This window comes from Methanococcoides alaskense, assembly GCF_027594145.1.
Classification (GTDB): domain Archaea; phylum Halobacteriota; class Methanosarcinia; order Methanosarcinales; family Methanosarcinaceae; genus Methanococcoides; species Methanococcoides alaskense.
This window is the reverse complement of the sequence record NZ_JAQFFK010000001.1, coordinates 576714-634384: the sequence shown is the minus strand read 5'-3', so window position 1 is coordinate 634384 and position 57671 is coordinate 576714. Positions and strand designations below refer to the sequence as shown.

Sequence of the window (57671 nt, the reverse complement as noted above, 5' to 3'; positions counted from 1 at the left end):
CTTCCTTGCACATTACCATTCCACCCCTTGGACCACGAAGGGTCTTGTGAGTGGTTGTTGTTACAAAGTCAGCGTATGGGAATGGATTTGGGTGTACACCGGCAGCGATAAGGCCTGCAATGTGTGCAACATCTGCGAGAAGGTATGCTCCAACCTCATCAGCGATCTCCCTGAATGCCTTGAAATCGATGATACGGGAATATGCAGATGCTCCAACAACGATCATCTGTGGCATCTCTTTCTTTGCAATTTCCATGAGCTCATTGTAATCAAGCATCTCGGTCTCCTGGGAAACACCGTATGGAACGATGTTGTAAAGCTGACCTGAAAAGCTCACATGACTTCCGTGGGAAAGGTGACCCCCATGAGAAAGGTCCATTGACATGATCTTGTCACCTAGATTGAGAACAGAGAAATAGACAGCCATGTTAGCCCCTGAGCCTGAATGAGGTTGGACATTTACATGCTCTGCACCGAAGATCTCTTTTGCTCTTGAGATTGCAAGGTTCTCTGCCATATCGACAAATTCGCAACCACCATAGTAACGCTTTCCGGAATATCCTTCTGCGTACTTGTTGGTCATGATGGAACCCTGTGCTTCCATTACAGCACGGCTGGTGTAGTTCTCTGAAGCGATCAAGTTCAACTTGAAATCCTGACGCTGTGCCTCCAATGACAATGCATTGGCAATTTCCGGGTCAATCTCTGAAATATAGGACATATTATATCGTTCCTTGAAAATTATAGTTTTAATTGATCAATTGTTAAGTGATGTGATTGTATGAAATTGATAATGTGATAGAGATGTATGATATTAGTTATATCATACCGATCATATGATCGATACTTTTCTGCCATCCACCACAAGCCTGTTCTCAACGAACAGTTTTACGGCTTCAGGATATATCTTATGTTCCTGCTCAAGGATACGCTCTGCAAGGGAATCCTCGTCATCTCCTTCGAGTACAGGCACGCATCTCTGAAGAACTATCGGGCCGGTGTCCATTCCCTCATCAACGAAATGAACTGTACACCCTGCAACTTTCACACCATAATCCAACGTCTGCTTCTGTGCATAAAGTCCCATGAAAGAAGGTAACAAAGCCGGATGGATGTTCATTATACTGTTCCGGTATTTCCCAATTATCCTGCTACCTAGAATACGCATGTATCCCGCAAGGAGGACAAGGTTGGTATCATATTTACCAAGAACCTCCAGGATCTTATCCTCGTAGCCTTTTTTACCCCCAAAAGCGGAAGGGTCCACAAAAATAGGAACAATACCATGTGCTTCTGCCCTCTCAAGTGCATAGGCATCTCCCTTGTCACTGATGACGACCTTGATAGCAGCATTCGGGATGTAGCCATTTTCAATATTATCGATAATGGACTGTAGATTCGAACCACGTCCAGATACAAGAACTGCAATATTGAGAGTCATTGCTCACACCATACGGGATTGCTATATATTAGAGTTTTGGGCTTATATATCCAAACGATCAACATATTGTTACAGGAAATCATTCGATCATATTAAGAAGGAAACTTAAAAACAGTTCATTCCTCTTTATACCGCTTGGACCTTTCATGAATAAGAGTATCAAGGTCATCCGCATCTGCGATATTATTGAGCTCATCCCTTTCGATAAGTACGGTGTCCTCAACAAACTTATACCTGCTCTTACCCTCGATAATGAAAACGGATTGGGTTTCGATGACATTGGAGATGCTGCTCATCAAATGAGCACGTTTGACCATTGCATTGCTGTATTCACTAACACCTGTCAGGAAAGTACTGGAAGAATCCTTTGAAACCGCCTTGAACGGAGCCTGGTTCGTTGAAAGGACATCATAACCCAGAGTGTATATAAGGTTCAGGATATTGTCATTGGGCGGTGTTTTCCTTTCAGAGGGATCTTCATTCACAGTTGAAGGGTCCAGTTCTTTCTCAAAACTGCGGAGTATATCAATGGACTTTGCAAGTGCCATATCCAGTATCTCCTCCAGATGAAGCACAATATCGATGGATGCATCCATCTGACCTTCTTCATACTTGCTTATGGTACGTCTGGACACACCCAACTCGGAAGCAAGAGCCCCCAGAGACATAGAGATGTCCATCCTCGCTTCCTTGAGCACATCCCCGTCAATGGATACATACAAACCTCCGGGTGCTGCGGATACAAGCGGAGGTACATTTTCTACAAAATAATCGTAAAGTGTCTGTATACTCAATGCAGGAATATCATATCTCATATAAACCACGCTATCCTCAAGCAACTGGTCGCGTGTTTTTGCACCTATGAGTATGGGAAAACCATTCAGGTATTTTGCCAGAGATTTCATTTCACGGGCCGTTTCTTCGTTCAGACCGTCAATATTGTATAAGACCTTGCAGAATAGGAGCGTATTACCCTGACGTGCAGCGAGGTCAAAGCTACGGGGTCTGATATTACATTGATTCGACACCATGAAACCGGCGCGTTCTAATACTTCAATTATCTGATGTATCAGAATATCCTTTGTCATTACAATAAAACCATTGTTTGCACATCTATATAAATGTATTTGTTAGTATATGAACGAACACAAATTGAAAGACTATGATAATAAGTATAGACGATACCGATTCCAGAGAAGGAATGTGCACCACATACCTTTGTGCAATATTGATGGACGAGCTGAAAGAATACGGAACCATCAGAGGAAACCCTATACTTATACGCCTGAATCCCACCATTCCTTACAAGACCCGTGGAAATGCTTCAACAGCTTTTGAAATAACAACATCAGAACCGGAAAAAGTAATGGAACATGTCATCTCAAGGGTCAACGAACTTTCTGAACTGCAGAGCGAGATGACAAATCCCGGAGTTGTGTTCATACCCGAGGACCGATCTGAGAAAGTTAAAGAAGAGCTCGGCGAATTCTTCCTGAAAGCGGTGCGTGAAGTATTACAGATAGATGATGCAAAGAACCTTATCGCTAGCCTGGACCTGCCTTCAAGAGGATGGAAGAACGGGAGAGGACTTATCGGTGCTCTTGCTGCCTGTGGAGCCATGCTGAACCCGGGATGGGACCATACATACGAATATCTCGCATATCGCGAAAAGGATGCCTGGGGAACAAAACGGCAGGTCGATGAGGAAAGTGTGAAAGAAGCAGACCTTGCGACCTACCCGAATACATGGGACACAGTCGATATTGCGAACAATGCAGTGGTATGCATACCCCATGCAGGAGATCCCGTTCTTTTTGGAGTTCGAGGAAATGGTATTGAGCCTGTCACCATAACATCCCGGATGATAATCTCTGAACCTGTTGAAAGATATGCAATCTATAGGACCGATCAGGGAACTGACCTACACCTTATTCCAGTGGAGAGGATAGCAGACATAAAGGACATGCACTCCTACACCATTGAAGCAACAGTGGAAACTCGACCTAAAACGATAAGGGGAGGACATACGATCTTTTCAGTTCGTGACGATGAAGGAGATGAGATGGACTGTGCAGCCTACGAACCTACCAAGAACTTCCGCGAACTGGTACGCAAATTCCTGCCCGGGGACAGGATAGTGTTCTCAGGAAGTGTGAAGAACAACACCCTGAACATCGAAAAGCTGAATATAATAAGCCTGGTCCAGGAACAAGAGTCGGTCAATCCTACATGTTCCGAATGTGGAAAAAGGATGAAGTCCGCAGGAAAGGGGCAGGGTTACCGCTGCAAGAAGTGTGGCACTAAAGCAGATATACCTGAACTTGTCGAGATCAAAAGAGGGATAGATATAGGAATGTATGAAGTTCCACCCTGTGCAAGAAGACACCTTGCAAAACCCCTTGTCAGGTGCCAGGAAAAAGAGATTGAAAAAGATGGGAAAGTGTTCCCATCAAGATAACCAGTCATCACGAAGATCATCAAGGTGTGCTATCGGGGGAGTAGCTCTTTTGTGAAGATTACTCCGGACACGTAGCAGAATGGAATTGATATCCTCCATTGGAACCCCGAGTTTCAAATGCACGCGTTCCCGCCCCTCTCCTGCAAGAATTGGCTGAAGTACTTTGTCGATGGTCTCGTAAGAAACACCAAGGTCCTCTTCATCTGTCTGACCCTCCCAGAGTCCTGCAGATGGTGCTTTTTCCAGAATACTCTCCTGGACACCCAGAATCTTTGACATTTTCCATACTTCGGTCTTGTAAAGATCGCCTATGGGTTCCATATCAACCCCGCCATCACCGTATTTTGTGAAATAACCAAGTAATATCTCACTCTTGTTACCGGTCCCCATCACCACTCTGCCAAGCATGTTAGCATAGTAGTAGAGCATGGACATCCTGATCCTTGCCTTCAAATTACCATCGACATAAGCAGATGTATCCTCGATATCCGGCATTGCGGATCTGTAGCCTTCAAGAACGCTAGTGATGTCTACCACCTTAAGGTCAATACCAAGAGCTTCTGCGACCTTTTTAGCATCTTCTATTTCGGACTCAGGGGTTGAAGCTTCCGGCATATGAATACCAAGAACGTTCTCAGCTCCCAACGCTTCGACGGACAGGTATGCCACAAGTGCAGAATCGATGCCTCCGCTTATACCTACAACAGCACCTTCAATTCCAGTCCCTTCCAGTTTCTTCCCAATAAAATCAATGATGATATCTTTTGCTTTTATAATATCCATAGTACCAAGGTCCAGATGATGATCGAGTATTTGTGTATATAATAGTGCTCTCTACTATATTCACAGTACATATTTAGATTTCTTGTTAAACTTTTTTCATAAATGAGCGAACATAGTCTTAAATATAGTAGAGAGAATATTAATATAAATATATTCTGCAGGTGCTATAATGAAACAAATGAGTTCGGAGATACATGCCCTTGATACAATTTTAAAAGGCGGGTTCCCAAAGCCCTCTGCGATCCTGGTAGCAGGTCCAGCAGGTTCTGGAAAGACCACACTTGCAATGCAATCCATTTTCAACGCCGCTGAAAAAAATGAGAAATGCATGTATGTTACATCATTGAATGAACCAATTTCAATGGTCAATAAATTCATGTCAAAGCTGAATTTCTACAATATTTCCCTGCTTTCCTCCGGCTCCATGAACTACATCCCCATCGGCACCGAGACCCTTGATAAAGGGATATATACATTCATGTGGAACCTGGAAGAGTCCATTGAAAAAATAAAACCCGACCGAATTGTCATTGATCCAATAACAACAATCGGAAGCACTCTTGATGAAGAAGCAAAACGACGTTTCTACTATGACCTTTTCCTGCGTATGAAAAAATGGGATGCTCTGGTCATAGCGATTGGAGAGTTCACCGGAGACGAGCTCCTGAAAAGTGACCTGAGCCACGTAGCAGATGGCATTATCTATCTTTCCAATGATGAAGCCAACAAACGTCGGGTACACCACCTCGAGGTCTTAAAGCTCAGAGGACAAGGCTACATAAGTGGAAAACATCCATTTTCAATAACTGAAGAAGGTATTATACTTCACCGACAGGAACTGACCGAAATGGAGATACCCCATTTTACAGACCGTGTCTCAACAGGTATAAAAGGACTTGACATAATGACCGGAAATGGTGTTATAAGAGGCACTTCAACCCTTGTCACCGGAGGTTCCGGTACCGGGAAAACCACCATTGGAACACAGTTCATTGCAGAAGGAGCAAGGGCTGAGGAACCCGGGATGATAGTTTCATTTATAGAGTCCGAAGAACAGACCCTTACGAATGCAAGCTCCATTGGTCATGATATAAGGGACCTTGTAAGTTCCGGTGCCATAAAAGTTGTCTGCACCAGCATGTCAGCCCTTGAAGCCGGAGAACATGCCATACATTTACGCTCTATTATCAAAAAAGAGAACATCAAGCGTATTTTTGTAGACGATGTGAACGTATTCTCCGACCTTATGACACCTCTGGATGCAAAGGACCATATCAAACTACTTTCAGATATGTTCAGATCAAATGGCGTCACCTCAATGTTCACACAAAGGCCGGATAGCATTAATGGAATGCATTTTATCGAAGATTATGGTATGGATACTTCAGTACTGCTTTCACTAAAAGAGGAAGAAGACCATATAGACAAAACCATAACTGTCATGAAAATGCACAGGAGCCACCATGACAAAGGAATAAGGAAATTCGAAATAAGGGACTCTGGTGTGGACATCATGTTACCGTCATCGGATTAAATGGTAATAGCTATACTTATAAGCCTGAAGAAATATCTATGGTATCGAACAGGCTTGAGACCATACGAACATGACATTCTATATTACAGATTCCGCAGTTTTCATCTATGGATATGATGGCGACACATCGCTGTTCATCACTGTGCCTTCCGTAAAGGACGAAATGAAGAGCCGGGAAGCCATGATGCGATTTGAGATCGCTTGTGAGACAGGTACAAGAATTGAAGCGCCTGACCCACAGGTTCGCAAAGAGGTAGTTTCAATTGCCAAAAGGACGAGGGATGTTGAAGAGCTCTCAGACACAGATATAGACATTCTAACGAAAGCTCTTGAATACAAGGAGAACGGAGTCCTTCTCACAGACGACTATGCTGTACAGAACATGGCTTCAGTGCTTGGTATTGAAGTTAAGCCCATCAGTCAGAAAAAAATAAAGGACGTACTGGTATGGGGAAAAAAATGTACTGCATGCTATCGCAAATTTGATGAGGGGGATGATTGTCCCGTCTGTGGATCTCTTTTGAAGAAGGTCAGGAAAAGAAAACTATAACCATTGAGATGTACTATAACTATTTAAAAAGATTAATACTAATTAATATTTCAGCTGGGATAATATGAAGAACATAGAAGAATTGATCCTAAAAGCGGTTGAATTGCAATCAAATGGTCTTGTTACAGGCCAGATAGCAAATGAGCTTAACGTGTCCAGGGAAACGGTCACATGGCTTTTGACACGCTCAAAGAAAGATGTTGTAGCACCTGCACCAAAGGATATCTCTGTTACATGGAACAGTGTCGGACAGAGTTCATACAGATTAAGATGCATCTCACAGGCACTTTGTGATATGGTGATAGAGAAACTGGAAAGGACACAACAAGATGCTGACCTTGTGATCGGTATAGGGCTTAGTGGAATCCCTATCGCCACCATGATGGCCGAAGAACTGCAGATAGATTTTGCGATATTCCATGACTATGATGACCAGAAAGGAAAGACTCATCAAAGAGGCATCTTTAGCCGGAATTTCGCTGATGTCGATGGAAAGAAGTGCATCATCGTGGACGATGTGGTGTCATCAGGAGCTACTGTTACAGACGTTGCTGAACAGCTTCGTGAGGTTGGTGCAACCCCGATCGCAGTTGCAGTTATCGTTGACAAGATGAATGCTGATATGATCGCCAATGTGCCTATGAGCTCACTGTTCCGTATCACACGTGTAGATTAAAAAGGGAAAGCTCCCTTTTATTTTTTGTTCTTTTTATTTTTTAAAATAAAAAATGGATGAGAGATCTCACTCTACACCCACTGAACCGATCTTTTCGACCAGTTTGGAAAGCACTTCGCTGCGCATGCCTTCTACGAATTTGATACTTCCAACTACGAGATGTCCGCCGCCATTCACACCAGCGCCTACGATCTCTTCGTGAAGTTCACGGACCATCTGTGGAATGTTCATCAGAACTCCTTTTGAGCGTATCACTGCAAAATCAGGACCGTAACCGATGGTAATTACCGGCCTTCCTTCGAGTTTCTGACACATGCGGTCATGCACTTCACCGGAGGTCTTGCCTGGTGCCGGGAATGTGAACTTGTGAGCGTAGTTCTCGACATCCAGCACGTTCAGCACAGCGGTGTTGGGCAGATCCTCCGACTTCACGTTCGGCATACAGGCATCGAGCTGTTCTGAGATCATGGCATTTGCCTGCTCACATAACAGTTTCACGATATCGTTATGCCTCTTGTGGTCACCAAGGTCCATCAGGTCATCGACTATGCCTCTCCCATTAGCGAACTTGAGCCAGTATGCTTCAAAATCAAGTGCAAGTGCCATCTCTTTAAGGTCCTGCAGAGAATATCTGTCAGCAACAAGCTGCTTGTAAGCTTCAGCTTCCGGTGCTTCAGAACGGTCACCCACTGCAGCAATAGCAGGAAGATGTTTGACCACATCTGTCACATCCGGGTTGATCATACGGGCAACTTCCGTGGCCAACATTCCTGCGGTCATACCGAAATCCCCACCCACGTGAGCAGGATTTACATGCCCGAGCAGATACTGGTCAACGATCTCATGAGGATGGTGGTGATCAACTACTACCATGTCGATACCATAGACCTGTGCCTGCCTCATGGCTGGAACGTCCTCTTCCGTGGAACCGTTGTCCACCATTACGACAAGTGGAAGTTTCTGTCCGTGTCTTGCAGCATCCTCAAGTGCAAAGGATATGTCCTTGGTGACATCCGGAAGCTCATAGAATGGAGCCTTTGAGGGTGCTCTCTTGTAATAGTGATATTCTGCATCAGGACCGTTCACTTCCCTTATCATAGGAAGGATAGCTTTTTCGATAGCTACTGCCGCAGTCATTCCATCAGCATCGGCATGGTGACGTAAAAGGATCGGTTTTGACCTTATAATAGCTCTCTTGATCTCCTTTGCGACCTTACGCATTGCAGGTCGAAGCTTTTCAAGGATCTCGCTCTCAACAAGGAACTCAATGTCGGAAGGCTCAGCCCTCTGATCAATGACCTCATCGATACGCTTCTTGACAGCTACTTCTTTTTCACCGGTCAGAAGTTTCATGCTCCTGACCTCCAACTGGAGCCTGTCACCACGGGAGGTAACTTCACCGGTTGCGGTAATTATCATGTCTGCATCGATCTCCGGATAAGCACGTGTACCGGCACTCTCAAAAGCAGCACAGGAAATAAGCCCGTCTTCATCGGAAATCGTGAAGATAGTCGGACCTGCGGTCTGCTTTACCTGAATTACCTCACCTTCGATCTTTACAAGTTTACCAGTAAAACTGCCAAGTTCGGTCGATCTTCTTATAGAGATGCTCTTCTCAACCTCTACTGTCTGGTAATCTTTGATAACCCGGGGGATCAGATCCATTTTACCGTCACGTCTGATCTCTTTTACCTGCACGATCACCGGAGCTTTTTCTTCAAGCTTGATGTTGAGATTGCTTGAATGGATCAAACCACGTAAACTGGAATTCAGATCAACGAATACACCAAAGTCCGCATGATTATTTACTTTAGCAAGATACATCTTGCCTACTTCCAGTTCATCCTGATTGCAGGAATTATCAAGAACATGTACGATCTCGATCTTACCGCAGGCAATACAGGCTTCCTTACCATCTATAGGTCCAGGAATGGGCTTGTCACAGACATCACATCTATAAGAAGCACCCTTACCATTACATGCAGGACATTGTTTTCTTACTTCAATTTCTCCGCTTCCACCGCATTTGGAACAAGCTGAACCCTCTTTCAAGAAACTGTTCACGTCCTTTTGAGAAAGATCCATCAGATTTACGGATTTTATTTTTCCTGAACCTTTACATTCAGGACATTTTTCAGTAGAAAGGACCTCGTATCCTTTTCCTCCACATTCGTTGCACTCATCTCTCATTTGTATCAAGTCTTAATTGTTTATGTTAGATTTATGTCTTTGCGTAACATTGAATTACCACAAGCAATAGTTTTTTATCACAATCTCTTCCATTTAATTTGGGAGAAGTGAAACATGATAGAAGAATACATCATACCTATACTTGTTATTGCAGTTATCATCTTGTCACAATCACTTAAGATGGTAAAGGAATACGAAAGGGTTGTTATTTTCAGGTTAGGAAGGCTCAGCGGCGTGAAAGGTCCGGGACTTTTCCTGATCATCCCTATAATTGATTCTGTCGTAAAGATAGACCTTCGTGTGGTCACCATCGATGTACCAAAGCAGGCGGTCATAACAAAGGACAATGTTACTGTCGCTGTTGATGCAGTTATTTACTACAAGGTCCTCAAGCCTGCTGCAGCTGTTACTGAAGTTGAGAACTACAAATTCGCAACTGCAATGCTTTCACAGACAACGCTCAGGGATGTCATCGGCCAGATCGAGCTCGATGCCGTGCTTTCTGAACGTGAGACCATAAACAAGGACATACAGGAATTACTTGACGCGTCCACAGACCCTTGGGGTATCAAGGTCACCGCCGTAACTCTCAGAGATGTTAGTATTGATGATACAATGCTACGTGCTATTGCAAAACAGGCAGAAGCAGAAAGGGAAAAGCGTGCACGTATCATTCTCTCCGAAGGAGAGTTCATGGCAGCAGAAAAGATGAGACAGGCAGCACAGCTCTACCAGGATATGCCAGCAGCAATTAAGTTGAGAGAGTTTCAGACAATTGCTGAAGTCGCACGTGAGAAGAACCTCATTGTAATTTCAAGTTCTTCGAACACTGCAGAGATCGCTGCACTATCAAAAGCATTCTCGCAGAAATAAACCAGGATGAAGGTGATGATGTTGAACAAAGGATCACCTATCCTTCCTTTCTTTTTTTTGGTACTATTACTGTTAATACCCCCAGTTGCATCTGCAGAACAGACGGTTCTGGTACTGGAAATATCCGATTCGATCACACCTGTAGCAGATGATCTTGTGATAGATGCATTGCAGCTAGCAGAACAAAATGAATACGAAGCCCTTATTATCACCCTCAACACCCCTGGAGGAGGGGTTGATGAGACCCTCAAGATAATCGAAGCCATTGACAGTTCGGATATCCCGGTAATAGGCTATGTATATCCCGGAGGAACAAAAGCATGGTCCGCAGGGACACTTATCTTGATCGGAACAGACATTGCGGCAATGTCACCAAATACTATAATCGGTTCTGCCCAACCTGTATCAGTGTCACCTCAGGGTATAGAGCCCATAGAGGACGATAAGATAGTAAATGCACTCGTGGCCCTTGCAAAAACAAAAGCAAAACAGCACGGTCGCAATGAAACAACTGCAGAGAAGTTCATTACGGAAAATCTGAACCTGAATGATGAAGAAGCATTGGAAGCAGGAATTATCGAGTATGTTGCATCTGACATTGATGACCTTCTTGAGAAGGTGGATGGTCAGACGATCAAAGGAAAGGTGCTGAACACCAAAGGTGCTACCATTGAGAACTATAGACCGTCCCTGAGATTGAGCTTCATGGACATTATATCGGACCCGATCATTTCCTCACTTCTCATCATGCTCGGCATATACGGCATCGTAATAGGTATTTCTAATCCCGGAGCAGGTGCAGAGATATTTGGAGTCGTTGCAATATCGCTGGGCCTTGTAGGTATGGGATTCGATGTGAATATCGCAGCAATTTTCCTTATATTGCTCGGGGTGATACTGTTCGTTCTCGAATTACAGGCACCTGGATTCGGTATTTTTGGAATTGCCGGATTAGTATGCCTGATAGCCGGAAGTATCTTCCTGGTACCCATGGACTTCCCCAGATGGTACAGCCCCGCTGATGTACAGCGGTCGATGATAATCGCGATCGTGACACCCACAATAGTAATGGGCATCCTCTTTGTGTTCGTCTTCTATAAAGTGCTCGAGGTCAGACACAAAAAGCCGGTTATAGGCGAAGACCCTATCGGCGAGATGGCAAATGCCATAGAGGATATCAAAGCAGGAACAGAAGGTTTTGTCAAGTACAAAGGAGAATACTGGAAAGCAAAAGTAAAAGAGGATATCAGCGATGGAGATAGAGTGGAGATCACTGATGTACAGGGACCTCTCTTTACTGTTAAAAAAGTAGAAGAGGAGGGAGAGTGATACTCACTTTCCTCTTATCATTTCCATAACTTTTTTCTTTTTCTCTGAAGCTTCTTTTGCAGCTTTGTCGATCGCTTCTTTCATTTCTTCAAAGTCCCTGGGCTCTTCTTCTCCGATCATCTTCTTTATAGGAGTGTAAGCTGATTCCCTGAAACGAGGAGTGAAATCACAGACCTTGCCATCAATGACTATCTCGGCACCGCTGCCTTCCACGATCTCGCCGATGATATCGATATCAACACCAACATCCCTTACCACCTGAATTATCTGTTCCGCATATTCCGGCGGAGCGATCACAAGCAAAGCGTCCAAGGATACGCCAAGATAATCGATCTCCAGCTTTTCCAGCATGTCGAGGACCTTCGGATTGACAAGAGGACGCATCTTCGATTCATCAAAGACAAGTTTTACACCCGCAGTTCTTGAGATCTCCTTTGCATCACCACGAATACCGCCATTGGTCACATCGGTCATTGCATGGACGTGTTTGGTAAGACCTGAAGCAATCAGAGCCTCACATGCTTCCAGGAACTTGATGTTTATGGTTTCCTCAACTACATCGTGCATTTCATAATAGAGCGCTGCTGTGGAAACGGTCCCTCCGCCTGCACCTTCGCTCATCAATATGACATCTCCAACCTGTGTCTGTATACGGGAGGTCAGTTCAGTGGATGTACCTACCGCACCAACACCACCGGTCATACGCTCGCCGATGTCCATATCGCCACCAATTCGCAATGTACTTCCGGTAACAAGAGGGATACCAGTAAGTTCCGAGACTGTGGTTATGCCTGCAATGTGATCGAATATCTTTGCCACATCACCATCATCGGCAACGTGGATATCGGACAAGAGAGCAACCGGCCGGGAACCCATGGCATAGACATCACGCAGAGATGCACGGGCTACGTGGAAGCCTGCGAGGAAAGGAAAATCGCTCAATCGGGAATGAATACCATCTATTGTGACAATGATGTAACCATCGCCCTTTTCGTTCAGGACAGCTCCGGAATCATCGAGATGGGTAGTGTCCACCACTGCACTGGTCTTACCGATCACCTCAGCGATCTTTTCGTGTGCATAGAAATCTCCCAGTCCCCGGGAACCCACACCGAATTCACCCATGGTAACCCCTGAGACAGTTGATGTCAGCACATCCCCTTCAACATTCAAGGTCGCCTTTGCTTCCACTATCGCTGCTTTTGCAAGATTGCGTGCGTGTTTTTCAGATGTATTCTTGATCTCGAGTATCCTTTCTGTCAACTTGTCCTCAAGCCCGAGATCATTATTTCGAAGTCCTTTTCTTGCATAACCTTCTATATCCATAAAATCGCTCCTTATCAGCACATGTCTACAAAGTTCTTGAGCATTTTCAAACCAATATCGCCACTTTTTTCAGGATGGAACTGTGTCCCTATAACATTACCTGCCGAATTCACTACCGATGCAGCAAAGTATATCCCGTAATCACATGATGCAAGCGTGTGGGATGCGTCGGAATCAACATAATAGGAATGTACAAAATATACAAAAGCTCCACTGGAAACACCCTCATAGAAAGGATGGTCCTGTTCGATCGACAGGGAGTTCCAGCCCATTTGAGGGACCTTCAATTCTGATCGTGGGAACTTCACAACATTTCCCGGGACAAGGTCCAGTCCTTCTGTAAGACCCCCTTCCTCGGAACGGGTCATCAGCATTTGCATTCCCAGACATATACCGAGAACTGGCTTGCCTGATGCCACATAATCATGAATGGAACCCAAGAAAGGCACGATGTTCTTCATTGCATCGGAAAAGGCACCCACCCCGGGAAGAATGAGACCATCCGCAGTTTCAATGTCCGCAGGGTCCTTCGATATGAGCACTTCAGCACCTGCGTGTTCCAGCCCTTTCTGAACACTGCGGAGATTGCCAAGCCCATAATCAATTATCACAATTTTTTTCATGGGGATTACATACGGTTTTGGTACATCAATGTAACGCGATAATGGAGTACAGTATATAATTATTGGCATAATTATAAAAAAATGAATGGAAAGGGAGGAAGATTATATTCCCCCAATAGATTAGGTATTAAAATAGGAACAATAGGTTGAACACATTTGTTGTCAACCACTTGTAACCTTTTTCACGGATCATAATCTCAATAACCCACATTACATCGTCTTGTATGGCATATATTACTCTGTAATCTCCAACTCTTAGACGGTATAAGTCCTGTTTGCCCTTGATCCCTTTTAGTTTCTTAATATCAGACTTACTTGTGGTGGGCTCATTCGCAAATGACTTGAGTTCGGATACGATACGATCTCTTGTGCCAGAGTCAAGTTCCCGGAGAGATTTTGCTGCACTTTTGTGTATTTCAATACCGATCTTCATACATCTCACTCTAATTCATCAAGTGAGACAAACTGATCCTTTTCATCTAGTCGTGCATACATACGACCCATGAACAGGTCATAATCGGCAGTATCCATTAGACGCGCCAGAATATCACTATAAGTTTCACCTTTTGAACCATAGCTTTTCAGTCTATCCCTGATGTCAGTTGTTGTTGGAATAGTTGTTTTGGATTTGGAACTTCCGTGTACTATGTGTGTCATATTAGTTGCCCCACTAATTTATTTTGTTGTTTTTAATTTAATATATTAATTTGGATTAGTTTTATGCATCCATTTCTATTTTACTACTTGCATTTTATTGTAGCCACTTTCGTGCGTTATATTTTGTCAATTCGATTTTGTTTTAGCAACCAAATCCTAGTAACAATTTATTCCTAATAGATACATAGAAGTAAGAGTAGTTATAACTTGTTATGATTAGTTATAATAAGTTATAACTTAAACATAGCAAATCAAATGAAATTGAATAAAAGGATGCCAACAGATTTTATGAATACAAAATTAGAATTATCCTAAACTCAATGTCAAATGAATACTAAAAACCCAGCAAATGCCTTTACAAATTGCCAAGCCCATAATCAATTATCACTATTTGTTCATAGAAAGTACATACGGATTTGGTACATCGATTTAACGAATCGATATTTTCTATCAAAAATTATTTGCACTATTATGAAATATAGTTACACTTATATTTCTTTTTGCCTTTTAACCAAACCGTTAGGTGCCAAAATAATATCTAAGGTGATGGTGTGAAAAATAGAAAGAAGCTATTTAATGATGAGAGAGCTATAGAGCTCCCTATCAATATTGTGGTTATGTTGGTCGTAGGTATGGTGGCATTAGCAGCCCTTATTGCAATAATCCCACCTCCCACAAAGAACATGTCCGTGAACATCGATGAAGCTGGAATTCAGGGTAATTCACTGAGCTCAGGAAACACCATAATAGTAGATGCTGTCACTGCCAGAAACCCCCTTATAGTAATGGTAAAGATCACAGCGACCGACCCTGATGGGAATCCTGTGCGCAACGCCAACGCTGTCCTTCGCGGACTTGGCGGCGTAGCTACCAATACGACCGATATAAATGGTGAGACCCTGCTGGCAACGACCACTGCCCAGTTGCAGATGGGAGCGAATCAGAATGAAGGTACCATGGACCTCACCATAACTGCAAACGGTTTTTACGACTACGAGAAAAAGAATTCAGTGATGATCATTAAGACAAAATGATCTCACCCCTTTATTTCCGGGAATTATGTATCGTAAGAACATTATTCACAATGAGCAAGCAGCCATAGGTTTGCCCATACGAATGGTAGTGCTGACGATAATAGGGATGATAGGCTTTGCTGTTATCGTATCTGCCGTAATGAGCACACCAACGGCACCAAGACCAATGTATGCAACTGCTGATGCATATAGCATCTCACTGACCAACGGTACAGGAGATTCCGGTTATCTGAACATAACCATCTCTGACTTTGAAGGAAAAAGCATAGGTAATTCCAATGTGGTGATAAGAGACCCTTCCGGAACTGTTGCCGATGGCGCAATAACAGATGGTTTTGGTAATGCGAGAATGAAACTGACCAATATGTCAATGCCTGATGGAAAACAGGAAGACCACATATCCATAAAAGTGATGAGTGACGGATATATAGACCATCACAACGAGTACTTCATAAAGGTCATACGGGACTGATCAAGTGGGGCTTCTGTTGGCCATATAGAACTTGACCAACACTGCCATTGCAAGGATAATTCCCAGTCCCAGAGAAAAATAAGGAGACCGGAGAATATCCCATCTGTCTGCATATATCAGCCCGCCTGTAAGCAACAGCAGAGCTGCACCAACGATACCGGAAAGCTCAACCGGCATTTTGATGGAACCTATAGTGATCTTGTTGCGGTCATCTATTCGTGCCATCCTTTCATTTTGTTCAAGGATGGCAGAATCAAGTATTTCGGAGATGGTATCGATATCCGTGCGAATTGATACCTCGACCAGATCACGCAGTTCATTTATGTCCGATCTCAACATGCCAATATCTTCAACAACCTGCCGAAAATCCCCGGAAGCTTGTGTTTTTGGGGTTTCGAAAACCGTTCCTTCAACATCCTCGACCTTAACTTCCACCGACAAACGCCTTTCCACTGCACGGAGACGCTTTTCAAGACTTCTGACACTCTGGTCAAAGGACTCGACCCTCCCCTGCACATCTTCCTTTACAGTGCCCCCACTCATTAATATCACCAGCAAAGGCCTTCGTAGATTATATCCTGTTCCATTTCATCAGGATCGATCATCTTTCTGCCGTCAATGACAACTTTGTTCTTCATGCCACTGAACTCGTGATCGAGCTTTCTGAACTCGGTCCATTCCGTCATGATAAGGCAGGCATCCGCTCCATTAAGGGCCTCTTCAGCACTCTCACAATATGTGATGTCCTCAAAGATGGCTTTCATGTGCTCCGATGCCATTGGATCATAAGCGGCCACTAAAGCACCTTTCTCAAGAAGTTTGCGTATAATTGGAATTGAGCGGGATTCACGGATATCATCGGTATCGTTCTTAAAAGCCAGTCCGAGTACAGCTATACGTTTGTCTTTCACATCCCCCACATTCTCTTCGAGGAGTTCAAGCATCTGGATGGGCTGCAGATCATTTACTTCAACCACCGATTCAAGAAGAACAGGATAATAATCAAGTTCCTTTGCTTTTCCTATCAGAGCACGTACATCCTTAGGGAAACATGAGCCGCCAAAGCCTGCACCGGAATTCAGGAAATGTTCAGATATACGGAAATCTTTACCCACTGCGTTCATGACCTCATAGGTATCAATGCCAAGTCTTTTGCAGATATTGCCCACTTCATTGGAAAATGAGATCTTGGTGGCAAGGAAAGAATTGTTCACATATTTTATCATCTCAGCGGTCCGGGGATTCGTACGTGTGACCTCACATTCCAGATCACGATAAAGCTCCGAAACAAGAGAAATTGTACGCCCATCGATACCACCTATAACGATCTTATCAGGATTCATGAAATCATATACAGCCTTGCCTTCCCTCAAGAACTCGGGATTCATTGCCACACCAAAATCCTTCCCGGCAGTCTTACCGGAATGCTCCTCGAGAAGATGCAGCACAACATCCTCGGTGGTCCCGGGAACCACTGTGCTCTTGACAACCACGATATGGAAACCGTCTTTTTTTGCCATTGCCATTCCAAGACTTTTGCAAGCACTGCCAACGATAGAAAGATCGATGTTCCCGTGTTCGTTCGAAGGTGTGCCCACACAGATAAAGGATATATCCGAGTTCTGTATCGCATAATCGTAATCGGAAGTTGCAATAAGATTCTTCTCAGCATGCTTTTGCATCAGTCCTTCAAGCCCTTCTTCCCAAATTGGAGGAATGCCATCATTGATCATCTGCACTTTTTTTTCATCAATGTCGATACATATCACTTCGTGACCAAGCTCTGCAAAACATGCAGCTGACACTGAACCAACGTAACCTGAACCAATAATAGATACTTTCACAAAAAACACTCCTTAAATAGAAGAAATGTAAACGAATGTATATTAGTATATGGTTTTAAAAAAGAATCGAACAAAGCTTTTCTAATTCACAGAAGGAGCTGTACGGCCAATATCAATCCTATGGTGATGACACAAAAAATTACATCCTTTGCCCTTACCTTCGATCTGCGAATGAAAAGGTTGCTATTGTCATTGCTATAGCCCCTACAAAGCATGCCTATGTAAGTCCTTTCACCCTGCTCGTACGATTGTACGAAAAGGGAACTTATTGTATTGCCCACCTGCTCAAGTATCCATTTCCTCGGAGTGTTCTTGTTCCAGATATCGAAAAGGCGGGACTGTTGTGCCACACGTATCCTTTTGAGCACGCTCCAGAACACGAACAGATATCTCACCATCATGGTCAAAAGCAGGACGAATTCCTTTGGAACGCCAAGTCTTCTTGCAGACACTACAAAATCGCTCATTTTCATGGTAGATGAAAGAACAATGATAGAGGTCACGCAGACAAGGAACCTTGCCATCAGCGTTATTCCAAAATCGAGCCCTTCATAAGTGATGGCCAATCCTAACGGAAGGGAAGCCGGGTATACAGTGAACGTTTCAATGAAGGGTTGTCTTATAAAAGGCTGAAATACTGCCAGTCCGAAACCGAAAGGCAGAACCGCCAGTATCCTGACAAGAACATAGAAAAGATTGAGTTGGGCGATAATGATCAGAACAAAAAGATAGGACTCGAGCACAAGAAGTTTGATCATGTTGGAATCATCCAATCGCGGAAGAGCTGCTACATAGAATACGATACTGAGCAGAGCTAGGATCTTTATCCGCCCATCCAGCCTGTGAATTGGACTGTTCTTGTAAGATTCCCTTTCGATCTCTGTCAGGCCAATGCTCATATATCTTACTCCGAAGTGTGCATATCCATCACGCGAACGATCTCTTCTTTTGCATCCATCGGAGTGATCTGTATCTGCACATCGAGACCCTCTTTCTGTAGAAGCTCAAAGACCTCTGCTATTCGTGGCATACGCAAATGAGCTTTCTGAATAAGTGCATGATCTCTGAAGATCTCCTTAGGACTGCCTGTTGCCTGAATTTGACCATGGTCGATTATGCATATCCTGTCAGCAAATGCCGGAATAATATCAACATCATGTGTTGAGAGCACAACCGTCATACCAAGTTCACGGTTCATCTTTTCAATGATCGTCATGATCTGGGCTGCATTTAAGGGATCAAGTCCTGCAGTTGGCTCATCGAGGACAACCACTTCAGGCTGCATGGCAAGAACGCCTGCAATTGCAACCAGTTTCTTCTGACCCCCGCTCAAATGATGCGGAGCTCGCTTCTCGAACCCGGACAGATTGACCAGTTCAAGAGATGTCCTGATCCTTTCCTCGACCTCTTCTTCAGAAAGTCCCATATTGATAGGACCAAAGGCCACATCTTCCTCCACTGTTGGAGAAAATATCTGGTCATCAGGATTCTGGAAGACGATCCCAACTGTCTGCCTTGCTTTATAGATCGTTTTTTTGGAGATGGCTTCCCCTTTGATCAGTACAGCACCTGAAGAGGGCGAGATTATACCATTCAAATGCTTGAAGAGAGTGGATTTTCCAGCACCATTGGCCCCAAGAATAGCAATTTTCTCACCCGGATAGATGCTTAGATCGATCCCGTCAAGTGCCTTTACGTCACTGTGAGAATATTTGTAAGAAAGGTGATTCAGTTCTATAATAGGGTTTTCAGAAGCCATGATTACCTTCACCTGCTGCTTTTTTATCAGAGGCAGCAGTCAGCTGACAGGAAAAAGAGATGTTATTATTAATAAATTATGCCACAAACGTCATACTGGGCATTACAAATTTGAAGAGAGTTGCTCTGAATAGTGTTTTAATTTTTAGCTAGTAATAAGAAATGTATATTTCGTATTACCATTAAACTTATATATCTTACAATTAATTTCTCGAGTGTTACTTTAATATAATTACGTAACACTTCGGAGTACGTAATTTCCAATATTCGTAAGGAGGAAGATAATAATGCATATACCAGATTCATTTATGCCGCTTTCCCAGGCGCTTATCTACTGGGCAATAGCACTCCCATTCATCTTCATGTCCCTCAGATGGGCAAGAAGAGATATGGATGAAATGAAAATACCGATCCTTGCAGCATTGTCTGCAGGTATATTTGCCATTCAGGCGCTCAACATCCCAATTGGAATGGGGACCAGCGGCCACATGGTCGGTGCAGCTCTTGTAGCAATAATATTTGGAAGTCCGTTTGCAGGAGTGCTTGTTCTTACCCTTGTACTGTTAGTACAGGGAATTATATTTGCTGATGGTGGAATTACCGTAATGGGTGCTAACATACTCAACATGGGAGTGATCTCAGGATCTATCGGATACTATGGTTTTGTCGCACTCAGGAAAAGGAACATTGACATAAAGGCCTCAGCATTTATCGGTGCATGGCTCGGTCTTTTCATCTCATCCATTGCAGCAGCCATAGAAATGAGTCTCGCAGGTACATTTCCCCTTGTTCCGGGAATAGTTGCAATGGGAACATTCCACTTTGTGATAGGGATAATAGGAGAAGGTCTTATCACCGCCATCGCCATTGGTGCAATTGCAAAAGCACGTCCCGACCTTGTAGACGATAAGGCAGTGGAAGCTTCAAAGGAGGTTACGTTGTGAGCAATCCTAACATGAAACTACTGTACGTCGTACTTGCTCTCGCGATCCTGATATCCATACTCGCACCTTTCCTTGCATCATCCGATCCTGACGGATTGGAAAGTGCAGCTGAAAAGATCATAGGAGAAGAAAGGTTTACAGAACTGGAGGAAGCTGAAGCTGCTATTGATTCACCAATGCCGGATTATTCCATTGAAGGTAAGGGCAAGCTTGGAGAGATAATCGCAATATGCCTAGGTACCATAGGCATTCTGGCAATAAGCTTTGGCCTTGGAAAGATCATCAAAGCCTAATGTCAAAAAAGAAGGAAAATGAGGGAATATCCTCCTCTAACTCTTTTTAATTATATTACTTTAATAATAACCGGTTCTCCGGCATCCACTGCATCCAGGATATCCTCTGCAAGGGCAGAATTGCTACGGACCTTGACATCGCCATGTCGACTGACCGTTGCAGTGAAAAGATAGTCATCCCCTGTATAGATCTCAACATCCTGAGAAGCTATATCCGGGACGTTCAGTATAACATGTTTCTTCGTGTGTTCGACGGTAGGCCTATAGGACGATTCGATAGAACGGTCCTTATTGCCTTTTTTAAGGGATTTCTCATCAAGTTCACGCACATCGATATGAACTCCGACGATCTTCTCGATCTCATCGATGGTCACACCGCCTTTGCCTATGACCTTGGAGATCTCACTATCAAGGACCTTTACAACAGCACTTGTATCCGACAACATCTCGACATCGACCGGACCTTTGGCGTATCGCTGCACAACATCTTCGATCTCACCTTCTGCAAGACCCCATACAGGCTTACGGGCCACTGAGTCCGAAACCGGCATGACTACAACCTGTTCACCGAAAGTATATATCTCGAATTCAGGAGCAGATGTCTCAAAATCGGAGACCACTATGACAGGTCTTGCAAGATCGGCCTCAAGCATTCCTGATGGGACCTTTACAGTGAACTCAAGGGTCTGTACCTGAGCGACCTCACCTTTGTCGATGAAAATAACAGTATCTACGACCTGCGGAATAACACCAAGCTCAACTCTGCCAATGAGCCTTTGCACAGCATCTATGGCACGGTTTGCGTGTACAACACCGATCATACCCACGCCTGCAAGTCTCATATCTGCAAATATCTCAAAGTCGCGGGTCTTGCGAACCTCATCATAGATAGTATAGTCCGGCCTGACAAGCAACAACACATCAGCTGTATTTTCCATACTTCCTTCAAGCGGTGCATACTGGGTGATCTCATTTGGAACCTGCAGGTCTCTTGGAGATTCCATTGTCTTGACAACATAGTTATTTTCATGCAGGAATATAGCCACACCTGCACCAAAAGTGGATTTCCCAGCACCCGGTGGACCTGAAACCAGGATTCCACGTTGCGCCAGAATTCTTTCCTTTAGTTCATCACCAAGACGATATTCATCAAGACTTACTGATGCAACCGGACGAACTGCAGTTATCTCAACATCATCAGAGAACGGAGGATTTGCTATGGCTATTCGCATATCACGTATCTGAAGGACCGTTGCGCCTTTAAGGGACATCTCGATGAAAGACTCATCATCTGCCCTTGCACGTTCAAGCAGTTCCCTTGTTATTTGTTTGAGCTCATGGGAACTACAAGGAGTATCTCTTATTGTCACGAACTCGATGTTCCTGATGGAACCGCGTTTGGCCATTGGAGCGATCTTATGCTTTAAATGGACGGACATGGTGTCCTCAGTGAAAAAGTCCTCAATGAGCAAAGGCATTAATTCAGTCTTTCTCGGAGGAAGATATTCCACATCCATACCTTTTGCCACTGCTACATCATACTGCACTTTATCACCAGTCACAAAAGTAGCATCAAGATCTTCAGCACATGAACGGATGATAGCATCGATAGTACCTGCTTTTGCATACATCCTTTCTTCGGTAGTGGGTATTTTGCCTGTGAAGGACATGTATAACATACCCTCACGGGCCATCTCTTGAAGCTGTTTTAACTCGTCAAGCCCTTTGTTACCGATCTCAAGGCCACGGTTTGCCTGAGATTCCAGTTCTGCCACCATGGCTTCTGATATGAACAGTTCGATCCCTTCATACTCACCACTCTCGACCATCTCGGACAGGAGACCATCGATGATCACACTTGTATCAGGAACTATCCTGTAATTTTCTTCTTTTGCCATAAATAGAACTATCGATCAAAACTATTTAACACAACTGACACGAACAATGAAATATTAAAAAAAGGAAGGAATAGGACTTAAAAGGTTCATTAAAATATCAGTAAACGTCAGCCGGGTCGAAAACTTTCTCGCCTACAACATCTCCCTCGATGTTGCGGTAGAAGCAAGAACGATATCCAGTGTGACAAGCTCCACCTTCCTGAGAGACCTTAATGACAAGAGCATCCATGTCACAGTCAATGAGTAGCTCATGAACTTTCTGCATGTGCCCGGAACTTTCGCCTTTTTTCCAGAGCTTTTGTCTGCTGCGACTCCAGTAATGAGCAATTCCGGTCTCAATTGTCTTTTCCAGAGCTTCCCTGTTCATGAAAGCAAACATGAGCACTTCGCCTGTACCATTGTCCTGAGCTATTGCACCGATCAGACCATTTCCATCAAATTTGAGAGTATCAAGATCGATCATAGTAATCAATCATTAAAATATACTATAACTATAAAAACTAAGAGGAAACAATATGCTATGATAACAATAATGATGCCTGAATGAATTCGTCAGAATTATTTACTAAAGAAGATCACAGGATGAGTAAAATGGATTACAGCTTCAACGGCACTGAGGGATACCGCGTCCCAACTGGAGTAATGAGTTTGGACGTACAACTCGGAGGTGGGGTCCCACCGGGAACTACAATACTTGTTCTTGCGGAACCAGGTGCAAGCTCAGAGGTCTTTGCACAGCAATTCATTTATGGTGGTTTGGTAAACCAGGAAGAGGTCTATTATTTTTCTGCTGAACACCCGACTCAGGAGATAGTTGAAGATATGAATAATTTCGGGTGGAATATTGAAAAACAGATCGATGAAGGAAAAGTTGACTTTATTGATGCCTATACCACACGTTTTTCCAATATTTTACCAAATAAAAACTTCAGTGACCATTCAGCAAAAGATTTTTTGAAACTGAACACTGACGCCATGAACCTTCTTAAGTCGTCTGTTACAAAGGAAAGAAAGGGGCCATACAGAGGCGTTGTGGATTCTATTTCTTACTTCCTGAGATCCTATGAGCTCAACTCCGTCATTGAGGCTATTGAGATAATATCTTCAATAGGCAAACTTACAAAATCGGTCCAGCTCGTTATGATGACTGGCGGCATGCACGACCCGAAAGTCGAAAATAATCTAAAGAGCGTGTGTGACGGAGTTATAGAGTTTCGAATGAAGGAGCGTGGAAGTGAGATCGAGCGATCAATATTGATACGTAAGATGAGAGGAATGATACCCCCTGACAAGACGATTTCATATAATATCACTCACAAAGGAGTTGAACTGGAGACCACGACCAGAGTTCTCTAATCGTTTTTGGAAAAGATATCCTTAATATTTGCTAACAAAATGGTTGATAAAAATGAAAGATAACCTTGCTGAACTCCTAACAAATATATTTGCAACTTCAGGACACAGTGTTTCAGAATCAGACACTGTGGATCTGATCATCGAAAAAAATGGCACTAAGACCTACATTAAGTTGACAACACAACCTGATATTTCAGAGATAAATAGCTTTGCTGCTGTTGTAAAAGACAACATTGGGCTTTATGTAACTTTGGAAAAAATGAGTGCTGAAATGTGTGACTATGCAACACATATAGGACTCATAACGTGGGACCGCGATGAACTTGCCTTCCAAATCGGAAAAGCAGTAATTGCTGACCTAGAAGGAAATACCTCCGATCTGGAACTTGTTGCATATGATGTAAAGAAACACCATCATGAAGAACTTCCTGCTCAGACACCTGATATGAGCTCTTCATGTGAAGATACAGAAATATGGGATTCGAACAATGTTGAACCTGCTGCACCAGCAACTAACAAACCTGGATTCAACATATGGAGAACATCACCAGAGATGCAAAAAGCAGAAACAAACAACGATTTCATACAATATGAACACCCACAAAGAACGGCACAAGAATCAGCGCCAGCGCCAACCATGATGAAGGAGCCACAGAGCCAGATGCCTTTTACGCTAGATCTTCACACTGCACCTATAAAATTACAGAAGGATAGGGCTATTGCAATGGCAAGGTCCGATATAGGAATGCCGAAAGATGTGGTTCTGAAATTTGTCCCATATTGGAGATATGCATATGCAGTTAAAGCTGAACACCGGTTCAAGAACAAAGTTGTAGACATATCCGGGCAGGGGCAGGGTTGTCTGAATGCACTTAATGGGAACAGGGAACAGATCGAACTACAACAGGTAAATGATAGCATAACTTTGCCGGATGACAGTTATGAAATAAAGAGTCAGATGTTCGATCAGCAGGAAGCGGAAACTACCCTTTTGTCCGAGATAATAGAAGAATATACGAAGGATGTACGTTTCAGCAATGTTGTCAGGGAGGCCATGATATCCGAGCATAAGATATTCAAGCCTACAGCAGATGATATTCGTTTCAATATCGAGCTTGTATATGTCCCAATATGGGAAGTTAAAGGATCAAGGAACTCGATAGAGATAAATGCTTACACACAGAAGATCCTTACCGAACCGGTAGATGATGATGTGGAGTTTATATGATTGTTCGTTCGAGTGCGAACTTTTAAATATGACAACGTATATATAACGTTCAATGCATTTATTATTTTCATATATCAAAATGGAGTGAATTAAGAATGATCGAGATAACAGACGTTGCTGCAACCGAATTAAAAGCACTTCTTGAGGCTGAAGAGAAGAAGGATCACGCACTCAGGATATTTGTCGCTGGCATGGGATGTAGTGGCGTACAGTATGGAATGGCACTTGATGATGAGATCAAGGAAGATGATGTTACAGTAACAAGCAAGGATATCAAGATAGTAATGGGTCCTGACATCAGCGAACAGCTTGATGAAGCAACTGTAGATTATATTGACACCGATGGTGGCAAGGGATTCATTATTGACAATCCAACTGCAAATTCCGGATGCGGAAGCTGCGGTGGTAGCTGCCACTAATATTAGAACAAGGCATTTAATTTAGTAATGCAATCCTACGCGGTAACAATTAATAGGTGATCATATGATTCCAGGTATGGGCGGTCGGGGCATGAACCCGGCAAAAGTCAAGCAGATGATGAAGCAGATGGGCATCAACATCGATCAGATAGAAGGTGTTGAACAGGTCATCATCAGGACCGCAGATAAGGATATTGTGTTCAACGATGCAGACGTCAGTATCATGAACGCACAGGGTGTGGATACTTACCAAGTAGTTGGCACTCCTGAAGAGGTTCCGAGGGAAGTTGTCATTCCTGAAGATGACGTTAGACTTGTGGCTGAACAGACCGGCGTGTCCGAAGAAGCTGCACTTGAATCCCTTAAAAATGCGAACGGAGACTTGGCCGAGGCCATTCTCGCTCTTTCCTCATGAACCCTTAACGGGTTCCTGCTTTTTTTATTGCCCTCAAAACAGGACAGTATATTAAAACGTTATAGAATTATATTTATGCAGTGGCATCCATAGCTATCCCTGACATTGATATGAAGAGGAATAGAGATGAAAGATGACACCACGGACATCAACCGTGAACAATTAGCTACAAGGATTGGATTCTTGCTTGTTTCTGCAGGATGTGCCATTGGTCTTGGAAATATCTGGCGTTTCCCTTTCATTGTAGGAAAATACGGAGGTGCTGCCTTTGTTATTGTTTATTTTGTATTCCTCCTCATTCTCGAATTGCCGATATTGATAATGGAATTTGCCACTGGAAGAGCCGGAAGGCAAAATATTGCAGGGTCCTTGCGCAAGCTGGAGCCAAGTGGAAAAAGATGGCATTTATTCGGATATATCGCTATAATAGGAAATATTATCTTGCTTATGTTCTACACTACCGTTTCAGGGGGGAAATTTGCATACTTTTAATATGGTCAAAGGTAGTTTCATTTACCTCGGACCCTTGGAAATAGGGCTTTTCTTTGACCTGTTCATGGGTCGTACCCTGGAGATGATAATCTGGATGGCTTTGGTGGTCGGTCTTGGGACATTCATATGTTCAGCAGGATTGCAAAAAGGGGTTGAAAGGGCTTCCAAGGTGATGATGTCAGGGCTTTTCTTTATATTGATAATACTCGTACTTCGTTCTGTGACCCTTCCCGGTGCTGCCGAAGGGATCCGTTTTTATCTTGAACCGGATTTTTCGGTATTAAGCTGGCAAGGTATCTATGCCGCCATGACCCAGGCATTCTTCACTTTGAGCGTAGGTCGGGGGTATGACCACCTTCGGAAGTTATATCAACAATGATCATTACCTTACAGGAGAATCCCTAAGGATCACATTCCTTGATACTACATAGCCCTATGGCAGGCCTTATGATATTTCCGGCATGTTCTGCTTTCGGAATCGATATAGGATCAGGTCCCAGACTTCTCTTTGTAACATTACCTAACGTTTTCAATCAAATGCCTGCAGGTATTTTGTGGGGAACTCTCTTCTTCCTATTCCTTGCCTTTGCTTCAATGTCAACTATAATGGGTATCTCGGAGAATGTAATAGCTTTTTCAATGGACGAATGGGGATGGAAAAGAAAGAAAGCATCAATTATAAGCGGAGCTGCGATATTCATTTTATCCATACCATGTTGTCTTGGATTCGGACCATTGAGCTGGTATCAGCCTTTTGGAGAAGGAACATCCATCCTTGATCTGGAAGATTTCATATTTGCTAACAATAGGTGCACTTACACTGGTGCTTTTCTGCAGTTATAGTTTCGGAGGGGGATGGAACAATTTCATTAGGGAGGCTGATGTCGGAAAGGAGCTAAAGTTCCCTGGTTGGACAAGAAAATACATAAGGTACGTCCTTCCACTTGTAATAATCTTCATACTTGTCAGAGGATGGATAGGAACATTCTCATAAAAAAAGAAAAGAGGTCAGTATTCAAGTTCAAGGGACTTCAATACTGAGTGATACTCTTCCACAGACATCCTTGAGTATAATGCCCTTTTTACCACTTCACTAAGAGATGGATGGATATCCATTCCATTGACGATAGGACCGACATTGCTTCCAGGGGTGTTCATCACAGTTATTAATTGATGAATTAGAACTGATGCTTGCGGACCAATTATATGTGCCCCCAGGAGAGTTCTGCCTGAGCCGTCCAAAATGACCTTAACGAAATAACTGTCAAGATCCATTGCCATACCTTTTCCAGTGTCTTCGAACCTATGGAAACCAATGGAGATATTGTCTTTGCCATATTGCTCAATGGCTGCAGCTTCCCCAATGCCCACACCTGCCATCTCAGGATAGGAGAATATGGCATATGGAACTGTGTGATAGTCGGTTTTAATGTCCTCTTTCAAGACTGCGTTCTGATAGACCAGGGTGGATTCATAATTGCCAACATGTTTGAAAAGATAGTGACCGTTAGCATCGCCAAATGCCCACACGTTGGAACAAGTAGTTTCCAAATGATCGTTCACCTTTATCCAACTCCTTTCATCGACCTCGACACCTCCTTTTTCAGGATGGAGAATATCGGTATTGGGACTTCTGCCAGTGGCTACTAGTACTTCATCCACAAGAAGTTCCATTTCATCTCCTGAATTTCGGTCTTTTGCGATTATTTTCTTTTGTTTGCCTGAGGACTGAATCTCAGATACTTCATGGTCAGTGATTATATCGATATACTGTTCCATCTTTTTTCTTGCAAGTTCGCTTATTTCAGGTTCTTCATTGTCCACAATTCTTGGACTGCGACCGATGATAGTTACTTTTGAGCCCATTGCAGAGAAGAAATGGCTGTATTCAGCCGCTATATAACCGCCCCCGATAATCGCAAGGCTTTCCGGGAGGGTGGTCAGTTCCAGTACAGTATCACTGGTAAGATAGGAAATACCATCAAGACCTTTTACAGGAGGGATCATGGGCTTTGAACCTATGCTCAAGAAGATCATTTTTGATGTGATTTGCTCTTCTCCGACCTTTAGTACATAAGGTTCAATGAACTCCACAACTTCTTCATAATAGTCTAATTTCGGATCAGTTGAGAGTCCTTCGTGTATCATTTCAATATCTTCATCTATGCTGGACCGCATCCTATCCATTACAAATTTAAAATCGATCGAGCTTATTTCAGCATGGATACCAAAACGATCTGCTTTTCCGATCTCTCTGACAAGTTCTGCAGGATAAAGTAGCATTTTAGAAGGGATACAACCTCTCGTCAGACATATCCCCCCGGGTTTGTCCTTATCTATGATAGCAACTTTCATTTCAGGATAATCTTGCATTATCAAACTCACATAGTTCATACCCGAACCACTGCCAATAACAATTAGATCATATTCTTTCATTTCCACACCCCAACTTATGATAAGATGTTAGATTGTTTTTATTGTTATACTTGATGCTTTCAAAAAATAAAACATATCAGATAGACAAGGGAACCGATTTGCATTACCATTATTGTCCGTGCTCTTAACTTCAATACATGTTTTTTAGATTGATCACTAATTAGAGACAGTGAGATTAATAGATAAGATACAGCTATCGGGATGATCATCAAAAGAAAAATACTGTTCGAGTATAGACTTGGATGCAGGTTTACGAAATAGGGAAGCGGGTCAAGTAAGAAGATAGTTAAAAAAAAAAGAGGAGACGAATGATGCAAATCGGGGTGAATGAAAGGATGCTATTGTTCGGACATTATGTTCCAGATCTCCTGCCATATCTGAAATGTCTGCCATTATCTCAAAAGCGAGCCCTATCAGAAATGCTATTATAATGTAAAAGCCGATCAATGGCTCTATTATGTTATCAACTATGATAGTGCCGAACAATATTGTTGCCATGAAACAATATGCCATGGTTATATTTTTTAACAGGAGAACTTTCTTCAAGTGAGTGCTGTAGACTATTGCCAATAGGATATTGAAAGCTATGAATAGAGAGGGAAACAAGCCTAAGAACAATGATGTTAAGAATGCAAGGATGAAGCAAGCCATAGCAATATCGAAAGCTTTGCGCCTTGAAATAGTGCCCATCGCTATTGGCCTGTCTTGCCTATGATTGGCAATATCTATCTTGTGATCAAAATAATCATTTATGGAAAATGAACCCATGAATATAAAGAGAGATACAAATCCTGCTATTAAATATTTGAACTCGTTTCCGATAAGTTCAACTGAGAGGATGCCTGCGATGAGAACAGTAAATGTACCAAAGAGCGAATTGCCAAATCTGGTCAGAGCCAAATATGGCTGTAATTGTTCCATTATAGAGCTAATTCGGTCAGCTCCCTAATAGTTCATTAATCTTGAGGGTCACAAGGGACATTAGTTCCTCGAGAGTATTGCAATTGTTTATTTCACCAGATGAAATGAACAGATCGACCTTATTGCTATTTTCGAGATAAGCACAGGGAAATGATGATCCTTTTTCACTGTAAGTTTCATGGAATTCATCCTTATGAAAGAACTTTACAGGAATTCCAAGATCATCCACGAACGATCTCCATTCATCTTTGATTCCTGTATTACCATAGGTAATGGCACAAAGATTGCACCCATAAGTGGAAGGAGATACGACCTTGTGAACGTAGTCTTTCATTTCATTTATGAGACCGCTGTCTGCATTATACACAAATATAAGAGTATTTTCACTCATTCCTACACCCCAAAATAATCCCAGATGAAAATTGGCTTCAATGTGATATAACATTAATTGAACAAGCCAGGATACCAAATACTCCAGATAAGTTGGAACATGCATCCTTTAAGCTTTGATCAGTAGGGTGAACGAGGGATAAGATACAGATAATTAACAAAAAACAGAGTCACAACTATTGAGCTTAAGATCAGTCAAGAAAAGAATTGGATAGAGTGAGTATAGCAGCGATGTAGATTTCCCGAAGACTCTCGTACTTCAGTACAGTAAACAACGTGGGTAGACTTATCTTCTGTGTTCGGATGGGAACAGGAGTGGCCCTACCGCTATGGCCGCCATACTCATTCAAATTAACGGATTGTGATCATGTAGATCATATTACATATCAGATATCGCCTGGACAAAGCGAGACGGATGAGGCACGGATATTAGTAAATGCGGACTGAACACCTCGTTGCCTTGGTGCTTACATCCCATTCCTATCGATCCGGTCTTTTACCGGAACCCTTAAAGTGGTCTCTTTTTAGGTTAGATTTCGAGCTTAGATGCATTCAGCTCTTATTCCTTAGCGCGTAGCTGCTCGGCAGTGCCTTGTCAGACAACCGATCGACCAGTGGCGCCGTTGCTCTGTTCCTCTCGTACTAAAAGCAACTTACCCTCAGACCACATACACCTCTAGTAGATAGTAACCGACCTGTCTCACGACGGTCTAAACCCAGCTCACGATCTCCTTTAATAGGCGAACAACCTCACCCTTGGCTGCTGCTGCACAGCCAGGATGGAAAGAACCGACATCGAGGTAGCAAGCTGCCGGGTCGATATGTGCTCTTGCCGGCAACGACTCAATTATCCCCGGGGTAACTTTTCTGTCATCTTTAGCCCGCACCAAGCGGGACATAAAGGTTCGCTAGAACCGACTTTCGTCTCGTGATCCACTACTGTGCTGAATCACGTCAGGCTAACTTATGCTCTTGCACTCTTCAGTAGGTTTCCGACCCACTTGAGTTAACCATTGCGCGCCCTTGATATCTTTTCAAGGGCGTCCCGCCCCAGGCAAACTGCCCACCTATCGGGGTCCTCCTCACGGAGTGAGGGTCGTAATCTTGGAAGGGTAGTGTCCCAATTGTGACTCCACCGATGCTGGCGCACCGGTTTCGACGTCTCCTACCTACACTGTACATCCAAAATCACAACCCAGCGACAGGCTGCAGTAAAGCTCCACGGGGTCTTCACTTCCCCCTAGAGGTCTCTAGACTCTGCACTAGAATGTAAGCTTCACCGGACTCTGGCTAGGGACAGTAGAACTCTCATTGATCCATTCATGCAAGTCGCCAATTAAGCGACAAGGTACTACGCTACCTTAAGAGGGTCATAGTTACCCCCGCTGTTTACAGGCCCTTCTTTCCGTTGAACCGAAGTTTCAGGTACCTGCACTGAGCAGGATTCAGAGATCGTACTAGCCCTTACGGGTTTGCGATCTCCTATGTTGATATTAGACAGTTAGAGTTCCCTGGTCACTGCGACCTGCCGTCTTCACGGCAGGCACTCCTTCTCCCGAAGTTACGGAGCCAATTTGCCGAATTCCCTTAGCCAAATTATTCCGACACGCCTAAGCCTTTTCAGCTAGGGGCACCTGTGTCAGATCTCGGTACGGATATTCAACTCCCTTTTCACGGGTTCCGGGGTGCAGCCGACTTTCGTCATAACATATTCGTCCGCTTCTCGCCATTACGGCTCTCCACAGATTTAGATGCTTAAACGGCGCGACAGCGCCGCTCAGCCTGCCCCAAAACGTCAGTTTTATTGTTGAATAGTACAGGAATATTAACCTGTTTCCCTTTTGATGTACTCGAATTACGGTACAACTTAGGACCGACTAACCCTCGGCTGACGATCATTGCCGAGGAAACCTAGCCCCTTCGGCGGTTAGGATTCTCACCTAACTATGCTGCTACTATTACCAGGATTTTCGTTTCCGCTCGGTCCACAGGACTTCACAGCCCTGCTTCTACCCAAACGCAACGCCTTCCTACGAGATTACCTTACGGTACTCCGTGGTATCGGTGGTCGACTTGAGCCCCGTCCATTTTCGGGGCCCCAAACCTCGACTGGTGGGCTGTTACGCACTCTTTAAAGGATAGCTGCTTCTAAGCTAACCTTCCAGCTGTCTAGGGCTTGGGACGCCCTTTAGTATTAACACTTAGTCGACACTTAGGGACCTTAACCACGGGCTGGGTTGTCTCCCTTACGGACTACAGGCTTACCCCAGTAGTCCGGACTCCAACTTTCTACGACGACGGTGGGTTTGGAGTTTGACAGACGGATGAGGGATTTCTCCCCCAGGACCATCAATCAGTGCTCTACTCCACCGACTATCTCCAGTTAGGTCATGCTACGACATGTTTCGGAAGGAACCAGCTGATGCCGGGTTAGATTAGCCTTTCACTCCGAGACGCAGGTCACACGAATGATTTGCAGATCAATACCGCTTGCGGTCCTCCACGTAGCTTTCGCCACGCTTCAACCTGCCCACGCCTAGATCACCCGGCTTCGGGTCGTAACTTAGTGACTCCACGCACTTGTATACGCCGCGTCTCACCCGAAGGTTGCACGCATGTTGCTTTCGCTTCGGCTTCCCAGATAAAAGGTTAGCCATCGCCACTTAGTTACACTCCCTGGCCCGTTCTTCAAAACGTATGATATGACATCGGCATTGGAACTCGTACTACAACCTCGCGGTTGATTCCTTCGATCCAAAGATCCTTTCATGCCATATCGCTCCATCACCATCAGGTTTCAGGCACTTTTAACCTCCCTTTTGGGGGTACTTTTCAGTTTTCGGTCACCCTACTATTTCGCTATCGGTCTCAAGACGTATTTAGTTTTGGAAGTTGGTGCCTCCCAAATTCTCGCGTGATTTCCAACACACGATACTCAGGAACATTTCCAATTCCTCTTTTCATTGCTTACGTGACTATCACACTCTATGGTCTAACGTTCCAGAAAAGTTCAGCTAAGAAAAGATAGGAATCTTAGAAAGTTCCTATAACACCACATCTCCCTCACATTACTGGAGGGATTCAGTTTGAACTGTGCCGTGTTCATTCGCCATTACTAACGGCATCTCTTCGATTTCTCTTCCTGCCCCTACTAAGATGTTTCAATTCGGGGCGTTCCCGATCATTACTGATCAGCACAAATGTGCTAAGAGGTCTCATTAGGAAATCCCAGGTTCATAGGTTCCATGCACCTACCCTGGGCTTATCGCAGCTTGGCACGTCCTTCATCAGCGCTTGAGCCGAGCCATCCACCTGACGGCATAATTACCAGAGTCCATCTCACTTTGTCCAGTGAGCGTCTGATATGTAATATTTATACATGATCTCATCGTACTTGATATGGGGTATCAGGCACTTCCATCCTTCCCGGGCAACATTACTTGCCTGGTGCACTTGATGATTGTGAATCGTAAATGATCCAATGGACGTGTAGGGATTCGAACCCTAGGCCTCCGCCTTGCAAAGGCGGCGATCTTCCAACTGATCTACACGCCCTAACGAACTGTGTTTTATTGAAAGTGGTTTGTTGAATTTGGCAGTTTATCGATTTCTGACTGATAGCGGTGATCCGCTTTATGCGGATCTTGCTTAGGAGGTGATCCAGCCGCAGATTCCCCTACGGCTACCTTGTTACGACTTAACCCCCCTTGCGAAATTTAGGTTCGAACACGGCACTAAGTCCGTGCCCTCACCCATACCTCACTCGGGTGGTTTGACGGGCGGTGTGTGCAAGGAGCAGGGACGTATTCACCGCGCTATGTTGAAACGCGATTACTACGGATTCCAGCTTCACGAGGACGAGTTACAGTCCTCGATTCGAACTACGGTTGGGTTTAAGAGATTACCATCACCTTTCGGTGTAGGGACCCATTGTCCCAACCATTGTAGCCCGCGTGTAGCCCGGGAGATTCGGGGCATACTGACCTACCGTAGCCCGCACCTTCCTCTGGTTTAGCACCAGCGGTCCCCACAGAGTACCCATCATCCCGAAGGACATGCTGGCAACAGTGGGCACGGGTCTCGCTCGTTGCCTGACTTAACAGGATGCTTCACAGTACGAACTGACGACGGCCATGCACCTCCTCTCAGCGATTCAGGTAAAGTCTTTAGCTTGACCTACATTTTGCTGTCGCCCCCGGTGAGTTTTCCGGCGTTGAGTCCAATTAAACCGCAGGCTCCACCCGTTGTAGTGCTCCCCCGCCAATTCCTTTAAGTTTCAGCCTTGCGGCCGTACTTCCCAGGTGGTTCGCTTCACGGCTTCCCTACGGCACCAGAAGCGGTCGCACCGCCCCTGACACCTAGCGAACATCGTTTACGGCTGGGACTACCCGGGTATCTAATCCGGTTCGTGCCCCCAGCTTTCGTCCCTCACCGTCGGACCCGTTCTGGTAAGACGCCTTCGCCACTGGTGGTCCCACAGGGATTACAAGATTTCACTCCTACCCCTGTAGTACCTCTTACCTCTCCCGGTCCCAAGTCTGACAGTATTCCCCGGAAGCCTAACAGTTGAGCTGTCAGATTTCCCGAAGAACTGATCAAACCGGCTACGGACCCTTTAGACCCAATAAAAGTGATTACCACTCGGGCCGCCGGTGTTACCGCGGCGGCTGGCACCGGTCTTGCCCGGCCCTTGCTAACACATGCCGTTTACACATGTGGACAGCCAACATAAATGCTGGCACTCGGTGTCCCCTTATCGCGGTTTCCCGCATTGTAAAGTTTTCGCGCCTGCTGCGCCCCGTAGGGCCTGGATTCATGTCTCAGAATCCATCTCTGGGCTCTTGCTCTCACAACCCATATCCGTCGTAGGCTAGTAGGTACGTTACACCCACTACAACCTGATAGACCGCAGATCCATCCTTAGGCAACCGAGGTCTTTTGGCCAAAAAGCATTCCAGCATATTTGACCTATTCGGAATTATCTCCAGTTTCCCGGAGTTATGCCGAACCTAAGGGCAGGTTATCCACGTGTTACTGAGCAGTCCGCCATGTTCACGAAGAACATTTGACTCGCATGGCTTAGTCGAACACCGATAGCAGTAACCTCTGGCAGGATCAACCAGAGTTTGTTGTTAAAGCACACTTAATATGGAAGTTAAACTTAAAAATTGTCGGAAAAGAACACTCTAAAGTGAATTAGAGAGTTACTTATTCATGCACAATTTCGATTAGTTCTCGATAGATAGATTTACACTATCAGTCAGAATTAATCGAACTGCCAAATTCAACGTCAGACCGAAAAAGCTCCGGTCTCCACTAATGATCTTGAATTGAAGGTGATTGAAATTCCACCCATTGAGTGGATTTCCTTAAACAACGCCATCCTATATATACATTTCTAATCGGAAAGAATGATCACATTTTATGAGAATGCGTACACACCATAATACTATTAGTTATATTAAACGATCAAAAAAAAGGTCTGTAGAAATCCTCTTTTCTAACTTCAACTAAGCCACTATCATTTTTATAATAAGAAGTCCCCTGTGATTGTTTGCACCAATACCACAAGGGGATGATTGTGTTTTGTCTAACAAGTACTTAAAATTTATCGATATAGCATTGCAAGTAACACGATATTCACGCTTTCCACTTTATAGCTGTAGATATTCAAAACGAACTTACACACAACATTAGCTATTGACACGATTCGGTCCAATCAAACTCAAGCCAAAAAAAGTGCCGCATTTTACCACACTTCCGAAATTTGTTACTCGCACATATTCTGTTGTTTTGGATACTATATTTAGGAGAACACTTTACCTATTTTACAAAAATAGAGCTCAATTAACATTACTGCAATTGATTCTACTGGGTTTACAAGTAGATATTATAGCAACTACTATTCTTGGAGAATAAAAAAATGGAGACGACGTTATGTGAAGACTAGCATTTCAGTTGATGTTAGTAAATTTGTAATTACTGTTACAAGATCTCTGGAAAAACAGTTCATGACGCAAAACATGCAAAGACATTGCTATCGCAATGTCATCATATAGAAGATTAAAATATTAGATGGATAAAGCATATGATTCTGAAAACATACACGAATTGACAAGGGATAAACTTGAATCAATAGCATTCGTTCCTTAAAACAACGTGAACGAAAGCGAATCAAGGGAAGATATCGGAAGAAGATGATACATGAATTTGATATCAAGATATACTCTATATGCGGAATTTAAGTGAAACGATATTTTCGGTTTTGAAAAGAAAATATGGAGAAAATTTACGTAAGAAAGTACAGAAATCAAGTAAAGAAGTAAAGTTCAAAGTGATATTACACAACCTTGACAGATTTGTTAAGACTGCGTTTTTATTTTGGAGGAGGATTTCTACAGAGCTAAAAAAAGTAAATTAATAATAGTGAGCATAGCAGCGATGCAGATTTCCCGAAGACTCTCGTACTTCAGTACAGTAAGCAACGTGGGCAGACTTATCTTCTGTGTTCGGATGGGAACAGGAGTGGCCCTGCCACTGTGGCCGCCATACTCTTATTGATGAATGAAGCCAAGGTCCAAATCCAGATCAGCGCTTCTGGAGCGCGCAACCTTTGAGCTTTGCTCAAGAGGTCAGAATTTAAAGTAGGACCTTACTCTTGTAAATAAATGAAGCCAAGGTCCGGATTCGAACCGGAATGGTATCGCTCTGCAGGCGATTGCGTAGCCGCTCCGCCACCTTGGCAATTGGGAATGTAGTCCCTAGTAGGTGAAACATGCATATAAACTTTTACCTTGCGACAATAATTGGCACTATGAAATGAGATACGATAGAGATGATTATCCGTTTAAAATTAGATATATCTCGTTGTAAATGCTGAGAAATAGAGTCACAACTATCGAGTTTAAGATCAGTTAAGAAAAGAATTGGATAGAGTGAGTATAGCAGCGATGTAGATTTCCCGAAGACTCTCGTACTTCAGTACAGTAAACAACGTGGGTAGACTTATCTTCTGTGTTCGGATGGGAACAGGAGTGGCCCTACCGCTATGGCCGCCATACTCATTCAAATTAACGGATTGTGATCATGTAGATCATATTACATATCAGATATCGCCTGGACAAAGCGAGACGGATGAGGCACGGATATTAGTAAATGCGGACTGAACACCTCGTTGCCTTGGTGCTTACATCCCATTCCTATCGATCCGGTCTTTTACCGGAACCCTTAAAGTGGTCTCTTTTTAGGTTAGATTTCGAGCTTAGATGCATTCAGCTCTTATTCCTTAGCGCGTAGCTGCTCGGCAGTGCCTTGTCAGACAACCGATCGACCAGTGGCGCCGTTGCTCTGTTCCTCTCGTACTAAAAGCAACTTACCCTCAGACCACATACACCTCTAGTAGATAGTAACCGACCTGTCTCACGACGGTCTAAACCCAGCTCACGATCTCCTTTAATAGGCGAACAACCTCACCCTTGGCTGCTGCTGCACAGCCAGGATGGAAAGAACCGACATCGAGGTAGCAAGCTGCCGGGTCGATATGTGCTCTTGCCGGCAACGACTCAATTATCCCCGGGGTAACTTTTCTGTCATCTTTAGCCCGCACCAAGCGGGACATAAAGGTTCGCTAGAACCGACTTTCGTCTCGTGATCCACTACTGTGCTGAATCACGTCAGGCTAACTTATGCTCTTGCACTCTTCAGTAGGTTTCCGACCCACTTGAGTTAACCATTGCGCGCCCTTGATATCTTTTCAAGGGCGTCCCGCCCCAGGCAAACTGCCCACCTATCGGGGTCCTCCTCACGGAGTGAGGGTCGTAATCTTGGAAGGGTAGTGTCCCAATTGTGACTCCACCGATGCTGGCGCACCGGTTTCGACGTCTCCTACCTACACTGTACATCCAAAATCACAACCCAGCGACAGGCTGCAGTAAAGCTCCACGGGGTCTTCACTTCCCCCTAGAGGTCTCTAGACTCTGCACTAGAATGTAAGCTTCACCGGACTCTGGCTAGGGACAGTAGAACTCTCATTGATCCATTCATGCAAGTCGCCAATTAAGCGACAAGGTACTACGCTACCTTAAGAGGGTCATAGTTACCCCCGCTGTTTACAGGCCCTTCTTTCCGTTGAACCGAAGTTTCAGGTACCTGCACTGAGCAGGATTCAGAGATCGTACTAGCCCTTACGGGTTTGCGATCTCCTATGTTGATATTAGACAGTTAGAGTTCCCTGGTCACTGCGACCTGCCGTCTTCACGGCAGGCACTCCTTCTCCCGAAGTTACGGAGCCAATTTGCCGAATTCCCTTAGCCAAATTATTCCGACACGCCTAAGCCTTTTCAGCTAGGGGCACCTGTGTCAGATCTCGGTACGGATATTCAACTCCCTTTTCACGGGTTCCGGGGTGCAGCCGACTTTCGTCATAACATATTCGTCCGCTTCTCGCCATTACGGCTCTCCACAGATTTAGATGCTTAAACGGCGCGACAGCGCCGCTCAGCCTGCCCCAAAACGTCAGTTTTATTGTTGAATAGTACAGGAATATTAACCTGTTTCCCTTTTGATGTACTCGAATTACGGTACAACTTAGGACCGACTAACCCTCGGCTGACGATCATTGCCGAGGAAACCTAGCCCCTTCGGCGGTTAGGATTCTCACCTAACTATGCTGCTACTATTACCAGGATTTTCGTTTCCGCTCGGTCCACAGGACTTCACAGCCCTGCTTCTACCCAAACGCAACGCCTTCCTACGAGATTACCTTACGGTACTCCGTGGTATCGGTGGTCGACTTGAGCCCCGTCCATTTTCGGGGCCCCAAACCTCGACTGGTGGGCTGTTACGCACTCTTTAAAGGATAGCTGCTTCTAAGCTAACCTTCCAGCTGTCTAGGGCTTGGGACGCCCTTTAGTATTAACACTTAGTCGACACTTAGGGACCTTAACCACGGGCTGGGTTGTCTCCCTTACGGACTACAGGCTTACCCCAGTAGTCCGGACTCCAACTTTCTACGACGACGGTGGGTTTGGAGTTTGACAGACGGATGAGGGATTTCTCCCCCAGGACCATCAATCAGTGCTCTACTCCACCGACTATCTCCAGTTAGGTCATGCTACGACATGTTTCGGAAGGAACCAGCTGATGCCGGGTTAGATTAGCCTTTCACTCCGAGACGCAGGTCACACGAATGATTTGCAGATCAATACCGCTTGCGGTCCTCCACGTAGCTTTCGCCACGCTTCAACCTGCCCACGCCTAGATCACCCGGCTTCGGGTCGTAACTTAGTGACTCCACGCACTTGTATACGCCGCGTCTCACCCGAAGGTTGCACGCATGTTGCTTTCGCTTCGGCTTCCCAGATAAAAGGTTAGCCATCGCCACTTAGTTACACTCCCTGGCCCGTTCTTCAAAACGTATGATATGACATCGGCATTGGAACTCGTACTACAACCTCGCGGTTGATTCCTTCGATCCAAAGATCCTTTCATGCCATATCGCTCCATCACCATCAGGTTTCAGGCACTTTTAACCTCCCTTTTGGGGGTACTTTTCAGTTTTCGGTCACCCTACTATTTCGCTATCGGTCTCAAGACGTATTTAGTTTTGGAAGTTGGTGCCTCCCAAATTCTCGCGTGATTTCCAACACACGATACTCAGGAACATTTCCAATTCCTCTTTTCATTGCTTACGTGACTATCACACTCTATGGTCTAACGTTCCAGAAAAGTTCAGCTAAGAAAAGATAGGAATCTTAGAAAGTTCCTATAACACCACATCTCCCTCACATTACTGGAGGGATTCAGTTTGAACTGTGCCGTGTTCATTCGCCATTACTAACGGCATCTCTTCGATTTCTCTTCCTGCCCCTACTAAGATGTTTCAATTCGGGGCGTTCCCGATCATTACTGATCAGCACAAATGTGCTAAGAGGTCTCATTAGGAAATCCCAGGTTCATAGGTTCCATGCACCTACCCTGGGCTTATCGCAGCTTGGCACGTCCTTCATCAGCGCTTGAGCCGAGCCATCCACCTGACGGCATAATTACCAGAGTCCATCTCACTTTGTCCAGTGAGCGTCTGATATGTAATATTTATACATGATCTCATCGTACCTGATATGGGGTATCAGGCACTTCCATCCTTCCCGGGCAACATTACTTGCCTGGTGCACTTGATGATTGTGAATCATTGAATGTGGTTTGTTGAATTTGGCAGTTTATCGATTTCTGACTGATAGCGGTGATCCGCTTTGTGCGGATCTTGCTTAGGAGGTGATCCAGCCGCAGATTCCCCTACGGCTACCTTGTTACGACTTAACCCCCCTTGCGAAATTTAGGTTCGAACACGGCACTAAGTCCGTGCCCTCACCCATACCTCACTCGGGTGGTTTGACGGGCGGTGTGTGCAAGGAGCAGGGACGTATTCACCGCGCTATGTTGAAACGCGATTACTACGGATTCCAGCTTCACGAGGACGAGTTACAGTCCTCGATTCGAACTACGGTTGGGTTTAAGAGATTACCATCACCTTTCGGTGTAGGGACCCATTGTCCCAACCATTGTAGCCCGCGTGTAGCCCGGGAGATTCGGGGCATACTGACCTACCGTAGCCCGCACCTTCCTCTGGTTTAGCACCAGCGGTCCCCACAGAGTACCCATCATCCCGAAGGACATGCTGGCAACAGTGGGCACGGGTCTCGCTCGTTGCCTGACTTAACAGGATGCTTCACAGTACGAACTGACGACGGCCATGCACCTCCTCTCAGCGATTCAGGTAAAGTCTTTAGCTTGACCTACATTTTGCTGTCGCCCCCGGTGAGTTTTCCGGCGTTGAGTCCAATTAAACCGCAGGCTCCACCCGTTGTAGTGCTCCCCCGCCAATTCCTTTAAGTTTCAGCCTTGCGGCCGTACTTCCCAGGTGGTTCGCTTCACGGCTTCCCTACGGCACCAGAAGCGGTCGCACCGCCCCTGACACCTAGCGAACATCGTTTACGGCTGGGACTACCCGGGTATCTAATCCGGTTCGTGCCCCCAGCTTTCGTCCCTCACCGTCGGACCCGTTCTGGTAAGACGCCTTCGCCACTGGTGGTCCCACAGGGATTACAAGATTTCACTCCTACCCCTGTAGTACCTCTTACCTCTCCCGGTCCCAAGTCTGACAGTATTCCCCGGAAGCCTAACAGTTGAGCTGTCAGATTTCCCGAAGAACTGATCAAACCGGCTACGGACCCTTTAGACCCAATAAAAGTGATTACCACTCGGGCCGCCGGTGTTACCGCGGCGGCTGGCACCGGTCTTGCCCGGCCCTTGCTAACACATGCCGTTTACACATGTGGACAGCCAACATAAATGCTGGCACTCGGTGTCCCCTTATCGCGGTTTCCCGCATTGTAAAGTTTTCGCGCCTGCTGCGCCCCGTAGGGCCTGGATTCATGTCTCAGAATCCATCTCTGGGCTCTTGCTCTCACAACCCATATCCGTCGTAGGCTAGTAGGTACGTTACACCCACTACAACCTGATAGACCGCAGATCCATCCTTAGGCAACCGAGGTCTTTTGGCCAAAAAGCATTCCAGCATATTTGACCTATTCGGAATTATCTCCAGTTTCCCGGAGTTATGCCGAACCTAAGGGCAGGTTATCCACGTGTTACTGAGCAGTCCGCCATGTTCACGAAGAACATTTGACTCGCATGGCTTAGTCGAACACCGATAGCAGTAACCTCTGGCAGGATCAACCAGAGTTTGTTGTTAAAGCACACTTAATATGGAAGTTAAACTTAAAAATTGTCGGAAAAGAACACTCTAAAGTGAATTAGAGAGTTACTTATTCATGCACAATTTCGATTAGTTCTCGATAGATAGATTTACACTATCAGTCAGAATTAATCGAACTGCCAAATTCAACGTCAGACCGAAAAAGCTCCGGTCTCCACTAATGATCTTGAATTGAAGGTGATTGAAATTCCACCCATTGAGTGGATTCCCTTAAACTCCTCCATGCTATATATACGTTCCGAATCGGAAAGCATAACCACATTTTTTGAGAATGTGAATCCAGTCATGAAAGAGCATAAACGTTTTTGAACCCTCATTCTGATCGTACCAAAAATGGCACCAATCAGCTCAATGAGAGCACCCCTACCACTACGTTCTCATATTTATATGTAGTGTGACAATGTATAGCATGATTGGGCAATACACCAAAATTTGAATACCTAAAAAAAGACAGGTTGATACATGATCTTCAGTGATAGCACGAAAATATGCATCAGCACTGAAGATACCCAGGGACAAAAGCACGCACGTTCATTAATAATCTTGAAATCGAGCTTTCGGACATTAAAACTTAAGCAAACATATATGGAAACCATTAATAACAGGTACATATGAGTTCGCTATGATGAAAACAAGTGAAGTATCATTACAATTTACATAGGACAATATGATACCATATTATGATTTAGAAATTGTTCATTCCAGTTCAATATCATAAACATTTAAGAGGGAGATAACTTCAGGAACAGAAAATTTTGTTTTCCTTAGAAAATTGTTATTTGGGTCTATATCATAGTTCTTTGCGTTTTTGAAGGATGCAAAGCTCAGGTTCGCATTTTGAAAATGACTACTCTTAAGATCGGAATTTTCAAAATTAGTTTTTGTCAGGTTGGCACTTACAAAATCACAGTCATATACCTGACAATTACTGAAATCCGTATTTTCTAAATTCAGATAAGAAAACACTGACAGGGAAATAAATGAGTCTTCGAACCCAAAACTGAGTATGAAGTCATTGCATTTTGAAAAGTCCAATCCCAGAACTTTACAGTTCTTGAATTTAATGTCCTGAAATCTTGTATTATCCAGGTCCACGTTTGATAAGTTGCAGTTTTCAAAAGCACAATCAATGAACTTTGAATTTTTGAAAGATACGTCTGAAAGGTCAATATCCTTGAAAATTTGAGATTCAAAGTCCTCATTCTGAAATTCCATGGATAACAGATATTGTTGCTCCATTATATTCTTTGTTAGACTAAACATCTCACTGAGCATTTAATAATTATTTATTCAGATTGAGTTACCAATTCTACTAAAATAAGAAAAAACGAAAGTTTGAGAGGAAGCGAATGCATCCTGCAAGAATAATTTATCAATCATTAACAACAATTTATGATATAGTGTACAATGTGCATCACATATCTATAACTATACAGATTGATTGAGCATGGCACATTAGTAGAAAGGATGCCTTTTGATTGCAATCAAGTCTATTGTAAAAAACAAAAATTTAACAATATGGTGTGATCGGTCTGAGATATAATGTCGTGCTGGGTGTATTAGGTTCCATTTTCTGGTTACTTGCCGGATTCATGATTATTCCATTGTTAGTTGCTGTTTATTATGGAGAAAGTTTACAGACATTTGCTATCCCTCTTGCCATTACTGTCTTTGTAGCATCTCTTTTTACATTGTTCTTTAAGAGAAAAGATGAGGAATGGAATCTAAAAGAAGGATTTTTTATTGTTGCAATTGGCTGGCTTGTTGCTGCAATATTCTATTCATTCCCCTACATGCTTGAAGGCGTACCCCCGATAAGTGCTTTGTTCGAATCCATGTCTGGAGTAACAGCTACCGGAGCAACTGCACTTATTGACATTGAGAGCCATAGCAGAAGCCTTCTTTTCTGGAGAAGCATGACCCAATGGCTTGGAGGTATGGGAATTATCATGTTGTTCATTGCCATCTTGCCAAAGCTCGGCATTGCAGGAAGGCAAATGTTCCGCGCAGAGGTGCCGGGGCTTCAGGAAGAACAACTGCGACCGAGGATAAGGGAGACTGCAAAGATTCTGTGGCTTGTTTATATCGTGCTATCCATTTCGGAACTGCTTATCCTGATGATTGCAGGCTTGTCCCCTTATGATGCCATCACCCATACATTTACATCGATCTCATGCTCCGGATTTTCCCCTTATTCAGACAGTATAGCAGCTTTTAATGACCCCATGGTCGAAGGGATCATCATGGTGTTCATGTTCCTGGGAGGAGCAAATTTTGCTCTTCATTATAAATCGATCTTTTCTGATAGAACAAGCCTGATAAAGGACCAGGAGTTCAAGTTCTATTTTGCGATTATTGCAATAGCAACCCTTGTTCTTGCCTATATGCTATTCAAGACCGAAGTATATTCGCTTGCTGATGCTTTCAGGTACAGCAGTTTCCAGGTCATTTCAATCCTCACGACCACCGGCTATGCGACAGCAGATTTCAACCTCTGGCCGGATTCATCAAGATTCATCCTATTTTTGTTGATGTTCATAGGAGGCTGTGCAGGTTCTACTTCCGGTGGTGTGAAAGTAGTACGTCTGCTCCTTCTATTAAAATATGCACAGAAAGTACTTTTTAAGGTAATTCATCCAAAAGCCATCATCCCGATCCGCTTCAATAATAAAACAGTCCCCGAAGAAGTCATACATTCCATCGTATCCTTCATGGTAATTTACCTCATGATCTTTTTTGCCAGCTCAACCCTGCTTTCATTAATGGGAATGGATTTCGTTACTACCCTGAGCGCTTCCATTGCAACTCTGGGCAATGTAGGTCCCGGCCTGGGCCTCATAGGCCCGATGGCCAGTTTTGATTCTATCCCTGATCCCGGCAAGTTGGTCCTTATTGCTAATATGTGGATTGGAAGACTCGAGGTCTTTACAGTTATTGTGCTGTTAACACCGGCTTTTTGGAAGCGTTGAACATGACAATTGTGTCGTGCAGGAAATATCCCGAGCAGGATTTTGATGATGAGATAGGATTTTTTGAAAAGAAACCTGTTTCATATAATGCATTATTCCCCTGCTTAAAAGCTTGAAATAATGAGTTACTTCACTAATATGTCCATTTTATAATCAATCAATTATTCAAAGACAATTCCCTAAGACCATATAAAAAAAGGAGCTGAAGACTTCATTGACATATTTAGGATTTCCAGGCACCTGAAAAACCAACAGTGCTATATATAATCAGACCATGAATTGAATCAGTCAACGAATCCATCAAGACCTCCCAAGAATAAGGAATTTACACGTGTGGACCTTTTTGGACGAATTTGGTATAAAATATAAAGGGAGGAAAACAGATGGAAAGAAGAAGCTTTAACGGCAGAGGCGGCGGAAGTGGTGGTTTCAACAATGGACCAAGAGAGATGCACAAAGCTAAATGTGCTGACTGCGGTCAGGAAACAGAAGTGCCTTTCGTACCGGACCCTGACAGGCCAGTATACTGCAAGGAATGCTACCAGAGCCACAGACCACCTAAACGATATTAAGTGGATGTGAATCTTACTATTCTTTTAAACGATCAAATTAAGGTGTGCGATCAGAGAAAATGTTTCTGACATGATCGCCGCTATCTATTTTTAATTGATTTTTGTGCTATTCATCATTAATTTATAGACTAATTGGATTATCCCAGCGTTCAGTGAATAAACTCAGATCAGTCACAACTAAAAATTTAATTGAATTCCCATATTTATCAGAAAAATGACCTTGCAGCCTCAGAACATTATCCGATCCATATGAAATCGATCGTATTAGCGACAATGGAAAATAAAATAGGGTGAAAAAGGGTACCACATAGCAATGGCATTCTTCTTTATTGTCCAACTAATGCGGTCATTATAAACCCTGCAACTAATATCGCAACAATACCCACAACCCAGAACTTGATTATCTCTCTCATAGGTAATGTGAAAGGTACAGCATCCGTGACCTTATATTGAGATATTGCAGGAGCAACATCATTAGGCGCAGTCTGGACCATTGTTACCTTTTCAACAGATGGTTCTGTTACAGATGCATTTACCCTTTTCTCATCTGCTTGTCGGATAACTTTTTGCGCAGGTTCCTTTACTGCAACAACAGGTTCTGCTTTTACCATATTCGGTTTTTCTACTGTAGCTTCAACAAAGGTACTCTCGCTCTTTTCTTCTGCAGCTTCAACGAATTTACCCTCACCATTCTCTTCTGGAATTACGATGGATTCAGCCATTTCAGACTCATCTTGCGTGTGAACCCCAGCATCATATTCAACAGGTACCTCGGATTCTCCTTCCAGCTCTTTGTTCTTTGCATCTTCGAACGCAGTCCACTTGTTGTCCTTGATTACCGGATTCACCGATTTCAGCCCTTCCTGCGGTTCTTCTATTATCTCGATCATATCATTAGCAGGAATAGCCTCATCTTCAAAATTAAGGGCATCTGAACCAAAGTTTACATTTTCAAAGGTCACATCAACATCCTGCTCAAAACCACCTGCAAGCCTTTCTATTTCATCTGCCTTTGCTCTTGAACCAAGTGCTGCATCTATCAGGCCCATTTCTTGTTGAGCATCTGCCATAAGTCTTAATGCTTGTGCATTTTCCGGTTCTATCAGTAGACATTTTGTGAAATATTTCACTTTCTTATCCTGACTTTTTGTTTGAACTCCAAGGTCAAACCAGTTCTTAGCACTTTGATCCTTTTGTTTTTCCTTAAGCTTTTCAATAAAATCCATTTGAGACACCCCTTGGAACAAAACCTGCAGTTTTGTCGGAATATATGCATGAGCAGACTTGCATAACATAATAATCTTTGATAACTATAAAAATATGTTCCTTGTTAAATTAAAAATATAGACTCACTTTCACCAGATTAAATGAGTTAGAGATATTGATCATAGATAGCATCAAGCTCTTTGCCTGAAATACTTTCCATGATACTTATATGGTCACTTTTATCGACATTATCCATATTGATGAATTCCATACCAGCATCCCTGAACGTATCCATGCCAACATCCTCGTAGAGGGAATAAGTTAAAAGAAATGCCCTTTTGTAATTTAATTTGGTCTGATATGCATAGCCCGGAGCTAATTCAGAAGGTGTTGACCAATCGGAAAGCTTCCCTTCATTCCTTTCATTATCTCCAATATCTGAGAGTCGATCCAGTTCCTTTGTGGCTTGTAAAGGGTCGAGCTCTTCAAGCACCTTCATAGCATAGAAATTAGCATAACCTTCATCCATCCACAATTGTTCGAAAGAACAGCTTTCTGTCCAGTAATGGGCTAATTCATGTACCAATGTTATGTCCCTTGATGTATGAAGCAATAATATCCCCTTGCTCCAGTTATTAAGACCACCATAACCACCAGTATCTTCCATACTGCTTTCAGTAATGGTTATGTCATAACCAGCAGGATATGCAACACCCCATATATCTTCGAGAATTACAAGGCTACTGGATGTCGTATCCATAACATGTTCTGCCCACCGCTCTTCCCCATCCCAGTACCTGACTGTCACGAGGACATCTTTTTCCTTTAGTTTCACAGTTTCGGTCATACTGTTCAGTTCAGTATGCCTTACAAGATCAACTGTTATTGGTACAACACCCTTTCCCAAATTGTCGAGATCAATTACATAGCTATCTTTCAGAGGTACTATCACGCAATTCTGTGTATTCAGATACACCTCATATCCATCCGGCATGGTGACCTTTGCAGTTGCACTATCGGTGTTATCCCATATATTGAAAACAGCGGTATTTTGGTTGACCATCATGTCATATTCAACTGTAAATTTGAAAACATCTCCATACCATATCTGTTCATTGAAATTAAATACATAAAATTCCCCATCACCCTTCGTATATTCCATACTGTTGGAACTATCATATGCCCTGATGTCCTCAGCACCATCGGGGATGTAATAAATATAGGTGTCATAATAACCCTGCCAGTAACGAGTATTTTCATCGATGTTAGTGAATGTGACCTCTTTAGTCACATGGACAATATTTTCGTCACCCAGAAGCTCGTAACTAAGTTCAGCAGATGTGGAGATCCCATCCCCTCCGGCTGCAACGAGGTTTACTGATGTTATGAACAGAAAAATGAAAAAAAGTATTATTGCTGCATCTATTGCAAGAACCTTCTTTTCAGACACCCTCATGATAAAGAAGTTCGCATGGACACATACTTAACTTGTATGGTAATAATTATATAATTCGTGTACATTATATAAGGAGTATATAAAATCAAAAATTGATTATAGAATATAAATGCACAATTTTCAATATGTATCAAGCAAATTTACTAAAATGATATCTATCAGCTTTGTGTAAATGAGATCTGCACATAACTTCTCAAAAGTTCTAAATTAAATGCAGGCAAAACAAAAAAGTATTAAAATGAAGCAAATACTATTGTTATATCGATATCTGTGTGTTTATCGGGAGTGTTTTTGATGTTCGAGTTCACTATAGCAATGCACCACATAAACTCTCGCCGTCGCCATGCATTTTTTTCTTTAATGTTTGCAGGAAGAGCTCCTTGAGATAACTATCGAAAACACTCCACATATCGTAATAAGCCCACAATCCGAAGATGGTGACGAACTGCACCTTTACAAGTATCTCACGTCAGTGATAAGCGAGAAAGAAGGTGTTTTGGCAGTATCGCCTTATCTTTCGGGACAAGCGGCTCTAAAATATAAGGACAATACCGAAGGGGTCCTGATCAAAGGGATAGAAGCTGAAGATCATGTAATGCATGTCAGTGAGGACATCGTTTCCGGAAGCTTTACAATGCTTGCACTTACGGGCCATGGCATTGTTCTTGGTGATAAACTTGCAGACAACCTTGAGGTTGGTCTCGGAGATAATGTGGAAGCAATTTATCCAGGTTCAAATAAACGGGTCTTTAAGGTAGTGGGGATAATCAACACCGGCACTCCGATCGATGAAAGTGTTACATATGCCAGACTGGGAACATTGCAAGAGCTTTTCAGGAAGAATGGTGTCGTCACTTCTATAGGTGTCAGAGTGTTCGATCCATATCAAGCGGAAGCAATTGCAGCTTCAATTGAAACCGATACCAGTGCTGATGCGGTAAGCTGGCTGGAAGCCAACAGTGAGATCCTGGAATTACTAAATACACAGCGCGTATTCATCTGGATATTTTATGCACTCATCTACGTCATTGCTGGATTTGGTATTGCCAACACTCTGGTTACCGTTGTCATGGATAAGAAAAAAGAGATAGGCATGCTCATGGCCATGGAAGTATCACGAAGAAGCATCACTTCCATATTTCTGATAGAATCAGCGGTTCTCGGAGCTTTTGGCGTTATTGCAGGTTGTATTATTGGCTACATCGCATCTGTTTCAATTGGAGCATATCAACTTGAATTGCCCAGTGAGATGTATTTGGGACTGGAAACGATGCCAATTACGATCCTTGCCAGTAACTTTTTTTATGCTGCAACCTTTGCATTTATCCTGAACGTTCTTGCAGGCGTTTATCCTGCAAGACGTGCCTCAAGGCTCGATTCGGTTGAATCTATTGAAGGCGATTGAACGCTCAATGATTGGATATATTATCTGCCGGTTTAAATGAAACTGCCCGATATAAGTGCCAGATGCTGACACCTTTGGTCCTCAAAACATCATAGTACCGATGTCGGTTGCATAAGGGACTAGTCTGGAGAACACTATGCCCCCGCAAACAAGAACTGCCCACACAACAGGCTCTCCTGCTGCAAGTATGTAGCATCTGTTATCATTTCTTGACATTAGTACTTTTCCTCTATACTTTACTGAATAAGCCATTATCAGCATTATCATTAAGACAAAAATAGGCAATATTTCCATATAGACACCAACTACAAGCAATATCAAGGTTACAATATTGAGCATTTTGAGCAACGATAGACTCTTATCATGCCCAAATATTGCCGGTATGGTCAACAGCCCTTTTATTCGATCCCCTTCTATATCCCGAATGTCGAACATTATCTGGATGCCTATCATTCTAAGGAATACAAAAGCTGATATGACCATTGCAGATATGTCTATTTGATATCCATAATAGACGAACATGGTGTAGATGAGGAGTCCCCATACGAGTGATACGAATAAATTCTTGAATGCTGGTAATTTTTTTGTGATGGATTTAAAATGTGAATGATACATAAGCCCCAGTACAAGGATCGCAAATCCAATGAACATGTTTTTGATATCACTGTAAATTAAATATGTGAAAGCTATTGCCACAATGGAACCATATATAGTAGCTAACAGCATTTTTTCGTCATTGTTCTGCAGATATTCTGAACGACTTGAGTAATTGTTCTTGTCTTCCTCTGCACCAGTAAAATAGTCATACACATATATCGTATAGAAGATCAGGTAGATGATCAACATAAAGTCCCAGGTTATCGGAATAGCGAATATGATCGATGCCATAATAGCTACGCAGATAGCCCCAAATGCAAAAATATGACCCCCATAGATAAAATCTTTCCATAATACCTTTGTAATATCTTGGAAGTTCAGATTATTGGTGCTATCTTTAAATAATGTATATCCGTTGCTCATCGACATCCTCAAATATAAACATCTTTGCACACTTATTAAAACTAGATGTCCACAAAAACTATAATTATGTACATAATAACTGATTGTATGAACATTGTATTGAGAGATGAGAGGAGGATTTCATACATTCCCAAAAAAATAAAGATATTAAGACACTATATTTTGATCAATTGGATAATGCTTATGACCTGCAAGACATTAAACGAAGCATAGTAAATCATTTAAAGATTGAATTCATTCAGACGTGAAAAGGTGATCACATCATGAAATACTGGCAGCCAAAATATGAAACGATGGAACATGATGAACTTCGTGAATTGCAATTGAACCGCTTGAAGAAAACGGCTGCAGCAGTCTATAATAATGTGCCTTTTTATCGAGAGAAGTTCAAAGCCCTGGGCATCACTCCTGATGATATAAGATCACTGGATGATATCAGAAAGTTACCAATTACCAAAAAGACGGACCTTCGTGACAACTATCCATTCGGTCTTTTTGCAGTCCCAAAAAAAGATATTGTGCGGATCCACGCTTCTTCAGGGACAAGTGGGAAACCAACGGTTGTCGGATATACTGCCAATGATATTGAAACATGGGCAAATATGATGGCACGTAATTTTACTATGGTCGGCCTGGACGCGAATGATGTTTTCCAGAATGCCGTTAATTATGGTCTTTTCACAGGCGGACTGGGTTTTCACTATGGTATCGAACAACTTGGTGCCATGGCCGTACCAAGCGGGACCGGAAACACAGTAAGACAGATCGAAATGATGCAGGACTTTGGCGTTACTGCTATTCATTGTACTCCTTCTTATGGACTTTACCTTGCAGAAACCGTCAGAGAAATGAATATCCTTGATAAACTATCATTACGAGTAGGATGCTTTGGTGCAGAACCATGGTCATCAAGCACCAGAAAAGAACTTGAAGATGCGTTCAACATTAAAGCGTATGATTCCTATGGCCTATCCGAGATGATGGGACCTGGTATCGCATTCGAGTGCCAGGAACAGGACGGTCTTCACATATGGAGTGATCATTATCTTGTTGAAGTGCTTGACGAGGATGGCGAACAGGTTGCTGAAGGTGAAAAGGGCGAACTTGTGCTTACTTCATTAACAAAGGAAGCACTTCCTGTGATCAGATATCGTACCGGCGACATCACAAGACTTCTTAAAAGTGAATGTGTTTGTGGACGTACAAGCAACCGTATCTCAAGGATACTCGGAAGAGCCGATGATATGCTTATTGTAAGAGGCATCAATGTTTTCCCATCACAGATAGAGAATGTTCTTGTGAGGATCGAGAAGATCACCGACCAGTTCGAGATATATCTTGACAGGAACAAGAAGAAACTGGATGAGATAACAGTCAGGGTAGAACTCGACGAAGGTGCATTCACAGGTGAGATACAGGACCTAGAATCAACAAAAAGACTTGTTGAAGGCGAGCTTAAGAGCGTATTGAACATAAGGGCCAATGTAGAACTTGTGGAAAAGGGAACAATTCCAAGAAGCACAGGTAAAGCAAAGAGGGTCTTTGACAGAAGGGAAGCTATTTGATTCCCTTTTTTATATTTAGCTATTGAATATCCAATTAAAATAATTGTTCTCAAATATCAGTTGTGAGGTTACAATAATGCCACATGTAATGGAGATCCTTGGAAAGACGAAGGTCGTTGTAGAGAATGGCGAAGTGGTTGAAGTCGGTGAACCGGAAATTGACTGGTGTCCACTGTTCGAGAAAGCAAGAGGCATCAAAAAGATCACACGAGAGGCTGTTAAGGAGAACATGGAATTTCGCATAAAGGATTTTGGTCTTTTTACAAAGGACCGTATGCTTGAGATGGATGTCTTCGTGGGTTTTGGTGCTTCCGAAGTTATGATGACAGGGCTTGGAAGGGACATTCTCGATACCACAGTGACAGTTTGTGACGGTGCAGGCACTGTTATAACGAACAATCCTGTGCTTGTTCAGGGTATGGGTGCAAGGATATCGGGACTTATAGAGACCGAACCTATTGATGAGGTCATTGACCGCATTGAGAAAATGGGCGGTATTGTGCTTGAACCATCTAAAGCCATCATTGATCCTGTTGGCGGAGTACTAAAGGCAATTGAACTTGGATTTAAAAGAATTGCTGTTACTGTTGTTGACCCTGGAACTGCAAAAATGCTTCGTGGAATTGAGGATGAGAACAACCTTGAGCTAATGATCATCGGTGCTCATACTACAGGCCTTAGCAGGGAAGATGCACTTGAGATAGTAAAGCATCTTGACATCATTACTTCCTGTGCATCAAAGGCGATACGAGATGTCATCAAACCTCTGGCACAGGTAGGTACTGCAGTACCTCTTTTTGCACTTACGCAGAAAGGAAAAGAGCTTTTACTTGAACGTGCAAAGGAAGTTGAAAGCCCAATTCTTGTTAATACTATGCAATTGCCAGTATTACCAGAAAAGAAACAGCCTAAGGAACTTATCTGAACTTTAGTCGGGCTTTGTACCCAAACGTTTGGTAAACAACGTCTAGAAAAAGTTATTTATAAATAAAAAAAGTGAGGTCACTCATCAAAACTGGTGACCTATTCATCCTTTGCATCAGAAATTAATGCCGTTATCATTTTGAATTTCGGAACCCCTGAGCCACCGGTCTCAGAAGATACCAGTGCATTTGACCAGGGGCTGTTGGTCATGTATCCGATGCCTTCATGGCCTTCTTCATAGCTAGAAGGTCTGAGATGCACAACAACCCTTCCGAAGTTGTTCTTAAGGACTGCCTTTCTTCCGTCCTTAAGCACCATCTTCTTCATGTCACCTTTATCCAGCAGAATTACAGCTGAACGTTCGGCATATTCATCCCCACATCCTGATGATTCAAGAGCGGTGCTTTGGAAGACATCCCTGTATGTTATTATCTTGATATCGTATTCAGGAGCTTTGAGAAATTGTCCAAATCCCATTTATAATTCCCCCATAATGCGTTCCAGTATCTCTGCATCACACATTCGATCAGTTTCAGTCATGGCTTTGAACTCCACTTCAACACCATCCATCCTGACAGCAGTTCCTCCACACTCTGATCCTGCAGTTGCGACTGGAATTGACACTTTTGCTTTTCGGGACGTCAGAGTATTGCATGGATCAATAGTGATGACTGGAATGTCCAACAGCTCTTTTGCAATACTGCCTGGAAGACTTGACATCGGGTCAGACCCTATTATTAGCGCTGCATCAACGGTTCTTTTCCTCAGCAATTCCACAACAGAACAGTGTGCTCCATGTTCAACATCGTTCCCTGTGAATTTGACACGGTTAATATATCCGGTTTCCTCATGCAGGTTATGATTGGATCCCCGCATATTATACTGACCGACCATCGGGATGAGATAGAAGTTGGAAACTTCATTGAGCTTATCCATTAAACGGACTAGCGGTTCAATTTCCTCAAGTGAATAAACAAGGCCCAAGCCAACACAGATCACCCCGAATTCAGCTTTTTTAAGCATATTCGCAAGTTCAAGTATCTTCTTCGGACCCATTCCGAAAGAAACCTTGGGGACCTTGCCGGAAAGACCATTTGTGAGTGCATTAAGCAGCTCTTCGTCCGCCTGCGGCGGTATCTGGTAGAACTTATCACCACAGATAGTAGCAGTATCAGACTTCCTCACATCGATGCAAATAGCCGTACGATCTTCTTCCCAACCACGTTGTCTTTCTTTTCCACGGGGGAAATAGGTGTATTTGGATAGATGTCTCGGATGTGAATTAGATGGATCTGCCCCCCAGTAGACAATAACATCCGCCTTGTCCTTTACTTCATCAAGTGTGCAGGTCCTTATCTTATTCTCAAGTATTGCTTCGACGATAGGTCCCTGGCAGAACGAGGAGGTATCATCAAAATAAGCACTAGTCTTTTTTGCCAACTCAATTGCATTTTTCTGTGCCTGACTGGTCGAGTTACCCATTCCAAAGATCACCGGAGAATCGGCTTCCTTGAGTATTCGAGCAGTTTCTATGATAGCATCTTCAAGAGATGCGGGTGCGCCATCGATTCTGCACTCAGCGGGTCTATTGCATTCTTTCAGGCGAGCTACACCTTTTAGACATGCATTGTTCACCTTTGAGACCTTTCCATCATCTAGCTCAATCTCTATATCATCACAGAGAAGTCCACAACCTGTGCAAACGTAATATTCATTTTCCATTTGTTTCACACCATGATCAGACGAATTCAATTGCTTTTGTGGGGCATGTAACGATGCAACCATTGCATAGTATCTTATTCTTACCAAATCGGCGACACTGACTTACATTGGATAGACATACGACACCATCTTCCACACGAAGGATCACATTGTCACTAGTAGGTGCATTTCCTGAACCTGCGCCATAAGGGTCTTCGGCTACGTTAACAGGGCATGCAACAACACAGTTACCGCACCCAATACATTTTTCAGTATGCACTATCATACCAGACTCAGAGGCCTCCCCTGCAGGTGTGATGATCTCAGAAAGTTTTTCATAGTTATTTTTGAACTTGTCCTCTTTCAGAGGCGGACAATCATCGACTACGACCTCTCTTGAAAGAAGTGCTGCTGCAAACGCCATACAGGTCGCTTTACCACACTGTTTGCAATTTGTTTTTGGTAGTAACTGATATATTTCCAATGCATTTGTCATGAATTCACCTGAAAAATATTAAAAATAACGAAGGAAAAATGTGCTATCTTTCGTTTCAGTCCTTTTTCTTAAAGAACAGATCACAATGACAGGAGCCATCATTACTTATCTCGTCCTTATGATAGATACAAGGACAGATTATCTTTTTGTCCTCCTGCTCATCACCGGTCACGATCCTGCAGGGACAGTAGTTCTTCCCGTGTTTGTTCCTGTTCCTTGCGAGTCCTTCAAGAACAAGATGCAGCGACTCTTCGTCGGGATTTAACATATATCCAGCCTTATCGGCATATTTGGATGTCCATACGTGCATATCTTCTTTAGTAGATTCATTATTTGTCATGTTTTCCACTTCTGATGGACTATTTCCGGACTGTTGTTCCAGTAAGTTATCAAGATGTTCTCGGAGTTTATCTTCGTTGGTGTAGCCAACAACATTATTCTCCAGATCCCCATCTTTGAAGAAAAGAAGAGTAGGGACACCTAATATATTGAACCTTTTTCCGATTTCAGGTGAACCTTTAAGGTCAATCTTAATAAACTTTACCTTTGATTCGTATTCACATGCCAGTTTTTCGAATACAGGCCCCATCTTTTTACAAGGTGGGCATGTCTTTGTAAAACAATCAACTACAACAGGCAATTCTGAATGACCTACCTCTGCCTCAAAAGCAAGGGTATTTATCATGAAGAGATTCTTGTTCAACTCCTCAACCACGGGTTCATTAAATTTGACTTGCTCCTGTCTCCCGAAAATGCTTCCGATAAAACTTCCCAATCCCATTTATAACACCTTTTTTATCTAAAATACAATTTATGCTACCATTAATCATATGCACGTAAATTATTTAAAATTGCACATTTGTGGATTAGGCTTCATTTAAATACTATCAGCTTATAGAGAATTTATTATGTCGATGAAAAAGATTAGCAAAAAACAAGCGCAATATAGCGGATATGCCATATTTGTATTTATTTTTGTGCTGATAGCATTCCCCTTACTCATCCCCATGGGTTTCAAGATGCTCATTCTTGTACCACTGGCTTTTGCTATAGGAATGGTGGGTTACTGGCTGGGCGGCTTAATTCACAGAAAAATGAGTGAATAAATCACTTATTTTTAGATGGTAGTATTAAATAAGCACATAAAGTAGAACTATAAAAAAAGAAAGTTCGCATTTGTGACGGAACATGAATTCTTTTTTTGTTGGATGTAAGGAATAATTCCATCCTACTCAATACAGGAAATGTGGCAGCAGGGAACTCAGATATCCCTGAGATAATAATTTCACCCATTCAACGGGTTCATTTTGTGTGCATACTGCTGTTTGTGTGGATTCAATACTGCATCAGCATACACATACCAATAGCATCTCTTACCGGTATTCTGTGAGAGACATCTGAGAGTTATAATCGACTGTATCGATGAAGCCATCACTGCCTTCATCAAAGAAACTATAATATCTACCTTTTCCAATTCCATTATCCCACTGGAGATCTCCTTTTGAAACTACAGAATTATTGACTATGCTATTTTGGGATATCTTATTGTTATAAGAAGCAATTATGCGGATGCTTTCATTATTATAGCGGATAATTAGCACTTGAGGCCAGTACTAACCGTCATGACCAATGGTCAAAATTATTGGTTAGGGTTGAAGACTGGAAAGGTTGATCTAAAACAAAATTAAAAAAAAATGGATTTTAAATCAAAACTCAGCAGAAAAAATCGAATCCATGTCATTTATTTTATAAAGATATTCAGACCCTAGATCAGTTATTGAATACTTGTTTAAAGTTTTTTCTACAAGACCAACATCCATCATCATGTTAATATACTGATCAGCCCTATTAAAATTCAAGTTTGCATTATAAACTATTGCAGTTTTTGTCACCTGTGACTTCTTTACAACATTTAAAATATCTACCATTATTTCGATTTTACCACGACGCATTTTACCCACACCACACCTTTAATTCGATTTAATTATCCCCAAGCAATCTGGGTGTTTCTTTTATTTAAAGGTTACGAAATGCTTATATATGCTCATCATAATGCGTATCAGAAAATTTTGTGACTCACCAATTTCATTTTAAACACATATAACCAGTATCATACGACATAGTAATGCGTGATAGAATTCACCCTGCATGTATTTCCAATCGAAAAGTAAAACCTCTTATTATTCGATTTAAATTAAAAACTACTGAATACACCAAAAATGCACTACACCTTGTTGTCAA

Annotated in this window: 52 protein-coding genes, 2 tRNA genes, 7 rRNA genes and 2 pseudogenes (1 of these 63 only partly in view); 24 read left to right on the top strand and 39 right to left on the bottom strand. The window is 43.2% G+C overall.

All coding sequences use genetic code 11. From position 1 onward, the window contains the following. The 3 genes from glyA to PBV53_RS03000 all read right to left on the bottom strand — a co-directional run. Window positions 1–721, bottom strand: partial view of a serine hydroxymethyltransferase gene (gene glyA / locus PBV53_RS03010; RefSeq protein WP_270095676.1) — the 5' portion only. It extends 524 nt beyond the left edge of the window; 721 of the gene's 1245 nt are visible here — the first part of the coding sequence; the start codon lies at window positions 719–721; its stop codon lies beyond the left edge, outside the window. A 111-nt stretch (window positions 722–832) separates the two neighbouring features. After that, window positions 833–1441: a phosphoribosylglycinamide formyltransferase gene (gene purN, locus PBV53_RS03005; protein ID WP_270095675.1), complete on the bottom strand. Its 609-nt coding sequence runs from the start codon at window positions 1439–1441 to the stop codon at window positions 833–835. 116 nt (window positions 1442–1557) lie between these two features. Next, window positions 1558–2529 (bottom strand): transcriptional regulator, encoded by a 972-nt coding sequence (locus PBV53_RS03000; protein WP_270095674.1) that lies wholly within the window; start codon window positions 2527–2529, stop codon window positions 1558–1560. A gap of 74 nt (window positions 2530–2603) precedes the next feature. Here PBV53_RS03000 and PBV53_RS02995 point away from each other — a divergent pair, with 74 nt between their 5' ends. Next, window positions 2604–3899 carry a TiaS agmantine-binding domain-containing protein gene (locus tag PBV53_RS02995; RefSeq protein ID WP_270095673.1) on the top strand — a complete coding sequence of 432 codons (1296 nt, stop codon included), beginning with the start codon at window positions 2604–2606 and terminating at the stop codon, window positions 3897–3899. On the opposite strand, the gene PBV53_RS02990 is transcribed toward PBV53_RS02995, so the two are convergent. After that, entirely contained in the window at window positions 3891–4682 is a 792-nt protein-coding gene (locus PBV53_RS02990; protein ID WP_270095672.1) for an NAD+ synthase, read from the bottom strand. The genes PBV53_RS02995 and PBV53_RS02990 overlap by 9 nt on opposite strands. A gap of 178 nt (window positions 4683–4860) precedes the next feature. Between PBV53_RS02990 and PBV53_RS02985 the strand changes: the two genes are divergently transcribed. From PBV53_RS02985 to PBV53_RS02975, 3 genes are all read left to right on the top strand, one after another. Further along, window positions 4861–6216 (top strand): ATPase domain-containing protein, encoded by a 1356-nt coding sequence (locus PBV53_RS02985; protein ID WP_270095671.1) that lies wholly within the window; start codon window positions 4861–4863, stop codon window positions 6214–6216. 70 nt (window positions 6217–6286) lie between these two features. Next, complete coding sequence (locus PBV53_RS02980) at window positions 6287–6766, top strand: NOB1 family endonuclease (RefSeq protein WP_270095670.1); 480 nt, start codon at window positions 6287–6289, stop codon at window positions 6764–6766. Window positions 6767–6830: 64 nt separating this feature from the next. Next, complete coding sequence (locus PBV53_RS02975) at window positions 6831–7442, top strand: orotate phosphoribosyltransferase-like protein (RefSeq protein WP_270095669.1); 612 nt, start codon at window positions 6831–6833, stop codon at window positions 7440–7442. Window positions 7443–7508: 66 nt separating this feature from the next. Here PBV53_RS02975 and PBV53_RS02970 read toward each other — a convergent pair whose 3' ends face one another. Continuing rightward, window positions 7509–9632 (bottom strand): DHH family phosphoesterase, encoded by a 2124-nt coding sequence (locus tag PBV53_RS02970; protein ID WP_270095668.1) that lies wholly within the window; start codon window positions 9630–9632, stop codon window positions 7509–7511. 114 nt (window positions 9633–9746) lie between these two features. On the opposite strand from PBV53_RS02970, the gene PBV53_RS02965 reads away from it, so the two are divergent. After that, complete coding sequence (locus tag PBV53_RS02965; protein WP_270095667.1) at window positions 9747–10505, top strand: slipin family protein; 759 nt, start codon at window positions 9747–9749, stop codon at window positions 10503–10505. Window positions 10506–10520: 15 nt separating this feature from the next. Continuing rightward, a complete protein-coding gene (locus PBV53_RS02960) occupies window positions 10521–11834 on the top strand; it encodes an NfeD family protein (protein ID WP_270095666.1) in 1314 nt (437 codons plus the stop codon). A gap of 3 nt (window positions 11835–11837) precedes the next feature. On the opposite strand, the gene PBV53_RS02955 is transcribed toward PBV53_RS02960, so the two are convergent. The 4 genes from PBV53_RS02955 to PBV53_RS02940 form a co-directional block, all read right to left on the bottom strand. Then, complete coding sequence (locus PBV53_RS02955; RefSeq protein WP_270095665.1) at window positions 11838–13160, bottom strand: AIR synthase-related protein; 1323 nt, start codon at window positions 13158–13160, stop codon at window positions 11838–11840. A 14-nt stretch (window positions 13161–13174) separates the two neighbouring features. Then, complete coding sequence (gene hisH / locus PBV53_RS02950) at window positions 13175–13783, bottom strand: imidazole glycerol phosphate synthase subunit HisH (RefSeq protein WP_270095664.1); 609 nt, start codon at window positions 13781–13783, stop codon at window positions 13175–13177. A gap of 127 nt (window positions 13784–13910) precedes the next feature. After that, window positions 13911–14216: a type II toxin-antitoxin system RelE family toxin gene (locus tag PBV53_RS02945; RefSeq protein ID WP_270095663.1), complete on the bottom strand. Its 306-nt coding sequence runs from the start codon at window positions 14214–14216 to the stop codon at window positions 13911–13913. Between the two features lie 5 nt (window positions 14217–14221). Then, window positions 14222–14440 carry a hypothetical protein gene (locus PBV53_RS02940; protein ID WP_270095662.1) on the bottom strand — a complete coding sequence of 73 codons (219 nt, stop codon included), beginning with the start codon at window positions 14438–14440 and terminating at the stop codon, window positions 14222–14224. Between the two features lie 551 nt (window positions 14441–14991). Between PBV53_RS02940 and PBV53_RS02935 the strand changes: the two genes are divergently transcribed. Both PBV53_RS02935 and PBV53_RS02930 read left to right on the top strand, forming a co-directional pair. Further along, on the top strand, window positions 14992–15474 hold the full coding sequence (locus PBV53_RS02935) for a carboxypeptidase regulatory-like domain-containing protein (protein ID WP_270095661.1): 483 nt from the start codon (window positions 14992–14994) through the stop codon (window positions 15472–15474). A gap of 25 nt (window positions 15475–15499) precedes the next feature. Continuing rightward, window positions 15500–15946: a carboxypeptidase regulatory-like domain-containing protein gene (locus PBV53_RS02930; protein WP_270095660.1), complete on the top strand. Its 447-nt coding sequence runs from the start codon at window positions 15500–15502 to the stop codon at window positions 15944–15946. On the opposite strand, the gene PBV53_RS02925 is transcribed toward PBV53_RS02930, so the two are convergent. The 4 genes from PBV53_RS02925 to PBV53_RS02910 all read right to left on the bottom strand — a co-directional run bounded on the left by PBV53_RS02925 (window position 15947) and on the right by PBV53_RS02910 (window position 19549). Then, window positions 15947–16489: a hypothetical protein gene (locus tag PBV53_RS02925; RefSeq protein ID WP_270095659.1), complete on the bottom strand. Its 543-nt coding sequence runs from the start codon at window positions 16487–16489 to the stop codon at window positions 15947–15949. A 5-nt stretch (window positions 16490–16494) separates the two neighbouring features. Continuing rightward, on the bottom strand, window positions 16495–17790 hold the full coding sequence (locus PBV53_RS02920; protein WP_270095658.1) for a UDP-glucose dehydrogenase family protein: 1296 nt from the start codon (window positions 17788–17790) through the stop codon (window positions 16495–16497). Window positions 17791–17876: 86 nt separating this feature from the next. Further along, a complete protein-coding gene (gene cbiQ, locus PBV53_RS02915; protein ID WP_270095657.1) occupies window positions 17877–18689 on the bottom strand; it encodes a cobalt ECF transporter T component CbiQ in 813 nt (270 codons plus the stop codon). Between the two features lie 5 nt (window positions 18690–18694). Then, complete coding sequence (locus PBV53_RS02910) at window positions 18695–19549, bottom strand: energy-coupling factor ABC transporter ATP-binding protein (protein WP_270095656.1); 855 nt, start codon at window positions 19547–19549, stop codon at window positions 18695–18697. Window positions 19550–19835: 286 nt separating this feature from the next. Here PBV53_RS02910 and cbiM point away from each other — a divergent pair, with 286 nt between their 5' ends. Further along, window positions 19836–20492, top strand: coding sequence for a cobalt transporter CbiM (gene cbiM / locus PBV53_RS02905; protein ID WP_270095655.1), 657 nt, complete (start codon window positions 19836–19838; stop codon window positions 20490–20492). Beyond that, window positions 20489–20785, top strand: a complete 297-nt coding sequence (locus PBV53_RS02900; RefSeq protein WP_270095654.1) for a PDGLE domain-containing protein — start codon at window positions 20489–20491, stop codon at window positions 20783–20785. Before cbiM ends, PBV53_RS02900 begins: the two co-directional genes overlap by 4 nt. 50 nt (window positions 20786–20835) lie before the next feature. On the opposite strand, the gene PBV53_RS02895 is transcribed toward PBV53_RS02900, so the two are convergent. Together PBV53_RS02895 and hisI are read right to left on the bottom strand one after the other, a co-directional pair. Further along, window positions 20836–22683 carry a PINc/VapC family ATPase gene (locus PBV53_RS02895; protein WP_270095653.1) on the bottom strand — a complete coding sequence of 616 codons (1848 nt, stop codon included), beginning with the start codon at window positions 22681–22683 and terminating at the stop codon, window positions 20836–20838. A gap of 97 nt (window positions 22684–22780) precedes the next feature. Beyond that, window positions 22781–23146, bottom strand: a complete 366-nt coding sequence (gene hisI, locus PBV53_RS02890; protein ID WP_172366856.1) for a phosphoribosyl-AMP cyclohydrolase — start codon at window positions 23144–23146, stop codon at window positions 22781–22783. Between the two features lie 119 nt (window positions 23147–23265). On the opposite strand from hisI, the gene PBV53_RS02885 reads away from it, so the two are divergent. The 7 genes from PBV53_RS02885 to PBV53_RS02855 all read left to right on the top strand — a co-directional run bounded on the left by PBV53_RS02885 (window position 23266) and on the right by PBV53_RS02855 (window position 27436). Continuing rightward, window positions 23266–24039, top strand: a complete 774-nt coding sequence (locus PBV53_RS02885; protein WP_270095652.1) for an RAD55 family ATPase — start codon at window positions 23266–23268, stop codon at window positions 24037–24039. 52 nt (window positions 24040–24091) lie between these two features. Next, the gene (locus PBV53_RS02880) at window positions 24092–25267 is read left to right on the top strand and encodes a hypothetical protein (RefSeq protein WP_270095651.1); all 1176 of its coding nucleotides are present in this window, start codon (window positions 24092–24094) and stop codon (window positions 25265–25267) included. 95 nt (window positions 25268–25362) lie between these two features. Beyond that, window positions 25363–25686, top strand: coding sequence for a HesB/IscA family protein (locus PBV53_RS02875; RefSeq protein WP_270095650.1), 324 nt, complete (start codon window positions 25363–25365; stop codon window positions 25684–25686). Window positions 25687–25750: 64 nt separating this feature from the next. After that, a complete protein-coding gene (locus tag PBV53_RS02870; protein WP_250869061.1) occupies window positions 25751–26101 on the top strand; it encodes a nascent polypeptide-associated complex protein in 351 nt (116 codons plus the stop codon). Between the two features lie 126 nt (window positions 26102–26227). Beyond that, complete coding sequence (locus PBV53_RS02865) at window positions 26228–26593, top strand: SLC5/6 family protein (RefSeq protein ID WP_270095649.1); 366 nt, start codon at window positions 26228–26230, stop codon at window positions 26591–26593. Continuing rightward, a complete protein-coding gene (locus tag PBV53_RS02860; RefSeq protein WP_270095648.1) occupies window positions 26580–26972 on the top strand; it encodes an SLC5/6 family protein in 393 nt (130 codons plus the stop codon). Before PBV53_RS02865 ends, PBV53_RS02860 begins: the two co-directional genes overlap by 14 nt. A 68-nt stretch (window positions 26973–27040) precedes the next feature. After that, window positions 27041–27436, top strand: a complete 396-nt coding sequence (locus tag PBV53_RS02855; RefSeq protein WP_270095647.1) for an SLC5/6 family protein — start codon at window positions 27041–27043, stop codon at window positions 27434–27436. A 165-nt stretch (window positions 27437–27601) separates the two neighbouring features. Here PBV53_RS02855 and PBV53_RS02850 read toward each other — a convergent pair whose 3' ends face one another. The 7 genes from PBV53_RS02850 to PBV53_RS02820 all read right to left on the bottom strand — a co-directional run bounded on the left by PBV53_RS02850 (window position 27602) and on the right by PBV53_RS02820 (window position 35466). Next, complete coding sequence (locus tag PBV53_RS02850; RefSeq protein ID WP_270095646.1) at window positions 27602–29029, bottom strand: dihydrolipoyl dehydrogenase; 1428 nt, start codon at window positions 29027–29029, stop codon at window positions 27602–27604. A gap of 270 nt (window positions 29030–29299) precedes the next feature. Continuing rightward, window positions 29300–29950: a UbiA family prenyltransferase gene (locus PBV53_RS02845; protein ID WP_270095645.1), complete on the bottom strand. Its 651-nt coding sequence runs from the start codon at window positions 29948–29950 to the stop codon at window positions 29300–29302. A 16-nt stretch (window positions 29951–29966) separates the two neighbouring features. Continuing rightward, complete coding sequence (locus tag PBV53_RS02840; protein WP_270095644.1) at window positions 29967–30341, bottom strand: hypothetical protein; 375 nt, start codon at window positions 30339–30341, stop codon at window positions 29967–29969. A 219-nt stretch (window positions 30342–30560) separates the two neighbouring features. Next, window positions 30561–30681, bottom strand: a 5S ribosomal RNA gene (gene rrf / locus PBV53_RS02835). A 69-nt stretch (window positions 30682–30750) separates the two neighbouring features. Beyond that, a 23S ribosomal RNA gene (locus tag PBV53_RS02830) occupies window positions 30751–33676 on the bottom strand. 146 nt (window positions 33677–33822) lie between these two features. After that, window positions 33823–33895, bottom strand: a tRNA-Ala gene (locus PBV53_RS02825). A gap of 95 nt (window positions 33896–33990) precedes the next feature. Further along, window positions 33991–35466 (bottom strand): 16S ribosomal RNA (locus tag PBV53_RS02820). Between the two features lie 460 nt (window positions 35467–35926). On the opposite strand from PBV53_RS02820, the pseudogene PBV53_RS02815 reads away from it, so the two are divergent. Then, window positions 35927–36761: pseudogene (locus PBV53_RS02815) on the top strand (IS5 family transposase). A gap of 9 nt (window positions 36762–36770) precedes the next feature. Here the strand turns inward: PBV53_RS02815 and rrf (PBV53_RS02810) are convergent. The 7 genes from rrf (PBV53_RS02810) to PBV53_RS02780 form a co-directional block, all read right to left on the bottom strand. Then, window positions 36771–36891, bottom strand: a 5S ribosomal RNA gene (rrf, locus tag PBV53_RS02810). A gap of 121 nt (window positions 36892–37012) precedes the next feature. Then, a tRNA-Cys gene (locus PBV53_RS02805) sits at window positions 37013–37084 on the bottom strand. A 195-nt stretch (window positions 37085–37279) separates the two neighbouring features. After that, window positions 37280–37400: ribosomal RNA gene (gene rrf / locus PBV53_RS02800) — 5S ribosomal RNA — on the bottom strand. A gap of 69 nt (window positions 37401–37469) precedes the next feature. Further along, a 23S ribosomal RNA gene (locus PBV53_RS02795) occupies window positions 37470–40395 on the bottom strand. A gap of 212 nt (window positions 40396–40607) precedes the next feature. Beyond that, window positions 40608–42083 (bottom strand): 16S ribosomal RNA (locus PBV53_RS02790). Together the 16S, 23S and 5S rRNA genes with 2 tRNA genes alongside form the textbook arrangement of a ribosomal RNA operon. A gap of 164 nt (window positions 42084–42247) precedes the next feature. Then, window positions 42248–42403, bottom strand: coding sequence for a hypothetical protein (locus PBV53_RS02785; protein ID WP_270095643.1), 156 nt, complete (start codon window positions 42401–42403; stop codon window positions 42248–42250). A gap of 409 nt (window positions 42404–42812) precedes the next feature. Continuing rightward, on the bottom strand, window positions 42813–43331 hold the full coding sequence (locus PBV53_RS02780; protein WP_270095642.1) for a pentapeptide repeat-containing protein: 519 nt from the start codon (window positions 43329–43331) through the stop codon (window positions 42813–42815). Window positions 43332–43648: 317 nt separating this feature from the next. Between PBV53_RS02780 and PBV53_RS02775 the strand changes: the two genes are divergently transcribed. Continuing rightward, the gene (locus tag PBV53_RS02775) at window positions 43649–45085 is read left to right on the top strand and encodes a TrkH family potassium uptake protein (protein ID WP_270095769.1); all 1437 of its coding nucleotides are present in this window, start codon (window positions 43649–43651) and stop codon (window positions 45083–45085) included. 383 nt (window positions 45086–45468) lie between these two features. Next, the gene (locus tag PBV53_RS02770; RefSeq protein WP_011498502.1) at window positions 45469–45657 is read left to right on the top strand and encodes a CxxC-x17-CxxC domain-containing protein; all 189 of its coding nucleotides are present in this window, start codon (window positions 45469–45471) and stop codon (window positions 45655–45657) included. 326 nt (window positions 45658–45983) lie between these two features. Here the strand turns inward: PBV53_RS02770 and PBV53_RS02765 are convergent, their stop codons facing one another. After that, complete coding sequence (locus PBV53_RS02765; RefSeq protein WP_270095641.1) at window positions 45984–46883, bottom strand: hypothetical protein; 900 nt, start codon at window positions 46881–46883, stop codon at window positions 45984–45986. A gap of 146 nt (window positions 46884–47029) precedes the next feature. Next, a complete protein-coding gene (locus PBV53_RS02760) occupies window positions 47030–48313 on the bottom strand; it encodes a M1 family aminopeptidase (protein ID WP_270095640.1) in 1284 nt (427 codons plus the stop codon). A gap of 370 nt (window positions 48314–48683) precedes the next feature. Between PBV53_RS02760 and PBV53_RS02755 the strand changes: the two genes are divergently transcribed. After that, complete coding sequence (locus PBV53_RS02755; protein WP_309741371.1) at window positions 48684–49724, top strand: ABC transporter permease; 1041 nt, start codon at window positions 48684–48686, stop codon at window positions 49722–49724. Window positions 49725–49805: 81 nt separating this feature from the next. On the opposite strand, the gene PBV53_RS02750 is transcribed toward PBV53_RS02755, so the two are convergent. Further along, the gene (locus tag PBV53_RS02750; RefSeq protein WP_499846271.1) at window positions 49806–50744 is read right to left on the bottom strand and encodes a UbiA family prenyltransferase; all 939 of its coding nucleotides are present in this window, start codon (window positions 50742–50744) and stop codon (window positions 49806–49808) included. Window positions 50745–51007: 263 nt separating this feature from the next. Here PBV53_RS02750 and PBV53_RS02745 point away from each other — a divergent pair, with 263 nt between their 5' ends. Beyond that, the gene (locus PBV53_RS02745) at window positions 51008–52309 is read left to right on the top strand and encodes a phenylacetate--CoA ligase family protein (protein ID WP_270095638.1); all 1302 of its coding nucleotides are present in this window, start codon (window positions 51008–51010) and stop codon (window positions 52307–52309) included. Window positions 52310–52385: 76 nt separating this feature from the next. Then, a complete protein-coding gene (locus PBV53_RS02740) occupies window positions 52386–53234 on the top strand; it encodes a methanogenesis marker 8 protein (RefSeq protein ID WP_270095637.1) in 849 nt (282 codons plus the stop codon). A 98-nt stretch (window positions 53235–53332) separates the two neighbouring features. Here the strand turns inward: PBV53_RS02740 and PBV53_RS02735 are convergent, their stop codons facing one another. The 5 genes and pseudogenes from PBV53_RS02735 to PBV53_RS09700 all read right to left on the bottom strand — a co-directional run. Continuing rightward, window positions 53333–53710 (bottom strand): formylmethanofuran dehydrogenase, encoded by a 378-nt coding sequence (locus PBV53_RS02735; RefSeq protein WP_270095636.1) that lies wholly within the window; start codon window positions 53708–53710, stop codon window positions 53333–53335. Further along, complete coding sequence (locus PBV53_RS02730) at window positions 53711–54955, bottom strand: formylmethanofuran dehydrogenase subunit B (RefSeq protein ID WP_270095635.1); 1245 nt, start codon at window positions 54953–54955, stop codon at window positions 53711–53713. Window positions 54956–54971: 16 nt separating this feature from the next. Continuing rightward, window positions 54972–55430 carry a (Fe-S)-binding protein gene (locus PBV53_RS02725; protein ID WP_270095634.1) on the bottom strand — a complete coding sequence of 153 codons (459 nt, stop codon included), beginning with the start codon at window positions 55428–55430 and terminating at the stop codon, window positions 54972–54974. Between the two features lie 55 nt (window positions 55431–55485). Further along, the gene (locus tag PBV53_RS09705; RefSeq protein WP_270095768.1) at window positions 55486–55770 is read right to left on the bottom strand and encodes a ferredoxin-thioredoxin reductase catalytic domain-containing protein; all 285 of its coding nucleotides are present in this window, start codon (window positions 55768–55770) and stop codon (window positions 55486–55488) included. A 57-nt stretch (window positions 55771–55827) separates the two neighbouring features. Then, a pseudogene (locus PBV53_RS09700) lies at window positions 55828–56115 on the bottom strand (thioredoxin family protein); the annotation flags it as partial. A 223-nt stretch (window positions 56116–56338) separates the two neighbouring features. Between PBV53_RS09700 and PBV53_RS02710 the strand changes: the two are divergent. After that, window positions 56339–56536 carry a hypothetical protein gene (locus tag PBV53_RS02710; RefSeq protein WP_172368192.1) on the top strand — a complete coding sequence of 66 codons (198 nt, stop codon included), beginning with the start codon at window positions 56339–56341 and terminating at the stop codon, window positions 56534–56536. Window positions 56537–56715: 179 nt separating this feature from the next. Here the strand turns inward: PBV53_RS02710 and PBV53_RS02705 are convergent, their stop codons facing one another. Both PBV53_RS02705 and PBV53_RS02700 read right to left on the bottom strand, forming a co-directional pair. Further along, window positions 56716–56910 carry a hypothetical protein gene (locus PBV53_RS02705; RefSeq protein WP_270095633.1) on the bottom strand — a complete coding sequence of 65 codons (195 nt, stop codon included), beginning with the start codon at window positions 56908–56910 and terminating at the stop codon, window positions 56716–56718. Between the two features lie 226 nt (window positions 56911–57136). Next, window positions 57137–57382, bottom strand: a complete 246-nt coding sequence (locus tag PBV53_RS02700) for a winged helix-turn-helix domain-containing protein (protein WP_270095632.1) — start codon at window positions 57380–57382, stop codon at window positions 57137–57139. Between the last annotated feature and the right edge of the window lie 289 nt (window positions 57383–57671).

What these genes read in the sequence shown, in the direction of transcription:
- purN (WP_270095675.1), bottom strand. Translation starts at nt 1,441, where the DNA reads ATGACTCTCAATATTGCAGTTCTTGTATCTGGACGTGGTTCGAATCTA.
- PBV53_RS03000 (WP_270095674.1), bottom strand. Translation starts at nt 2,529, where the DNA reads ATGACAAAGGATATTCTGATACATCAGATAATTGAAGTATTAGAACGC.
- PBV53_RS02995 (WP_270095673.1), top strand. Translation starts at nt 2,604, where the DNA reads ATGATAATAAGTATAGACGATACCGATTCCAGAGAAGGAATGTGCACC.
- PBV53_RS02990 (WP_270095672.1), bottom strand. Translation starts at nt 4,682, where the DNA reads ATGGATATTATAAAAGCAAAAGATATCATCATTGATTTTATTGGGAAG.
- PBV53_RS02985 (WP_270095671.1), top strand. Translation starts at nt 4,861, where the DNA reads ATGAGTTCGGAGATACATGCCCTTGATACAATTTTAAAAGGCGGGTTC.
- PBV53_RS02980 (WP_270095670.1), top strand. Translation starts at nt 6,287, where the DNA reads ATGACATTCTATATTACAGATTCCGCAGTTTTCATCTATGGATATGAT.
- PBV53_RS02975 (WP_270095669.1), top strand. Translation starts at nt 6,831, where the DNA reads ATGAAGAACATAGAAGAATTGATCCTAAAAGCGGTTGAATTGCAATCA.
- PBV53_RS02970 (WP_270095668.1), bottom strand. Translation starts at nt 9,632, where the DNA reads ATGAGAGATGAGTGCAACGAATGTGGAGGAAAAGGATACGAGGTCCTT.
- PBV53_RS02965 (WP_270095667.1), top strand. Translation starts at nt 9,747, where the DNA reads ATGATAGAAGAATACATCATACCTATACTTGTTATTGCAGTTATCATC.
- PBV53_RS02960 (WP_270095666.1), top strand. Translation starts at nt 10,521, where the DNA reads ATGATGTTGAACAAAGGATCACCTATCCTTCCTTTCTTTTTTTTGGTA.
- PBV53_RS02955 (WP_270095665.1), bottom strand. Translation starts at nt 13,160, where the DNA reads ATGGATATAGAAGGTTATGCAAGAAAAGGACTTCGAAATAATGATCTC.
- hisH (WP_270095664.1), bottom strand. Translation starts at nt 13,783, where the DNA reads ATGAAAAAAATTGTGATAATTGATTATGGGCTTGGCAATCTCCGCAGT.
- PBV53_RS02945 (WP_270095663.1), bottom strand. Translation starts at nt 14,216, where the DNA reads ATGAAGATCGGTATTGAAATACACAAAAGTGCAGCAAAATCTCTCCGG.
- PBV53_RS02940 (WP_270095662.1), bottom strand. Translation starts at nt 14,440, where the DNA reads ATGACACACATAGTACACGGAAGTTCCAAATCCAAAACAACTATTCCA.
- PBV53_RS02930 (WP_270095660.1), top strand. Translation starts at nt 15,500, where the DNA reads ATGTATCGTAAGAACATTATTCACAATGAGCAAGCAGCCATAGGTTTG.
- PBV53_RS02925 (WP_270095659.1), bottom strand. Translation starts at nt 16,489, where the DNA reads ATGAGTGGGGGCACTGTAAAGGAAGATGTGCAGGGGAGGGTCGAGTCC.
- cbiQ (WP_270095657.1), bottom strand. Translation starts at nt 18,689, where the DNA reads ATGAGCATTGGCCTGACAGAGATCGAAAGGGAATCTTACAAGAACAGT.
- PBV53_RS02910 (WP_270095656.1), bottom strand. Translation starts at nt 19,549, where the DNA reads ATGGCTTCTGAAAACCCTATTATAGAACTGAATCACCTTTCTTACAAA.
- cbiM (WP_270095655.1), top strand. Translation starts at nt 19,836, where the DNA reads ATGCATATACCAGATTCATTTATGCCGCTTTCCCAGGCGCTTATCTAC.
- PBV53_RS02895 (WP_270095653.1), bottom strand. Translation starts at nt 22,683, where the DNA reads ATGGCAAAAGAAGAAAATTACAGGATAGTTCCTGATACAAGTGTGATC.
- hisI (WP_172366856.1), bottom strand. Translation starts at nt 23,146, where the DNA reads ATGATCGATCTTGATACTCTCAAATTTGATGGAAATGGTCTGATCGGT.
- PBV53_RS02885 (WP_270095652.1), top strand. Translation starts at nt 23,266, where the DNA reads ATGAGTAAAATGGATTACAGCTTCAACGGCACTGAGGGATACCGCGTC.
- PBV53_RS02880 (WP_270095651.1), top strand. Translation starts at nt 24,092, where the DNA reads ATGAAAGATAACCTTGCTGAACTCCTAACAAATATATTTGCAACTTCA.
- PBV53_RS02875 (WP_270095650.1), top strand. Translation starts at nt 25,363, where the DNA reads ATGATCGAGATAACAGACGTTGCTGCAACCGAATTAAAAGCACTTCTT.
- PBV53_RS02870 (WP_250869061.1), top strand. Translation starts at nt 25,751, where the DNA reads ATGATTCCAGGTATGGGCGGTCGGGGCATGAACCCGGCAAAAGTCAAG.
- PBV53_RS02865 (WP_270095649.1), top strand. Translation starts at nt 26,228, where the DNA reads ATGAAAGATGACACCACGGACATCAACCGTGAACAATTAGCTACAAGG.
- PBV53_RS02855 (WP_270095647.1), top strand. Translation starts at nt 27,041, where the DNA reads ATGATATTTCCGGCATGTTCTGCTTTCGGAATCGATATAGGATCAGGT.
- PBV53_RS02850 (WP_270095646.1), bottom strand. Translation starts at nt 29,029, where the DNA reads ATGAAAGAATATGATCTAATTGTTATTGGCAGTGGTTCGGGTATGAAC.
- PBV53_RS02845 (WP_270095645.1), bottom strand. Translation starts at nt 29,950, where the DNA reads ATGGAACAATTACAGCCATATTTGGCTCTGACCAGATTTGGCAATTCG.
- PBV53_RS02840 (WP_270095644.1), bottom strand. Translation starts at nt 30,341, where the DNA reads ATGAGTGAAAATACTCTTATATTTGTGTATAATGCAGACAGCGGTCTC.
- PBV53_RS02785 (WP_270095643.1), bottom strand. Translation starts at nt 42,403, where the DNA reads ATGACTGGATTCACATTCTCAAAAAATGTGGTTATGCTTTCCGATTCG.
- PBV53_RS02780 (WP_270095642.1), bottom strand. Translation starts at nt 43,331, where the DNA reads ATGGAATTTCAGAATGAGGACTTTGAATCTCAAATTTTCAAGGATATT.
- PBV53_RS02770 (WP_011498502.1), top strand. Translation starts at nt 45,469, where the DNA reads ATGGAAAGAAGAAGCTTTAACGGCAGAGGCGGCGGAAGTGGTGGTTTC.
- PBV53_RS02765 (WP_270095641.1), bottom strand. Translation starts at nt 46,883, where the DNA reads ATGGATTTTATTGAAAAGCTTAAGGAAAAACAAAAGGATCAAAGTGCT.
- PBV53_RS02750 (WP_499846271.1), bottom strand. Translation starts at nt 50,744, where the DNA reads ATGAGCAACGGATATACATTATTTAAAGATAGCACCAATAATCTGAAC.
- PBV53_RS02745 (WP_270095638.1), top strand. Translation starts at nt 51,008, where the DNA reads ATGAAATACTGGCAGCCAAAATATGAAACGATGGAACATGATGAACTT.
- PBV53_RS02740 (WP_270095637.1), top strand. Translation starts at nt 52,386, where the DNA reads ATGCCACATGTAATGGAGATCCTTGGAAAGACGAAGGTCGTTGTAGAG.
- PBV53_RS02735 (WP_270095636.1), bottom strand. Translation starts at nt 53,710, where the DNA reads ATGGGATTTGGACAATTTCTCAAAGCTCCTGAATACGATATCAAGATA.
- PBV53_RS02730 (WP_270095635.1), bottom strand. Translation starts at nt 54,955, where the DNA reads ATGGAAAATGAATATTACGTTTGCACAGGTTGTGGACTTCTCTGTGAT.
- PBV53_RS02725 (WP_270095634.1), bottom strand. Translation starts at nt 55,430, where the DNA reads ATGACAAATGCATTGGAAATATATCAGTTACTACCAAAAACAAATTGC.
- PBV53_RS09705 (WP_270095768.1), bottom strand. Translation starts at nt 55,770, where the DNA reads ATGACAAATAATGAATCTACTAAAGAAGATATGCACGTATGGACATCC.
- PBV53_RS02710 (WP_172368192.1), top strand. Translation starts at nt 56,339, where the DNA reads ATGTCGATGAAAAAGATTAGCAAAAAACAAGCGCAATATAGCGGATAT.
- PBV53_RS02705 (WP_270095633.1), bottom strand. Translation starts at nt 56,910, where the DNA reads ATGGAATTGGAAAAGGTAGATATTATAGTTTCTTTGATGAAGGCAGTG.
- PBV53_RS02700 (WP_270095632.1), bottom strand. Translation starts at nt 57,382, where the DNA reads ATGCGTCGTGGTAAAATCGAAATAATGGTAGATATTTTAAATGTTGTA.